This is a genomic window from Gilliamella sp. CG22 (assembly GCF_046635725.1).
GTDB lineage: Bacteria > Pseudomonadota > Gammaproteobacteria > Enterobacterales > Orbaceae > Gilliamella > Gilliamella apicola_I.
Genome location: NZ_JBIDFK010000001.1, coordinates 57,672 through 115,342, shown reverse-complemented (window position 1 = coordinate 115,342; position 57,671 = coordinate 57,672). Strand labels below are relative to the sequence as shown.

General features: G+C 35.3%; 54 protein-coding genes and 1 riboswitch (1 of these 55 only partly in view). Of the genes, 30 read left to right on the top strand and 24 right to left on the bottom strand.

The window, feature by feature from the left end:
• On the top strand, positions 1 to 361 hold the final stretch of the coding sequence (locus ACGH46_RS00525) for an NADH:flavin oxidoreductase/NADH oxidase (RefSeq protein WP_411603444.1). 680 nt of this gene lie to the left of the window's left edge; only the last 361 of its 1,041 coding nucleotides appear in the window; its start codon lies off the left edge, out of view; it ends in the stop codon at positions 359 to 361.
• Between the two features lie 59 nt (positions 362 to 420).
• On the opposite strand, the gene ACGH46_RS00520 is transcribed toward ACGH46_RS00525, so the two are convergent.
• Both ACGH46_RS00520 and tatA read right to left on the bottom strand, forming a co-directional pair.
• Positions 421 to 1,605 (bottom strand): FAD-dependent monooxygenase, encoded by a 1,185-nt coding sequence (locus ACGH46_RS00520; protein ID WP_411603441.1) that lies wholly within the window; start codon positions 1,603 to 1,605, stop codon positions 421 to 423.
• Between the two features lie 7 nt (positions 1,606 to 1,612).
• A complete protein-coding gene (gene tatA / locus ACGH46_RS00515; protein ID WP_411590960.1) occupies positions 1,613 to 1,786 on the bottom strand; it encodes a twin-arginine translocase TatA/TatE family subunit in 174 nt (57 codons plus the stop codon).
• Between the two features lie 658 nt (positions 1,787 to 2,444).
• On the opposite strand from tatA, the gene ACGH46_RS00510 reads away from it, so the two are divergent.
• Both ACGH46_RS00510 and ACGH46_RS00505 read left to right on the top strand, forming a co-directional pair.
• A complete protein-coding gene (locus ACGH46_RS00510; protein ID WP_267349713.1) occupies positions 2,445 to 3,137 on the top strand; it encodes a helix-turn-helix transcriptional regulator in 693 nt (230 codons plus the stop codon).
• A 239-nt stretch (positions 3,138 to 3,376) separates the two neighbouring features.
• On the top strand, positions 3,377 to 5,212 hold the full coding sequence (locus tag ACGH46_RS00505) for an ABC transporter ATP-binding protein (protein ID WP_411603440.1): 1,836 nt from the start codon (positions 3,377 to 3,379) through the stop codon (positions 5,210 to 5,212).
• Positions 5,213 to 5,260: 48 nt separating this feature from the next.
• Here ACGH46_RS00505 and dacB read toward each other — a convergent pair whose 3' ends face one another.
• Positions 5,261 to 6,703 carry a serine-type D-Ala-D-Ala carboxypeptidase gene (gene dacB / locus ACGH46_RS00500; protein ID WP_411603437.1) on the bottom strand — a complete coding sequence of 481 codons (1,443 nt, stop codon included), beginning with the start codon at positions 6,701 to 6,703 and terminating at the stop codon, positions 5,261 to 5,263.
• Positions 6,704 to 6,877: 174 nt separating this feature from the next.
• On the opposite strand from dacB, the gene ACGH46_RS00495 reads away from it, so the two are divergent.
• Positions 6,878 to 7,909 (top strand): TerC/Alx family metal homeostasis membrane protein, encoded by a 1,032-nt coding sequence (locus ACGH46_RS00495; protein WP_411603434.1) that lies wholly within the window; start codon positions 6,878 to 6,880, stop codon positions 7,907 to 7,909.
• Between the two features lie 46 nt (positions 7,910 to 7,955).
• Here ACGH46_RS00495 and cycA read toward each other — a convergent pair whose 3' ends face one another.
• Complete coding sequence (cycA, locus tag ACGH46_RS00490; protein ID WP_267349717.1) at positions 7,956 to 9,329, bottom strand: D-serine/D-alanine/glycine transporter; 1,374 nt, start codon at positions 9,327 to 9,329, stop codon at positions 7,956 to 7,958.
• A gap of 192 nt (positions 9,330 to 9,521) precedes the next feature.
• Here cycA and mltA point away from each other — a divergent pair, with 192 nt between their 5' ends.
• The 3 genes from mltA to asmA all read left to right on the top strand — a co-directional run bounded on the left by mltA (position 9,522) and on the right by asmA (position 13,179).
• Positions 9,522 to 10,601 (top strand): murein transglycosylase A, encoded by a 1,080-nt coding sequence (gene mltA / locus ACGH46_RS00485; protein WP_267380797.1) that lies wholly within the window; start codon positions 9,522 to 9,524, stop codon positions 10,599 to 10,601.
• Positions 10,602 to 10,671: 70 nt separating this feature from the next.
• A complete protein-coding gene (gene dcd, locus ACGH46_RS00480) occupies positions 10,672 to 11,253 on the top strand; it encodes a dCTP deaminase (protein WP_065558762.1) in 582 nt (193 codons plus the stop codon).
• A 33-nt stretch (positions 11,254 to 11,286) separates the two neighbouring features.
• A complete protein-coding gene (gene asmA, locus ACGH46_RS00475; protein WP_411603431.1) occupies positions 11,287 to 13,179 on the top strand; it encodes an outer membrane assembly protein AsmA in 1,893 nt (630 codons plus the stop codon).
• A 100-nt stretch (positions 13,180 to 13,279) separates the two neighbouring features.
• Here the strand turns inward: asmA and hslU are convergent, their stop codons facing one another.
• From hslU to sucC, 11 genes are all read right to left on the bottom strand, one after another.
• A complete protein-coding gene (gene hslU, locus ACGH46_RS00470; protein WP_267349720.1) occupies positions 13,280 to 14,608 on the bottom strand; it encodes an HslU--HslV peptidase ATPase subunit in 1,329 nt (442 codons plus the stop codon).
• Positions 14,609 to 14,634: 26 nt separating this feature from the next.
• Positions 14,635 to 15,162, bottom strand: a complete 528-nt coding sequence (gene hslV / locus ACGH46_RS00465; protein ID WP_025316169.1) for an ATP-dependent protease subunit HslV — start codon at positions 15,160 to 15,162, stop codon at positions 14,635 to 14,637.
• Between the two features lie 170 nt (positions 15,163 to 15,332).
• Positions 15,333 to 16,346, bottom strand: a complete 1,014-nt coding sequence (gene tolA, locus ACGH46_RS00460) for a cell envelope integrity protein TolA (protein WP_411603428.1) — start codon at positions 16,344 to 16,346, stop codon at positions 15,333 to 15,335.
• A 30-nt stretch (positions 16,347 to 16,376) separates the two neighbouring features.
• On the bottom strand, positions 16,377 to 16,796 hold the full coding sequence (gene tolR, locus ACGH46_RS00455; protein WP_411603426.1) for a colicin uptake protein TolR: 420 nt from the start codon (positions 16,794 to 16,796) through the stop codon (positions 16,377 to 16,379).
• 3 nt (positions 16,797 to 16,799) lie between these two features.
• The gene (gene tolQ / locus ACGH46_RS00450) at positions 16,800 to 17,471 is read right to left on the bottom strand and encodes a protein TolQ (RefSeq protein ID WP_218837365.1); all 672 of its coding nucleotides are present in this window, start codon (positions 17,469 to 17,471) and stop codon (positions 16,800 to 16,802) included.
• A gap of 9 nt (positions 17,472 to 17,480) precedes the next feature.
• Positions 17,481 to 17,876, bottom strand: a complete 396-nt coding sequence (gene ybgC, locus ACGH46_RS00445) for a tol-pal system-associated acyl-CoA thioesterase (protein ID WP_267359440.1) — start codon at positions 17,874 to 17,876, stop codon at positions 17,481 to 17,483.
• 180 nt (positions 17,877 to 18,056) lie between these two features.
• The gene (cydX, locus tag ACGH46_RS00440) at positions 18,057 to 18,170 is read right to left on the bottom strand and encodes a cytochrome bd-I oxidase subunit CydX (protein ID WP_065558768.1); all 114 of its coding nucleotides are present in this window, start codon (positions 18,168 to 18,170) and stop codon (positions 18,057 to 18,059) included.
• Positions 18,171 to 18,179: 9 nt separating this feature from the next.
• Positions 18,180 to 19,316, bottom strand: coding sequence for a cytochrome d ubiquinol oxidase subunit II (cydB, locus tag ACGH46_RS00435; RefSeq protein ID WP_411603423.1), 1,137 nt, complete (start codon positions 19,314 to 19,316; stop codon positions 18,180 to 18,182).
• A 19-nt stretch (positions 19,317 to 19,335) separates the two neighbouring features.
• Complete coding sequence (locus tag ACGH46_RS00430) at positions 19,336 to 20,907, bottom strand: cytochrome ubiquinol oxidase subunit I (RefSeq protein ID WP_267380800.1); 1,572 nt, start codon at positions 20,905 to 20,907, stop codon at positions 19,336 to 19,338.
• A gap of 110 nt (positions 20,908 to 21,017) precedes the next feature.
• Positions 21,018 to 21,884: a succinate--CoA ligase subunit alpha gene (sucD, locus tag ACGH46_RS00425; RefSeq protein ID WP_267349726.1), complete on the bottom strand. Its 867-nt coding sequence runs from the start codon at positions 21,882 to 21,884 to the stop codon at positions 21,018 to 21,020.
• A gap of 27 nt (positions 21,885 to 21,911) precedes the next feature.
• The gene (sucC, locus tag ACGH46_RS00420) at positions 21,912 to 23,081 is read right to left on the bottom strand and encodes an ADP-forming succinate--CoA ligase subunit beta (RefSeq protein WP_411603421.1); all 1,170 of its coding nucleotides are present in this window, start codon (positions 23,079 to 23,081) and stop codon (positions 21,912 to 21,914) included.
• A gap of 179 nt (positions 23,082 to 23,260) precedes the next feature.
• Here sucC and fldA point away from each other — a divergent pair, with 179 nt between their 5' ends.
• From fldA to cls, 5 genes are all read left to right on the top strand, one after another.
• The gene (gene fldA, locus ACGH46_RS00415; RefSeq protein ID WP_411603419.1) at positions 23,261 to 23,773 is read left to right on the top strand and encodes a flavodoxin FldA; all 513 of its coding nucleotides are present in this window, start codon (positions 23,261 to 23,263) and stop codon (positions 23,771 to 23,773) included.
• A gap of 80 nt (positions 23,774 to 23,853) precedes the next feature.
• Positions 23,854 to 24,312, top strand: a complete 459-nt coding sequence (gene fur / locus ACGH46_RS00410; RefSeq protein ID WP_065558774.1) for a ferric iron uptake transcriptional regulator — start codon at positions 23,854 to 23,856, stop codon at positions 24,310 to 24,312.
• A 66-nt stretch (positions 24,313 to 24,378) separates the two neighbouring features.
• Positions 24,379 to 24,921, top strand: coding sequence for a septation protein A (locus tag ACGH46_RS00405; RefSeq protein WP_267380804.1), 543 nt, complete (start codon positions 24,379 to 24,381; stop codon positions 24,919 to 24,921).
• Between the two features lie 27 nt (positions 24,922 to 24,948).
• Positions 24,949 to 25,407: an acyl-CoA thioester hydrolase YciA gene (yciA, locus tag ACGH46_RS00400; protein WP_267359429.1), complete on the top strand. Its 459-nt coding sequence runs from the start codon at positions 24,949 to 24,951 to the stop codon at positions 25,405 to 25,407.
• A gap of 5 nt (positions 25,408 to 25,412) precedes the next feature.
• Positions 25,413 to 26,876, top strand: a complete 1,464-nt coding sequence (gene cls, locus ACGH46_RS00395) for a cardiolipin synthase (RefSeq protein WP_065558777.1) — start codon at positions 25,413 to 25,415, stop codon at positions 26,874 to 26,876.
• A 41-nt stretch (positions 26,877 to 26,917) separates the two neighbouring features.
• On the opposite strand, the gene cpdA is transcribed toward cls, so the two are convergent.
• Positions 26,918 to 27,745, bottom strand: a complete 828-nt coding sequence (cpdA, locus tag ACGH46_RS00390; RefSeq protein WP_267359427.1) for a 3',5'-cyclic-AMP phosphodiesterase — start codon at positions 27,743 to 27,745, stop codon at positions 26,918 to 26,920.
• A 176-nt stretch (positions 27,746 to 27,921) separates the two neighbouring features.
• Complete coding sequence (gene nudF, locus ACGH46_RS00385; protein WP_411603417.1) at positions 27,922 to 28,551, bottom strand: ADP-ribose diphosphatase; 630 nt, start codon at positions 28,549 to 28,551, stop codon at positions 27,922 to 27,924.
• Positions 28,552 to 28,689: 138 nt separating this feature from the next.
• Between nudF and tolC the strand changes: the two genes are divergently transcribed.
• The gene (gene tolC / locus ACGH46_RS00380) at positions 28,690 to 30,039 is read left to right on the top strand and encodes an outer membrane channel protein TolC (protein ID WP_267349733.1); all 1,350 of its coding nucleotides are present in this window, start codon (positions 28,690 to 28,692) and stop codon (positions 30,037 to 30,039) included.
• A 105-nt stretch (positions 30,040 to 30,144) separates the two neighbouring features.
• On the opposite strand, the gene ACGH46_RS00375 is transcribed toward tolC, so the two are convergent.
• Complete coding sequence (locus ACGH46_RS00375; protein WP_267349735.1) at positions 30,145 to 31,017, bottom strand: LysR family transcriptional regulator; 873 nt, start codon at positions 31,015 to 31,017, stop codon at positions 30,145 to 30,147.
• Between the two features lie 470 nt (positions 31,018 to 31,487).
• Between ACGH46_RS00375 and ACGH46_RS00370 the strand changes: the two genes are divergently transcribed.
• Positions 31,488 to 32,276: an SDR family NAD(P)-dependent oxidoreductase gene (locus tag ACGH46_RS00370; RefSeq protein WP_267359421.1), complete on the top strand. Its 789-nt coding sequence runs from the start codon at positions 31,488 to 31,490 to the stop codon at positions 32,274 to 32,276.
• An 86-nt stretch (positions 32,277 to 32,362) separates the two neighbouring features.
• Here the strand turns inward: ACGH46_RS00370 and metG are convergent, their stop codons facing one another.
• On the bottom strand, positions 32,363 to 34,390 hold the full coding sequence (metG, locus tag ACGH46_RS00365; RefSeq protein ID WP_411603414.1) for a methionine--tRNA ligase: 2,028 nt from the start codon (positions 34,388 to 34,390) through the stop codon (positions 32,363 to 32,365).
• Positions 34,391 to 34,643: 253 nt separating this feature from the next.
• Between metG and apbC the strand changes: the two genes are divergently transcribed.
• The gene (gene apbC, locus ACGH46_RS00360) at positions 34,644 to 35,711 is read left to right on the top strand and encodes an iron-sulfur cluster carrier protein ApbC (RefSeq protein ID WP_411603411.1); all 1,068 of its coding nucleotides are present in this window, start codon (positions 34,644 to 34,646) and stop codon (positions 35,709 to 35,711) included.
• 101 nt (positions 35,712 to 35,812) lie between these two features.
• Here the strand turns inward: apbC and ACGH46_RS00355 are convergent, their stop codons facing one another.
• Together ACGH46_RS00355 and ACGH46_RS00350 are read right to left on the bottom strand one after the other, a co-directional pair.
• The gene (locus tag ACGH46_RS00355) at positions 35,813 to 36,574 is read right to left on the bottom strand and encodes an acid phosphatase (protein ID WP_411603409.1); all 762 of its coding nucleotides are present in this window, start codon (positions 36,572 to 36,574) and stop codon (positions 35,813 to 35,815) included.
• Positions 36,575 to 36,872: 298 nt separating this feature from the next.
• Positions 36,873 to 37,229 carry a DMT family protein gene (locus ACGH46_RS00350; protein ID WP_267359414.1) on the bottom strand — a complete coding sequence of 119 codons (357 nt, stop codon included), beginning with the start codon at positions 37,227 to 37,229 and terminating at the stop codon, positions 36,873 to 36,875.
• 190 nt (positions 37,230 to 37,419) lie between these two features.
• Between ACGH46_RS00350 and ACGH46_RS00345 the strand changes: the two genes are divergently transcribed.
• Positions 37,420 to 38,586 (top strand): sugar transporter, encoded by a 1,167-nt coding sequence (locus ACGH46_RS00345; protein WP_267349746.1) that lies wholly within the window; start codon positions 37,420 to 37,422, stop codon positions 38,584 to 38,586.
• 38 nt (positions 38,587 to 38,624) lie between these two features.
• Here ACGH46_RS00345 and ACGH46_RS00340 read toward each other — a convergent pair whose 3' ends face one another.
• Positions 38,625 to 40,544, bottom strand: a complete 1,920-nt coding sequence (locus ACGH46_RS00340) for an ABC transporter ATP-binding protein (protein ID WP_411603407.1) — start codon at positions 40,542 to 40,544, stop codon at positions 38,625 to 38,627.
• A gap of 195 nt (positions 40,545 to 40,739) precedes the next feature.
• Here ACGH46_RS00340 and ACGH46_RS00335 point away from each other — a divergent pair, with 195 nt between their 5' ends.
• Positions 40,740 to 42,908 (top strand): hypothetical protein, encoded by a 2,169-nt coding sequence (locus tag ACGH46_RS00335; protein ID WP_411603404.1) that lies wholly within the window; start codon positions 40,740 to 40,742, stop codon positions 42,906 to 42,908.
• Positions 42,909 to 42,957: 49 nt separating this feature from the next.
• On the opposite strand, the gene glyA is transcribed toward ACGH46_RS00335, so the two are convergent.
• A complete protein-coding gene (gene glyA, locus ACGH46_RS00330) occupies positions 42,958 to 44,214 on the bottom strand; it encodes a serine hydroxymethyltransferase (RefSeq protein WP_411603402.1) in 1,257 nt (418 codons plus the stop codon).
• 382 nt (positions 44,215 to 44,596) lie between these two features.
• Here glyA and ACGH46_RS00325 point away from each other — a divergent pair, with 382 nt between their 5' ends.
• The 13 genes from ACGH46_RS00325 (at position 44,597) to thiD (ending at position 56,666) form a co-directional block, all read left to right on the top strand.
• Positions 44,597 to 46,039, top strand: a complete 1,443-nt coding sequence (locus tag ACGH46_RS00325) for an LTA synthase family protein (RefSeq protein WP_411603400.1) — start codon at positions 44,597 to 44,599, stop codon at positions 46,037 to 46,039.
• 7 nt (positions 46,040 to 46,046) lie between these two features.
• On the top strand, positions 46,047 to 46,670 hold the full coding sequence (locus tag ACGH46_RS00320; RefSeq protein ID WP_267349754.1) for a LysE family translocator: 624 nt from the start codon (positions 46,047 to 46,049) through the stop codon (positions 46,668 to 46,670).
• A 211-nt stretch (positions 46,671 to 46,881) separates the two neighbouring features.
• A complete protein-coding gene (gene gutQ, locus ACGH46_RS00315) occupies positions 46,882 to 47,844 on the top strand; it encodes an arabinose-5-phosphate isomerase GutQ (RefSeq protein WP_267349756.1) in 963 nt (320 codons plus the stop codon).
• A 184-nt stretch (positions 47,845 to 48,028) separates the two neighbouring features.
• Positions 48,029 to 48,550 (top strand): shikimate kinase AroK, encoded by a 522-nt coding sequence (gene aroK, locus ACGH46_RS00310; RefSeq protein WP_065558794.1) that lies wholly within the window; start codon positions 48,029 to 48,031, stop codon positions 48,548 to 48,550.
• A gap of 70 nt (positions 48,551 to 48,620) precedes the next feature.
• Positions 48,621 to 49,430, top strand: coding sequence for an SPOR domain-containing protein (locus ACGH46_RS00305; protein ID WP_267380814.1), 810 nt, complete (start codon positions 48,621 to 48,623; stop codon positions 49,428 to 49,430).
• A gap of 46 nt (positions 49,431 to 49,476) precedes the next feature.
• Positions 49,477 to 50,292 carry a Dam family site-specific DNA-(adenine-N6)-methyltransferase gene (locus ACGH46_RS00300; RefSeq protein WP_267349761.1) on the top strand — a complete coding sequence of 272 codons (816 nt, stop codon included), beginning with the start codon at positions 49,477 to 49,479 and terminating at the stop codon, positions 50,290 to 50,292.
• 45 nt (positions 50,293 to 50,337) lie between these two features.
• Positions 50,338 to 51,015 carry a ribulose-phosphate 3-epimerase gene (gene rpe, locus ACGH46_RS00295; protein ID WP_411603396.1) on the top strand — a complete coding sequence of 226 codons (678 nt, stop codon included), beginning with the start codon at positions 50,338 to 50,340 and terminating at the stop codon, positions 51,013 to 51,015.
• Positions 51,008 to 51,703 carry a phosphoglycolate phosphatase gene (locus ACGH46_RS00290; RefSeq protein WP_267349763.1) on the top strand — a complete coding sequence of 232 codons (696 nt, stop codon included), beginning with the start codon at positions 51,008 to 51,010 and terminating at the stop codon, positions 51,701 to 51,703. The genes rpe and ACGH46_RS00290 overlap by 8 nt, the downstream gene beginning before the upstream one ends.
• A gap of 24 nt (positions 51,704 to 51,727) precedes the next feature.
• Positions 51,728 to 52,723: a tryptophan--tRNA ligase gene (gene trpS, locus ACGH46_RS00285; protein WP_411603394.1), complete on the top strand. Its 996-nt coding sequence runs from the start codon at positions 51,728 to 51,730 to the stop codon at positions 52,721 to 52,723.
• Between the two features lie 121 nt (positions 52,724 to 52,844).
• Entirely contained in the window at positions 52,845 to 54,206 is a 1,362-nt protein-coding gene (gene trkA, locus ACGH46_RS00280) for a Trk system potassium transporter TrkA (protein WP_220215588.1), read from the top strand.
• A 68-nt stretch (positions 54,207 to 54,274) separates the two neighbouring features.
• Positions 54,275 to 54,375, top strand: a riboswitch (TPP riboswitch).
• Between the two features lie 45 nt (positions 54,376 to 54,420).
• Positions 54,421 to 55,206, top strand: coding sequence for a hydroxyethylthiazole kinase (thiM, locus tag ACGH46_RS00275; protein ID WP_411596524.1), 786 nt, complete (start codon positions 54,421 to 54,423; stop codon positions 55,204 to 55,206).
• 12 nt (positions 55,207 to 55,218) lie between these two features.
• Positions 55,219 to 55,860, top strand: coding sequence for a thiamine phosphate synthase (gene thiE, locus ACGH46_RS00270; RefSeq protein ID WP_411603391.1), 642 nt, complete (start codon positions 55,219 to 55,221; stop codon positions 55,858 to 55,860).
• An 8-nt stretch (positions 55,861 to 55,868) separates the two neighbouring features.
• The gene (thiD, locus tag ACGH46_RS00265) at positions 55,869 to 56,666 is read left to right on the top strand and encodes a bifunctional hydroxymethylpyrimidine kinase/phosphomethylpyrimidine kinase (RefSeq protein ID WP_411590336.1); all 798 of its coding nucleotides are present in this window, start codon (positions 55,869 to 55,871) and stop codon (positions 56,664 to 56,666) included.
• 167 nt (positions 56,667 to 56,833) lie between these two features.
• Here thiD and ACGH46_RS00260 read toward each other — a convergent pair whose 3' ends face one another.
• On the bottom strand, positions 56,834 to 57,037 hold the full coding sequence (locus tag ACGH46_RS00260; RefSeq protein ID WP_267349770.1) for a heavy-metal-associated domain-containing protein: 204 nt from the start codon (positions 57,035 to 57,037) through the stop codon (positions 56,834 to 56,836).
• Positions 57,038 to 57,671 lie beyond the last annotated feature (634 nt).

Below are 57,671 nucleotides of genomic sequence, written 5' to 3'. Positions count from 1 at the left end.
ATATGGTAAAGATGGATATAGTGTTGATTATGGATGCAAAATAGCTAAACGTTTTGCCGATGCGGGCGCTGACGTTTTAGATGTGAGTGGTGGCGGTGACGGACAGCTTGATCCAGCTCACACCCCTGATTTTCATGCCGGTTATCAAGTTTACTTGGCTAGCGCTATCAGACAATCGATAGATTTACCAATAATAGCTGTTGGTATGCTTGAAGATCATTACTTAGCCGATTACGTTTTAAGCCGAGGTGATGCAGATTTGATAGCGATTGGTCGAGGCTTACTCCGTGATCCTTATTGGCCTTTGCGTATTCCTTCATCGCCATTTGTTCCGGCATCTTATCAAATAGCTTTTAAATAACTTATGCTAAAATTTTATCTCCTGTAGCACACGCTACAGGATAATAAACATCAGCAAATTTATATCTTCATGGCATATTTAATCAACTGTTTTTTTAATGGTGAACAATAATCAATAGTATTCATGCCTACCGTTCTTAGTGCCTTCTTAAATAAGTTATCCCCATTAAACATATCTTGAATAGTTTGCATTGCCGCTAACATTACCATCGTATCTTTACGACGCGTAAACTGAAATGATTTTAGATTACTGACCAAGCCAATATCCTGATTCTCATCGATTAATTTTTTTATTGTCGACACTAACAAGGCCGAATCTTGAAAACCTAAGTTGACGCCTTGCCCAGCTAAAGGATGAATTGTGTGCGCTGCATCGCCAACTAAAACTAAACGATGTTTAACAAACTGCTTGGCAAAGCGTGCTTTTAATGGAAAAATCATTCTTGGGTTAATTAACTGACAGTGGCCTACTTTATCACCTGTTAATTGAAATAATTGATGAGAAAAGTCGGTTTCAGATAACAAAGCTAAATTAGCTGCATTATCAGGTTTAGTTGACCATACTAAACAACTTTTATTAGGATGATAAAGGGGAAGAAAGGCAACAATACCATTGGGATAAAAAATTTGTTTTGCACAAGCATGATGAGGATATTCGGTTTCAACGGTTGTAATGAGTGCGTGATGAATATAATTACGTTCTAAAACCGAAATATTTTCATGCTGACGAATCCATGAATTTGCACCATCTGCACCAATAATAAGTTTCGCTGGTAAAGTAACCTGATCTGCCAAGGTCAAAAAAGCACTATTATCATCGAATACACTATCTATCACTTCTTGACTATAAATCGTTATGTTGTTACTAGCTAAAGCATAGTGATATAAATAATGAGACATAACGTGATTTTCAATGATATAACCTAAATTTTGATAACTATAATCCTTAGCCTGTGCTGATAAATGAGCCTGACCATTCTTTTCCCACACATCAATTTCGGTAAACTCTTGCACACGACCACTTAAGCAAAGTGCATCCCATACACCAATTTGAGCAAAATAGCGCTGGCTAGCACCATTTAGCGCTGAAGCTCTGACCCCAATCTTATGCTTTGGCAAACTTTCATGTAGGTGAATATTTTTATCAATAATGGCAATTTTCAAATCATAATGACTTAAAGCACAAGCCGTTGCCAAACCTACTAAGCCACCCCCAACAATGGCGACATCAAATTGAATACTCATAGTTCAATTATTTATTATCTAATTTAGGATCATTCTTAGATTCAATATCTTCACTCATCTCCTTTTTAAACCCTTTCAGCGCCGAACCTAAATCAGATCCTAAGTTTCGTAGTTTTTTAGTACCAAATAACAAGACGACAACAGCAAGAAAGACTAAAAGATGTGGGATACTAAATGACATAATAAAATCCTCTTTATTAAATTTTATTAATTCGTCTAACAATAGAATTGTAAACAAATGGTATATATGTTTATACATTATACCTTTTAAGGGATGATTTCATAAGAAGTTTAAGCAAAAAAAAAGACCTGCATATAAATATACAGGCCAACATGAAATATAAGGAATATAAGGAAAGAAAACAATGAAAAATCCTTACACTGCTTATTATCCATTTTTTTTCGTTTCAGTCAACGTTTTTATTTGTTTTTTTATTTATTTTAAATTTTAAAAGAAAAAGGTCAAAAACAAGAATTAAATCTTTTAAAATCAATAAATAAATAAATTTAACGTAAGTAACTCATGAAAATAAATTAATTTGACATATATCAAATATAAAATAAAAAACATTTAAAAAGCAGACAAAAATCTTTTTTTCTCGTGGAAATAAACAAAATTCCAACAGAAAAACAAAAATAAAATATTTTTTTAAAAACACTATATTTTGATTTTTTAATACGCAAATTGATATAATTAACTTGCTATAAAACGAACAATTCAGACAAAATTACAAAAAATTACTTTTTTATATTAGCTTTTCATTTAATGTTGTATGTAAAACTTATAAAATATCTACTATAATTTGAAAAACGGATGTAATAGGAGAAACAAATCAGAAATGAATATGATTAAAAATAAAAATGTAAAAACATTTAAAGAAAGATTACATAGCTCAATGCAAGGTTTATCTGTCTCCGCCTTCGCTAAAAAATGTGATATGTCTGAAACAGTGATTAGAGATTATTTATCAGGAAAAACTTATCCATCTTTGACACGTCTGGAAGTGATTGCTGAAAAATGCAATGTTTCATATAACTGGCTGGCAACAGGCTATAAATTAGAAGTTTTAGATCCTAAAGAAGATGAAGCAGATGTCTACAACGAGAATATATACCGTATTCCCGTCTATAAAAAACAGTTACCAACCAAAGAAGAAGCGCAATCACAACGATATATTCGAGAAACACCTCCTGTCATGAACTATCCCGTTGTTGAAGGTTGGGCTTCTCATCGAGGATTAGATATCAAAAAATTAATCATTTATTGGGCTAAAGGGGATCTCATGTCGCCTGAAATCAACAATAATAATGGTTTAATTATTAATACGGAAATCGTTGAAATTATTGATGGAGCAATCTATTTAGTTGAATATGAAGATATTACCTTTTTACGTAAAGTTCGATTAACGCAAAATGGGTGGGTTTTAATTTGTAACAATAACCAATTCCCTACTATTGAAGTCTCTAAAGAAAATTTTGATAAGTACCATTTTGTGGGTCGAGTTGTACAAATTATTAAAGATATTTTTTAGTCAAAAAATAGGCAAATATCGTTATTCAAGATATAATTGAAAAGCAAGAAAGAATATAAAATGAACTCTTTCTTGCTTTAGTTTTTAATATTTTTAGAATCTGCAATAATAGGTAGTAAAATGTTGTTAAATTTCATAACTATCCATCAGTTTTAGGATATCTAACTCTATTCATTCTACTCGCAATGTTAATATCAACGATTCAATTTAATGAAAAATAGCAAATAATTAGGTCAATTATGTATCGATTTTTTGAAAAATTGGTGTCACCTTATCCTAAAAGTGAACCGCAACCAGCAGCTAAAAATTTTCTAGGTTTTATATGGCAATCAACCCAAGGCACTCGAATATTCATGCTGCTTTTAATTATATTTAGTGCACTCAGTGGCGCATTTGAAGCTTTTCTATTCGCTGCCCTTGGCAAAGTGGTGGATTGGCTTGCGATTGTCGAACCTAATGAGCTTTGGCAAAAAGAAAAAACATCGCTATTAATCTTAACCTTAATCATTTTATCCAGCACTTTGATTATTGGATTACAAACAATCATCAAGCATCAATGTTTAGCGGGAAATTTTCCAATGCGAATGCGTTGGAATTTACATCGACTAGTGCTTAATCAAAGTATGCGTTTTTTTCAAGATGAGTTTGCCGGAAGAATATCGGCAAAAGTTATGCAAACTGCATTAGCCGTTAGAGATACCTGCTTTCTTGTTGCTGATATCTTAATATTTGTGTTGATTTCGTTTATAACTATGGCTGCGGTAATCGGTCAATTAGCCCCTTGGCTATTGCTGCCATTCTTTGGGTGGTGTGCTCTTTATGGCTTAGCCATGTACTATTTTATTCCTCGCTTAAGTAAAGTTGCAAGTATGCAAGCAGATGCTCGTTCTACCATGACTGGACGTGTAACGGATGCTTATACAAACATTATGACGGTTAAACTGTTTTCTCATGCCGGTAATGAAGCAAAGTATGCCCAAGAGTCTATGGATGAGTTTTTGATTACTGTCAATAAACAAATGCGACTAGTCAGCAGTTTTGAAATCGTGAATCATTTACTATCTATTCTACTTATTTTATCAACGACTGGTGTTGCCTTGCTGTTATGGACAAATCAATTAGTTGGAATCGGAGCTATTGCAACAACCACAGCATTAGCGCTTCGTTTAAACGGTTTATCACATTGGATTATGTGGGAGCTTGCAGCTTTATTTGAAAATATTGGGGTTGTGAAAGATGGTATGAATACATTTTCAACTGCAACAACCATTGTTGATAAACCCAATGCCAAAAATCTAAATGTGACTGATGGAAAAATCGAGTTTAAAAATATTTATTTCACTTACGATGAAAAGATTCGAAATTCGGTAATTAACGATCTCAATTTAACTATTAAGCCCGGTCAAAAAATAGGGTTAGTTGGACGCTCTGGCGCCGGAAAATCAACATTAATTAATCTGTTATTACGTTTTTATGACTTACAACAAGGTAAAATTCTTATTGACGGACAAGACATTACCGAGATTAATCAAGAAAGCTTACGGGCGCAAATTGGTATGGTTACACAAGATACGTCCTTGTTACATCGAACTGTTCGGGAAAATTTACTTTATGGTAATAATCAAGCTACTGAACAAGAGATGATAGATGCGGCTAAAAAAGCCCATGCAGATAAATTCATTCAAACATTAATCGATGCTAATGGCAGAACCGGTTATGATGCTCATGTTGGTGAACGAGGTATAAAACTATCGGGTGGTCAAAGGCAACGCATTGCCATTGCTAGGGTGATCTTAAAAAATGCACCAATATTATTACTTGATGAAGCAACCAGTGCATTAGATTCAGAAATTGAACAAGCTATTCAAGAAAGTTTATACGCACTAATGGAAGGCAAAACCGTTATCGCTATAGCTCATCGTTTATCAACTATTGCCGCAATGGATAAACTGGTTGTTTTGGATGAAGGAAAAATTATCGAACAAGGTACACATCAAGAATTACTGGATAAAAATGGCTTATACGCTCAACTTTGGAAACATCAAAGCGGTGGTTTTTTACCAGATAGTCTATAAGTGCGTTTAACGGTTTGGCACCTTTGTTCTAGGTGCCAATATCATTTTTTATTCACCAATCACAAATTTTTTATAAAATTCAGATTCGAAACGCATTATTGCACTATTTTTAGGCTCATCCCTTCTTTCAGGATGATATCCCGAAAGTAACTGAACAAAAGCGATAATTTTTCCATCTGACTTCTCAATAAATCCAGCTAAATTATAGCTGCCTTGTATATATCCCGTTTTTGCTCGTATGGTTTCTATAAAAGGCGGTTGATTAAAGCTTTTGCGATATTGTAATGTTCCATCCTTCCCTGCAACAGGAAGTTTTTCAATAATTTTGAGATCGCGATCATGAGCTGAAATATATTGCAGAATTTCCATCATTTTGTCTGCACTGACCAGATTCAATCTAGACAAACCTGAACCGTCAACAATCACCAAATTTTCGAGATCAATACCAGCTTTTTTAAGTAAAATTTGTTTAACCGCATCCCCACTATTTCGCCATGTACCTGGAATTTTAAAGTAATGAGCCCCAATTGTTCTAAAGATAGCATCAGCGTACAGATTGTTCGATTTTTTCAACATTACGGTTAACAATTCTGATAGCGGTGCCGACTGGCTTGAAACTAATAATGAAAGTTTGCTATTTATTGGCTCATTACGTGCTGAAATCGCACCATTAAACGAAATTTTCTGTTGTTTTAACTCATTTTTCAAAACACTTGAAAAATAATCCACCCCATTAAGTACAGCAAATTTTAATGCTATTTTATCTGATCCTGACGCAATACATCCGGATAATTGATAGCGATTTTTGTCAGTATAACTGGCATCAAGCTCACAGTATTTATCATTCAGATCTTTACTGTTTTTAGCTATGGTTTTAACATTACCTGTCACCGTGACAGGAATATTTGCGGAAACAGAAATAGAGGCTTTAGCACCGACCTTACCCGGTTTGATTGTCACATAAAAACAATTATCATCGATAATTGCAGCTGACGGCGGTGCATTGTAACAAGCGGTTAAATTATTCCAAGACCAACCTTCTGCTTTATCGTGACTGGTAAATATAGAAGTATCTAAAATGACTTTTCCTGTTATTTTTTCAACCCCTTTCCCACGTAAACTTGCCAGCATATTTTTTAACTGTCCACGCGTAAAAGTTGGATCACCACTCAGTTGAATAATCAAATCACCATTTAATTGTTTATTGGCAATTGAACCATTAGTTAACATTTTAGTTTCAAATCTAAAATCCGCTCCTAATTCAAGTTCTGCTGCAAGTGCAGTGATCACTTTTTGGGTACTGGCTGGCTGTTTAAATTGATCGCTTTTATATTTAGCTAATGTTCTTGGTTTGTCATCAACAGATTGAACTAAAATTGATATATCACTACCTTTGGGTAACGAAGATACATAAGACTCAACTGACTGAGCTTGCAATATAGCGGAAAAAAAAGAAATAATAAAAAAACTTACTACTTTGAAATTTTTCATCAAAATCAGCTCAAAATTATTTTAATTAATGGGAAGGGATATTGAAAATAAATATATCTTTTTTTGTTATTGCTATCAATATATACTCAACTACTTTTATATATATGTTCTGTAAAAATAGTTAAATTTTGTTATTAAAAGATCATGACATAACTACATATTAGGCGATAAATTATGATTCACAACTCATTAGGCTTTCCAATTGAAACGGTCATCGTTTTTATTGTATTAGCATTAACAGCTATTGTTATTGATTTATATGCACATCATAACGATAAACCCATAAATTTAAAAAATGCTGTATTATGGTCACTATTTTGGATTGCTGTAGCTTTAGGATTTACTCTTTATCTATATCTTCATCATGATAGTGCAATAGCGAGCTTATTTATCACTGGTTATGTACTTGAAAAGGCTCTCTCTGTTGATAATTTATTTGTGATTATGGCTATCTTTTCATGGTTTTCTGTACCTGAAAATTATCGTCATCGCTTGCTTTATTGGGGAGTAATAGGCGCCATCATATTCCGTGCTATTTTTGTTATCATTGGGACGGATTTATTAGCTTTAGGGCCTTGGATGGAACTCGTTTTTTCCGTTATTGTTGCTTTTACCGGTTTGATGATGTTAAAAAATCAAGGTGAAAATGAAGAAATAAAAGATTATTCAAACCATTTCGCTTATCGAATAGCAAAACGTATTTTTCCCGCTTATCCTAAAATTGTCGGGCATCATTTTTTATTAACCTCTAAACAGTTAGATCAAGAACTTGCAAAACCGGAAAACAGTAACTTAATTGGCAAATTACCTAAAAGAGCTTTTTACGCAACCCCGCTTTTTTTATGTATTACTGTAATTGAACTTAGCGATGTGATGTTTGCCTTTGATTCTGTTCCTGCTGTCATCGCGGTTAGCCAAGAACCACTCATCGTTTATAGTGCCATGATTTTTGCAATTTTAGGTCTCAGAACCATGTATTTTGTTTTAGAAGCCATGAAACAATACTTAGTTCACTTAGGAAAAGCGGTTATTTGTTTACTGTTTTTTATAGCAATCAAATTAGCATTAAATGCAAGTAACCATTTATTTGGGCATGGTATTGATATTAGTCCTATAACAAGCCTTTATATCGTATTAGGCATTTTAGCTATCGGTATTATTGCCAGTATCATTTGGCCTGAAAAAGATCACCACAAAGCCGATTAATCTTCAGACAATGAGTAGGAATTCATCCTACTCATTATAGTAATAATTATTGACGTTTTAGCGAACGTATAAAATAGCTTATCCCTAAAATTACAAACCAAATTGGTGTTGCAATCAATGCTTGACGAGTATCTTTTTCAAAAGTAAGTAAGACAATAACAAATATAAAAAACATCAAGCTAACCAAGCACATCAAATTACCACCTGGCATCTTAAATTGAGATTGTTCGTGCAAATTCACTTTTTTACGTCGATAAGCCATATACGATATCAATATCATTGACCAAATAAACATAAATAATATGGCGGAAATCGTCGTTACTATGGTGAAAGCTTCCATCACATTAGGAACTAAATAAATCAGAACTACACCACCGAATAAACAAGTACATGAAAAGAGTAAACCATTGGCAGGAACTGAACGACGTGATAATTTTCCAAAAGGCTCTGGTGCATCTTGTTTTTTAGCCAAACCAAATAACATTCGGCTGGTAGAATAGATACCGCTATTAGCCGACGAAGCAGCCGATGTTAATACCACAAAATTAATAATGCTTGCTGCCGCTGGTAAACCAATTAGGGTGAATAACTCAACAAATGGACTCTTATTTGGTGAAATAAATGACCATGGTGTCACACTCATAATGATAATTAATGCAAACACGTAAAAGAAGATAATACGTGCAGGCACAGAATTAATGGCTCGAGGTAAATTTTTATTCGGATCGACTGTTTCAGCGGCGGTAGTACCAACCAGTTCAATTCCCACAAAAGCAAAAATAGCTATCTGAAAACCGGCAAAGAATCCCATAAAACCATGAGGAAAAAATCCGCCATAATCCCAAAGATTCGAAAATGCAGCTGTGGTATTCGTTTGATCTGAGTGGTATGCTGTGAAAATTAATCCTAATCCAATACCAATCAAAGCTAAAATCGCAATAATTTTAATCATTGAAAACCAAAATTCGGTTTCGCCAAACATTTTTACTGTTAATAAATTAAGTGTTAACAGTAAAACGACGGTTAATAACATCGGGATCCAAGATTGCAAATCAGGAAACCAATGCTGTGCATAACCGGCAATAGCAACCACATCAGCAATACCTGTTACCACCCAACAAAACCAATAAGTCCAACCAGTAAAAAACCCTGCCCAAGGGCCGAGTAGATCATTGGCAAAATCACTAAACGATTTATATTTCAAGTTGGAAAGCAAGATTTCACCCATTGCTCGCATAACAAAAAATAAGATAAAACCAATAATCATGTAAACAAAGATGATCGACGGTCCAGCAAGGCTAATTGTTTTTCCTGATCCCATAAATAAGCCTGTACCAATTGCACCACTGATTGCAATTAACTGAATATGCCGATTAGAAAGGTTTCGTTTTAGGTCATTGTTTGAGGATGTATTGCTCATCACTATTATTACCTTTTATTCCGTAATTTTCGATTTTTTTAAGGAATATAGGACTATAAATTCAATATTGCTAAATCGCAAGCTGATTTTTTATGAAAACTTTTTATTGTCCGTTAATAATTATGAGTAGTTTCTTATAATATAATTGTGTAGCATATTCAATACTGTTTATTATTGATAATAACTAATTAGATGAAAAAAAAACTTAATCATTATCTTTTCATTGTTTTTATTGCCTTTTTTACACTTTCGCTGTTAACCAGCTGTCAAGATAAACCCATTAAACAGGGTCAACAATACTCGGACGGGCGATTACCCTTATCACTTAATATCAGCTATCCAAATTTAGATACGCCTGTAAACATAACAGACTACATCATGCAGGTGGAACAAATAAAAACCGCATCGCCCGCATTATACAAACAAAATGAACATATTTATAAAGCTGTTGATGATTGGATTAATGGCTTGCTTGCTTCTAATGAATTTCACAAAGTAGGATTAAATAGTTACGAAATGGCAGGTCAAGATGGATTTGGAAACGTGCACTTAACTGGTTATTATACCCCAATTATTAAAGCCAGACATAAACCTACTAAAGAATTTAAATATCCTATTTATAAAATGCCGGTTAACTACAAAGGTCAATTACCAAGTCGACAACAGATTTATAAAGGTGCTTTAGCTGGTAAAGGACTTGAAATTGCTTATAGTAATTCATTAATTGAAAACTTCATTATGGAAGTTCAAGGTAGTGCCTATATCGATTTTGAAGACGGTGAACCTTTGGTCTTTTTCAGCTATGGCGGTAAAAATGGACATGGCTATTCCAGCATTGGAAGAATTTTAATTGAACAAGGTGAAATTGAAAAAGAAAAGATATCGTTACAAGCAATTAGAGATTGGGCTACAACTAAAACTGAAAAACAGCTCAAAGCCTTGCTAACCGAAAACCGTTCCTTTGTCTTTTTTAAGCCCCAATACAATGCTGATGTCAAAGGAGCAGCAACTGTACCTTTGGTTGCTAATGCATCGGTAGCATCAGATAAGTTACTTGTCCCTCTTGGTTCGGTGGTGTTAATGGATTTACCATTACTCGATGAGGATGGTCAATATAGTGGTAGACGAGAAACTCGTCTAATGGTTGCGCTCGATGTTGGAGGCGCCATAAAAGGCCATCATTTTGACCTTTATCTTGGCGTTGGAAATGACGCAGGTAAACTTGCTGGATACTACAATCATTATGGTCGGGCATGGGTAATTAAACCTTAATTTACGAACATCGACGGCATAACAAGAAACTGTTAAAATAGCAGGATAGAGGCTCAATTAAGGATAACTCATGAGATTATGCGATCGAGATATTGAAGCATATTTACAAAACGGTAAATTAAAAATAACCCCTCAACCAGCACCAAGTTCAATAAATGGCGCAACAGTTGATGTCAGGTTAGGTAATCAATTTCGGACTTTCCGAGAACATACAACTCCCTATATCGATTTAAGTGGACCCAAAGAAGAAGTTTCCGCAGTATTAGAACGTGTAATGAGTGATGAAATAGTACTATCTGAAGGTCATGTTTTTTACCTTCATCCAGGAGAACTTGCACTAGCCGTTACACTTGAATCTGTGACGATTCCTGATGATTTAGTTGGCTGGCTTGATGGACGTTCTTCATTAGCCAGACTTGGTCTTATGGTGCATGTAACTGCACACCGTATTGATCCAGGTTGGCAAGGACAAATTGTCTTAGAGTTTTTTAATTCTGGAAAAATCCCATTAGCACTTAGACCTGGGATGACTATCGGAGCCCTAAGTTTTGAGACTTTAACAGGGCGAGCGGCGAGACCTTACAATCGTCGACAAGATGCAAAATATAAAGACCAACATGGCGCTGTAGCCAGTCGTATTGATAAAGACTAAATCAGCATATAACCTTACTATAGGAACACTAATATGATAAAAAAAATATTGGTTACTCTGTTTATTTTAATTCTGATTATAGCTATTGGGATCATTTCACTGATTGTTTTTGTCGATCCTAATAATTTCCGAGGATTTATTTCTGATAAAGTAAGAGATAAAACAGGTTATGAATTAACTATTGAGGGTGATTTACGTTGGCATATTTGGCCACAAGTCAGTATATTAACCGATTCGGTAAAACTGAATGATACCGGTGCGCAAAAACCTATTTTGACCGCAGACAATATGCGGCTAGATGTTGAACTGCTACCACTTTTTTCGAAAAAGTTGGTAGTAAAAAATGTTTTTGTTAAGTCGGCTGTCATCAATATTACCGATGATAGCAAAGGTGAAATGGCACATAAAAAAAACGCCAACAATATACCTCATAAACCTGATGAAGATAAGCAAAAAAATGAAGAGCAAAGCAAATCAAGTTGGCAATTCACATTGAACAAATTTGAAGTTGCAGATAGCACTTTAGTACTACAACAAAAAGATACGCTAATCAATTTTAGGAACATTAACTTAACGGTTGAACAAAAAGCGGATAAAAATCTCAATGTTGATTTCAAAGGAAATGTTGATAAAAATCAACAGGATTTATTTTATGTTGCAAATGCCAATATTGATTTAAGTCAATACCCTGAACAGGCGATAATCGATCTGAAAAAATTTGATTATACGTTAACAGGTATCGGCATCCCTAGTGGCGAAATAAAAGGTAATTTGAAAACTATTTTACATTATCAAAAAAATCCGCAAAGCGTGAACACGCAAGATCTTCTATTATCAGTTAATGGTAATACATTTACAGGCAACGTTAGTCTCAATTTAGCTAACAAGCCTTATTTAGCGTTAGATCTCAATGCTGATAAATTAAATTTAGATCCGTTTATTACGGCCAAAGAGAAGCCTAGCGATAATGAAAGTAGCCCATCACAGCAAACGACACCTGTTGTATCGACAGTTCAAAAAACTAATAATGAACTTGATTTCCTAAATAGTTTCAATGCGAAAGCTAAGTTAAATATTAGGCAAATCGTTGCTAATCAAATAACACTTGATAATGTTCATGCTGATATCAGTAATAATGATGGTATTGCAACGTTTAATAACCTGAATTTTGATTTTGCCAAAGGGCATATTACGGCAAATGGTTATGCCAGCGGCAAACAAAAGAATGCATTAATTAAACTGAGCAGTAAAATCAGTAATATCGATTTAAATGAATTCTTTAATCAAATCAATACACCAAATGATTTAGTAGGCGTATTTAATGCAAACGGAGAATTAGAAGCAAGCACCATTTCCACGGCTAACTTGTTATCCAGTTTACGAGGAAACGTTGCTATCAACATAGCTAATGCTAGATTGGATAATATTAATATTCAAAATATCATTCAAAATGCGGCAGCGAAGTATAGTAAAGATGTGCTGACAACCGAAAATCAACAAAAATTCACCGAGTTTCATCAAATTTCTGCTAATGGTAATATAAATAATGGTAATTTGGATGTCACGACATTAACCGCCAATTCTGAAACATTAGATATTATAAATGGTTCGGGAAGAGTAGGACTAGTTCAAAAAGACCTCGATATCAATTTAAATGTCAAAATGCTAGGTGGTTGGAATGGAAAAAGTGAAACCATTGCCAAATTACAACAATTAACGATTCCACTACGAATTTATGGTGAATTTACAAAACTTCATTATCAAATTGATATTAGCCAAGTCTTTAAAGATGTTCTTAATGATAAACTACAACAAGGATTAGATAAACTTCGAGAAAAACTCGAAAATCGAAATTCAAAAGATGATTCTAAATCAAAATCGAAGCAAAAAGCGGCGGATATCTTAGGTCAGTTATTTAAAAAATAGTGCTTGATCTGCACGTTAAATTGATTGTTGTGACGATCAATGATGTTAATAAAAAAGGTGAGATTAACTCACCTTTTTTTATTCGATAAAGAACATTTATTTATAGAATAAATTTACTTAAATCTTCATCCGCAACCAGTTTATCTAAGTGATCGCCTACATATTTAGCATCAATAGTAATAGTTTGACCACCTAATTCACTTGCATCAAACGAAACTTCTTCCATTAATCGTTCTAACACGGTATGCAAACGACGAGCGCCTATATTTTCATTTTGTTCATTCACCTGCCAAGCAGATTCAGCTATTTTACGGATACCATCAGGCGTAAATTCGATATTGACACCTTCTGTTGCCATTAATGCTTTGTATTGTACTGTAAGCGAGGCATTTGGCTCAGTTAAAATTCGCTCAAAATCTTCAGTTGTTAACGCCTGTAATTCAACCCTTATAGGTAAACGCCCTTGAAGTTCAGGGATTAAATCAGATGGATTAGCTGTTTGGAAAGCTCCCGAAGCAATAAATAAAATATGGTCGGTTTTTACTGCACCATGTTTAGTAGAAACAGTACATCCCTCAACAAGTGGTAATAGATCACGCTGTACACCTTCACGTGAAACATCAGGACCTGACGAATTACCTCGTTTACAGACTTTATCAATTTCATCAATAAATACGATCCCATTTTGTTCCACCGCTTCGATAGCTTCATGTTTAAGATCGTCAGGGTTAACCAATTTAGCAGCTTCTTCTTCAATCAACTGTTTAAATGCATCTTTGATTTTCATCTTACGTGGTTTGGTTTTTTGTCCACCTAGATTTTGAAACATTGATTGTAATTGATTAGTCATCTCTTCCATACCCGGAGGAGCCATAATTTCGACACCAATATTGACACCAGCAACTTCAATCTCTATCTCTTTTTCGTCAAGCGTACCTTCACGTAATTTTTTTCGAAATGCTTGTCTTGCTGTAGAATCATTATTGTTTTCAACTTGTCCCCAGCCATCTTTAGCCGGTGGGACAAGTACATCTAAAATCCGTTCTTCAGCTAGTTCTTCAGCACGATTACGATTTCTTTCCATCGCTTCTTGTCGAATCATTTTTACCGCTGAATCCGTCAAATCACGAATAATGGAATCGACTTCCTTACCAACGTAACCTACTTCAGTAAATTTCGTCGCTTCAACTTTGATAAAAGGTGCATGAGCTAATTTCGCTAAGCGCCTTGCAATTTCTGTTTTACCAACACCAGTTGGACCAATCATTAATATATTTTTTGGGGTGACTTCGTGACGGAGTGCTTCATCTAGTTGCATACGACGCCAACGATTACGTAACGCTATTGCAACGGAACGTTTAGCTTTATCTTGTCCAATAATATGTTGGTTTAGTTCGCTTACAATTTCGCGAGGAGTCATTTCAGACATAATATAATTCTCTTAAATCAGTTAAATTAATAATTAAGTTCTTCAATCGTTTGGAAATTATTGGTATACACACAAATATCGCCGGCAATCGATAATGATTTTTGTACAATATCATGTGCAGATAAAGAAGTATTATCCAGCAAAGCTCTTGCCGCAGCTTGAGCATAAGGTCCACCAGAACCAATTGCAATTAAATCATCTTCTGGTTGAATTACATCCCCTGTACCAGTAATAATTAGTGAAGCACTTTCATCAGCAACAGCAAGTAAAGCTTCTAATTTGCGTAACATTCTGTCTGTTCGCCAATCTTTAGCTAGTTCAACAGCGGCCTTCGTCAAATGACCTTGATGCATTTCTAATTTACGCTCAAATAATTCAAAAAGTGTAAAAGCATCAGCAGTACCACCAGCAAAACCTGCAATCACTTTGTTATTATAAAGACGACGAACTTTACGTGCATTTCCTTTCATAATAATACGTTCGCCTAGTGTGACTTGACCGTCTCCACCGATTACAACTTGCCCTTCTCGACGGACACTGACAATTGTTGTCATATTCTGCTCCTTCTCTTACATAAATATCTTAATTTGGAATGAATAGGTTATATATTGGGATGATAAATTGGTTTTCAACATCTTTTATACAAAGATGTTGTCAATTTATTGAATGAATGGATAATCGAGATTCACATCACATTGTAAAATCAATTGAAAATCCATATTTACTATGGTTCAAAGTTGATTATCATCTTTTTAACTTCAGGATAAAGTATTTGAGAAGGTTCCGGAATTACGGCTAACAATGTAGCAGCAACGGCTTCACGGCATAATGCATCATCGCCGCTCAACACTTTATGATCCAACAATAGACCGTCCGGTGCGATTTGAATTTGTAATTGGCAACGCTGACCTACATAAAGACGATTTGGATTAATAAATTTATTACTTATAGCGGTTTTAACTAAAAATTTATATTTATCTAATTCGCCGTTAGAAACACCTTTTCTTGTTGCTGGTACACTTGATCCACCTGTCGTAAGTTCACCTAATAGATCATTAACAGCTTTATCATTTGCTGCCTTTTGTTGCGCTGCTCGTTTAGCAGCTTCCTTTTTTTCGCGTGCCGCTTTTTCTTCAGCAGCTTTTTTTTCTGCTTCTTGCTTTTCTCGTGCTGCTTTTTCTGCAGCAGCTCTTTTTTCTGCTTCTAACTTTTCTCGCGCTGCTTTTTCTTCAGCTACTCGCTTTTCAGCTTCTTTCTTTTCTCGTGCTGCTTTTTCTTCGGCGGCTCGCTTGTCAGCTTCTTGCTTTTCTCGTGCTGCTTTTTCCTCAGCGGCTCGCTTTTCAGCCTCTAGCTTTTCTTGTGCTGCTTTTTTCTCAGCTTCAAGCTGTTCTTGTTTAAGTTTTTCAGCAAGTTTTAAACGCTCTTTTTCTAAATCCTTTAAATACTGTTGCTGTTCCAGTTGCTTTTGCTGCAACAACTGATTCTGTTTTGTAATTTGATCATCAACCTGTTGCCTTAATTGCTGTTGATTTTTTTGACTTTGTGATTGCCTTTTATATTGTTCAGATATAATAGATGGATCAACAATAATTGCATCAATCGATTGACCATTGACCGTACCGTAATTATCACTATCATCTTGTATAGCTTTATAACATAAAAAAATTATCAATAGCACATGAAACAGGATTGATAAAATTATGGCTAAACTGAATTTTGAATTTGATTTTTTAGACATTGCTGACATTTTAATGTGTTTTATTCTAGTTTACATTGGTTGTGTCATTAAACCAACAGATTTAATACCTGCAGATTGTAATAAGTTTAAAGCTTTTATAATTTCTTCATAAGGTACATTTTTAGCTCCACCGACTAAAAAAACCGCCTTTTCATTCAATGCTAATAACTGCTTAACTTCAGCAATGATCTGTTCTTGCTGTAAGCTTTCTTGTGGCACACCATCGATTCTGAGTGTATAAACCCCGACATCTGCCACTTCTAATATTATGGTTTTATTTTCAGAAGCTGAAACCGTCTTAGATTCGGTTGATTCAGGCAGATCGACTTCAACGCTTTGGCTAATAATGGGGGCTGTTGCCATAAAAATAAGTACCAATACTAACAGTACATCAAGCAATGGTACAATGTTAATCTCTGATTTAGTTGAAAAACGTGAACTTCTACGCATAGTTTATTTCCTGACAGCCACAGCTTGACGCTGTAAAATAGCTGAAAATTCATCAATAAAGTTGAGATAACTTTGCTCAATACGGCTGACTTTCAGCGATAAACGATTAAATGCCATAACCGCTGGAATTGCAGCAAATAAACCAATTGCTGTTGCAATTAAAGCTTCAGCTATACCTGGCGCAACAAGTTTTAATGTCGCTTGTTTAGCTGCGCCAAGAGAAATGAAAGCATGCATGATTCCCCAAACGGTCCCAAATAACCCAATATAAGGACTAATAGAACCTACCGTACCTAAGAAAGGAATATGCTGTTCAAGATTATCAAGTTCTCGATTCATAGCAAGGCGCATAGAACGAGATGCACCGTCTAAAGCGGCCTCTGGCATATTTGGATTGATTTGATATAGACGGGTAAATTCTTTAAAACCTGAATAAAAAATATGTTCTGTACCTGTAATTTCATCTTTGTTGGATTTTGCTTTCTCAAATAAAACATTCAACTCGTCAGCTGCCCAAAAACGATTATCAAATTGTTCAATTTGCTTTTTGGCTTGCCTTAAAACCTTAGTTCTCTGAAAAATAATTGCCCATGACATAATTGAAAACATCAATAATAACAACATAACACATTGCACTAAAAGACCTGCTTGTAAGAACAGATTAACAATATTCAGATTTTCCACTTATATAAACTCCAAAACTAGTGACTTTGGAAGCCCACATGGCTTCATTTTAGTGATATCAACACAAGCAATAATAACATCAGCACTGCTAATCACTTGATTGTTCTCATTAATAATAGTTTGCTTAAAAATTATAGATGCCTTGCGAATTTGATCAACTTTACTATTAATAGTTAACAGGTCATCCAAACGAGCGGGGAAGTGATAGCTAATATCCATCTTTTTAACAACAAAAGCAATACTTTCTTGTAATAGCTTATGTTGACTGATTCCAAGTTGTCTTAGCAATTCTGTTCTCGCTCGCTCATAAAAAGCAAGATACCTGGCATGATATACGACACCACCAGCATCAGTATCTTCATAATAAACTCTGGCACTCCAATTAAATTCTTTCATATTTGTATTTACATATTTTAAAAGCAATATGTTTTATTATATCTAAATCTTAAATATGCTGCACTATGATATAGAATTACTCAAATGAAAACAATTATCATTTGTAACATATTAATGATTTAAATTAACGATGAATGAAAAAGGTGACGATTGTCACCTTTAAAAATATAGAGATGCTTATTAATTGTTATTTTTGGGTTCTTTTTCGCTGTTTGTTTGTTCAACCCAAAGTCCTGTAACAACGGCAAGCATACAAGCTGCAATAAGACCGATAAACCATAAAAAGTAATACATAATTATACCTTAATAAAGTGAATGTTTGTTATTTTCGATATGATTTTTATCAAGTCGTCCGAACATTTTAATATATGACCAAGTAGTATAGAAAAGGATAATGGGTAAAAATATCACTACTACAAAGAACATAATATTAAGTGTTAACTGGCTTGATGTTGAATCCCACATTGTTAAACTCGCATTAGGCATAATGCTTGATGGTATAATGAATGGGAACGTTGCTATGCCATAAGTTAATAACACACACGCAATAGTTAACGTTGATAAAATAAATGATAAAGCATTTTTATTTAACCCAGAACAAACAATGTTGAGTAACGGTAAAACAACACCGAGTACAGGAACAATCCATAAAATTGGATAATTCATATAATTTCTAAGCCATGTTGATTCGGTGGATACCACTTTATTTAATGGCTGTGACGTGACACTATGATCTATCGTGCTGACCACTTCATAACCATGCATACCAAACATGACCCAAATACCCGCTAAAATAAATGTAATGACTAAAACTAAGCAAGATATTTGAGTTGCTTTTCGGGCTCTTAAATATAATTCACCAGAGGTCTTCATTTGCAACCAAGTGCCGCCATGAGCAACAAACAACATCAAACTCACCACACCGGTTAATAAAGCAAACGGATTAAGCAAACCAAAGAAGTTTCCATCATAGAAGACACGATAAGAATTATCAAATCTAAATGGAACGCCTTCTAATAAATTACCAAAAGCCACCCCAAAAACAAGAGCAGGAACAAAGCTACCAATAAAGATTGCAATATCCCATAAACCACGCCATTTTGAATTTTCAAGTTTACTGCGATAATCAAAGCCTATTGGTCTAAAAAATAATGCACATAGAACCAAAATCATTGCGATGTAAAAGCCCGAAAACGACACAGCATAAGCAAATGGCCATGCAGCAAAAATCCCAGCTCCAGCCGTAATTAGCCAAACCTGATTACCATCCCAATGAGGCGCAATAGCATTTATCATAATTCGGCGTTCAGTATCTGTTTTACCTATGAAAGGGAGTAAAATACCAACCCCCATATCAAAACCATCAGTGATAACAAAACCAATCAAGATAACACTAATTAGCAACCACCAAATAGCTCGTAGAATTTCGTAATCAATCATTGTGTTTACTCCCTTTGTCCTATTCTGTAGTTGGTTGCGTTTTTTCGTAATGATATTTGCCTGTCCCCAAAGAACTTGGTCCAAGACGTGCAAATTTAAACATTAAGAACATTTCAGCAACTAAGAACAGAGTATAAAGTCCACAAATTAGTATCATAGTAAATAATACTTCACCTGGAGTTAACGACGAATTAGCCACACCTGTTGGTAAAATATCTTGAATTGCCCATGGTTGTCGACCGTATTCAGCAACAAACCAACCACATTCACATGCTATCCATGGAAAAGGTAAGAACACTAATAATAAACGGTGAAGCCAACGTTTTTCACCAATTTTATTTTTATAAGTAGTCCATAATGCAAGACCAGTTCCTAAGATCATTAATACACCAAGACCAACCATGATTCTAAATGACCAGAATAGTGGCCAAACAGTAGGAATAGAATCTTCTGTGGCAGCTTTAATGTGCGCTTCCGTCGCTTCCGGAATCGTTAAATTATCTCGATCAGTAAAACGTTTGACTAAATAACCATAACCTAAATCAGCTTTGTTATTTTCAAACAATTTAAGCACCTCGGGATCTTGATTTCCTTGTTGGATTTTTTCAAGATTTGTATAAGCTAAAATACCGTTACGAATTCGCATTTCGTTAGTGGCTAAAATGTCCTTTAACCCTGTTACTTGCTTATCCAATGAACGTGTTGTCATAATGCCCATTGCATAAGGTATTTCAATCGCAAATAAATTTTCTTTATCTTTTTGAGAAGGAAAAGCAATAACATTAAATGATGCAGGGGCGGGTTGAGTTTCCCATTCGGCTTCGATAGCAGCAAGTTTAGCTGGCTGAACGGTTGTCATTTCGTGACCGGCTTCATCCCCCATAATCGCGACAACAATAGATACAATGAAACCAAACATAGCTGCTACGGCAAAAGAGCGTTTAGCAAATTCGCTATCACGTTTTTTAAGTAAGTAATAAGAACTGATACTTAAGACAAAAATCGCACCTGTTAGATAACCCGCTGCGACAGTGTGCACAAATTTGTATTGTGCAACAGAGTTGGTGATCAGATCATAAAAACTTGCCATTTCCATGCGAGAGTTGATTGGATTGAAATCTGAACCGATTGGAAACTGCATCCAACCGTTAGCAACGAGAATCCATAGTGCAGAAAAATTCGACCCGAATGCAACGCACCATGTCACAAGAAGATGTTTACCGCGACTTAATCTATCCCAACCAAAAAAGAATAACCCTACCATTGTTGATTCTAGAAAAAAGGCCATTAACCCTTCTATTGCCAATGGTGCCCCAAAAATATCGCCGACGTAATGCGAATAATAAGACCAGTTAGTACCAAACTGAAATTCCATTGTTAAACCTGTTGCTACACCAACAGCGAAGTTAATAGCAAACAGTTTTCCCCAGAATTTAGTCATATCTTTCCAGACTTGCTTACCACTAACAACATATACCGTTTCCATAATTGCTAGCATAAACGCTAAACCTAGCGTTAATGGTACAAAAATAAAATGATACATTGCCGTGAGTGCAAACTGGAGACGCGATAGTTCTACTATATCTAACATAATTGCTCCCTGTTCCTTTAATATGCCCACAAAGTGTATAAAGATATATCGCAATATTGTACATCAATATTTAAAGAATAAAAATTGATTAATGTCAAAAAAAACACTGTTTAAACTGCTTTTTTTACCGCATTACCAATTTCAGCAAGACTACTAACTACAACTACACCAGCAGCAGTTAATGCTTTTACCTTTTCTTCAGCAGTGCCTTTATTACCCGAGATAATTGCTCCTGCATGCCCCATGCGTTTGCCGGCTGGTGCCGACATACCGGCAATATAGGCTATAACTGGTTTGCTAACATGTTTTTTAATGTATTCAGCAGCTTCTTCTTCCGCACTACCACCAATTTCGCCAATCATTACAATTGCTTTAGTCTTCGGATCTTGCTCAAGTAATGCTAAAATAGAAATAAAATCACTGCCTGGAATGGGATCACCACCAATACCAATGCAAACAGATTGACCTAGTCCAATATCAGTAGTTTGTTTGACTGCTTCATAAGTCAAAGTCCCTGATCGAGACACAATACCGATATCACCAGCTAGATGAATATGCGCAGGCATAATGCCAATTTTACATTCATCAGGCACAATAATACCCGGACAATTAGGACCAATCATAATTGTATCACTCTGTTTTAGCTTTTCTTTGACAATAAGCATATCCAAAGTAGGAATACCTTCAGTGATACAAACAATTAATTTAATACCTGCTTCTATTGCTTCGAGTATCGAATCTTTACCAAATGCCGCAGGAACATAAATCACACTTGCCGTTGCCCCCGTCGCTTCAACAGCTTCTTTGACAGTATTAAAAACCGGCAATCCGAGATGAGTTGTTCCACCTTTACCGGGTGTAACCCCACCAACCAATTGAGTTCCATATTCAATCGCTTGTTGTGAATGAAAGGTACCTTGGCTACCCGTAAATCCCTGACAAATGACTTTCGTTGCGTTATTGATTAAAATTGACATAATTATTGTTCCCCACTCTTCCTATTATTATGCGACCGCAACAATTTTTTGTGCAGCATCAGTCAAACTTTCGGCTGTAATAACATTTAATTGGCTTTCAATTAAAATTTCTCTGGCAAGCAGAGCATTATTACCTTCAAGACGAACAACAACAGGAACAGTTAGCCCAATTTCTTTAATGGCGCTGATAATACCATCGGCAATTAGATCACATCGAACAATACCACCAAAAATATTGACCAATATCGCTTTGACATTTTTATCTGATAAAATCAATTTGAACGCTTCAGCAACTCGCTCTTTGGTTGTACCGCCGCCTACATCGAGAAAATTGGCCGGTTTTCCACCATAAAGTTTGATCATATCCATGGTTGCCATTGCCAAACCTGCCCCATTAACCATACAACCGATATTGCCATCTAACGAAACATAACTAATCCCTTGTTTGGCGGCAATAGATTCACGTTTATCTTCTTGTGTGGTATCTCTTAAAATAGTTAAGTCAGGATGTCTAAACATTGCGTTATCATCTAAAACGACTTTAGCATCTAAGCAAACGAATTCACTGGCATCGGTAATTACCAAAGGATTGACTTCTGCTAATGACACATCATTTTTTAAGAAAAACTGCGCAAAATTAACAAATAGTTTAGCAAATTGGTTAATAAGTTTACCCGTTAACCCTAATTTAAAGGCAAGTTCTCTACCTTGAAAAGCACAAGGACCAGTTAAAGGATCAAGTGCAATTTTATGTATTAAATGTGGTGATTTTTCAGCGACACTTTCAATATCAACGCCGCCTTCAGTTGAAGCCATGATGACCACACGTTGAATACTACGATCTATTACTGCCCCTAAATAAAGTTCTTTCTGTATATTGGAAGCTTTTTCAATTAAGATTTGATTAACAAGTTGACCTTCTGATGTGGTTTGATAAGTGACAAGATGCTGACCTAGCCATTTTTCAGCAAAAAGTTTAATTTGATTAAGATCATTAGTACAAATTACACCACCAGCCTTTCCTCTGCCCCCTGCATGAACTTGACATTTAGCAACCCAAGCACCTGAATCAGACTTAGATGCTAATTCAGCTAAAGTATCTTGTACTTCATCCATTGAGTTACATACAAACCCTTCTGGTACGGGTAAGTTGTATTGCTTGAAAAGATATTTGGATTGATATTCATGCAAGTTCATAAACAAATTCCACAACTTAAGTTAATATTTAAAATAGCCTCAATTCTAATCCAAGATTAATCAATTGTGTAGTAAATAATATCTTATAGGTATTGTAATTGAGAATTATTGCTGATAATAAGTGACAATGATATACTCATTAGCTAAATTAATATCGTAATAATTGTAAAGGTAAAAAAATGAAACAAGTTGGTATTTTTTTTGGAAGTGATACAGGCAATACAGAAAATGTTGCCAAACAAATCCAACTCATTTTGGGTAACGATAAAGCCGATCTTTTAGATATTCGAGAAGCCACCAAAGAGCATATCGAACAATATGCTTACCTTATTTTCGGTATTCCAACTTGGTATTATGGTGATCCACAAGCAGATTGGGAAGACTTCTTTCCTAATTTAGAGCAAATCGATTTTGACGGAAAAACTGTTGCTATTTTTGGCTGCGGAGATCAAGAAGACTATTCAGAATTCTTCTGCAGTGCAATGGGAACAATACGCGATATTATCGAACCGAAAGGCGCCAAAATTGTTGGGCATTGGCCAACTGAAGGTTATAACTTTGAAGCATCTAAAGGTTTAGTTGATGATACACATTTTGTTGGTTTGGCAATTGACGAAGATCGTCAACCAGAATTAACAGAAGAACGCATTTCTACTTGGGTTGAACAAGTAAAAACAGAAATGAATATTTAATCTATTTTAATGATTTAATGTATTTTTCGTTCATCATATTTTATAATCATTAATTTATATCAACTATATTGGGATGTAATATGACAAATCATGATAGAGATAATAATGCAGCGCTGAAAAGTGCTGGTTTAAAAGTTACATTACCTCGTTTAAAAATTTTAGAGTTACTACGTGATCCTTCATGCCAACATATTACTGTAGAAGATCTCTATAAAAAACTTCTTGATATGGGAGAAGAAATTGGACTTGCAACAGTTTATCGAGTTTTAAACCAATTTGATGACGCAGGTATCGTAACCCGACACAATTTTGAGGGTGGTAAAGCCGTATTTGAACTTGCAACACAACAACATCATGATCATCTAATTTGTTTAGATTGTGGTGAAGTATTTGAATTTCGTGATGAAATTATTAATACCCGACAAAAAGAAATTGCAGAACAATATGGCGTAAAATTAACTTTCCATAGTTTGTATCTTTATGGTCATTGTGATTCCGGTAATTGCAAAAAACACCCAGAACTTCATACCAAAAAATAAGCCTATTTTATAGGCTTTTTTTACTTTTCAAATTATCGTAATTCTTCTGTTAGGTTAATAATTAAAATGAAACAGCTTTTAAACTTTGTCCCACTTGTTGTCTTTTTTGTCTTTTTGACAATGTATGATATTTTTGTTGGTGTTCAAGCATTAATGATTGCATCATGTGTATCACTTGTTATTGGAATGATTTTATACAAAAAAATTGATAAAGTAGAATTAATTTCCTTTTTGATGGTGATGATTTTTGGTGGTATTACGCTCGCCACAAAAGAAGCGATATTCATAAAATGGAAAGTAACAATTATTAATTTTTTATTTGCATCTGTTCTATTAATCAGTCAATCTATATTTAAGAAAAACTTAATTCAAAAAATGTTAGGCAAAGAGTTACAATTAGATGACATTATTTGGAATAAACTGAATTTAATATGGATAGTCTTTTTTATACTTTGTGGAACGTTCAGTTTGATTGCAACTTATTATATGTCTGATAACTTTTTTTGGAAATTTAAGGTTTTTATTTTACCCATTGCATCATTGTTATTATCCTTAATTTCTGGTATTTATATCTATAAAAATCTTAATAAAGATTTAGAAAGTAAATAAATAGCATAGGTAGGAGTAATTTTAGTGATGAAACAAACAACTGACAATCCCAAGGGACAACTAGTACTCAGAACGCTTGCTATGCCTTCAGACACCAACCCACATGGACACATATTTGGTGGTTGGATCATGTCTCAAATGGATCTTGCAGGTGGTATTTTATCAAAAGAGATTGCTAAAAACAGAGTCGTGACTGTTAATGCCAGTAGCATTACTTTTCATAAACCCGCTATGGTTGGTGATGTAGTTTGCTGCTATGCTCGTTGTATAAAAACAGGAAGAACCTCAATGACAATTGCTATTGAAGTTTGGATCAAAAAATTAATTGATACTGATGATACAACACAGCGTTTTTGTATTACTGATGCGGTATTTACCTATGTGTCTGTCGATAAGCATAATAATCCAAAACCTTTACCAGAAATATTTCAAAACTTCGATTGCGACAAAGACCCGATTAGCAAATTAAATCTTAACAATAGTTGAGCAATATGCAATTATACTCATTCCATACTCTAATTAGTTCGTTGATCTTTCTAACTTATTGGTTGCTTATTGTAGCAACCTCATTGCGTATTGTTTTCAAACGCAGACCGACAACCTACGTTATTGCATGGATGTTAATAATCTATATTTTACCAATTGTTGGAATCATACTCTACTTTGCCATAGGGGAAGCCCATTTAGGTCAACAACGTGTAAAACGTGCGCAACAAATGCGTCCTACAATTGCTAAATTTATTAATCGACTTGAAGATTTTCCTGATATTTTTACCCGTAATGTTAGTCAAGTCAGTAAACCGATTTTTCAACTTTGTAAGCACCAAACCGGCCTAGATGGTATTAATGGTAACCATATAGAGTTACTTAGCGAAACAGATGAGATATTCGATCGTTTAATCGATGATATCAATCATGCAACATCCAATATTGAAATGGTTTTTTATATCTGGAACGAAGGCGGTAGAGCGGATGATGTTGAGAATGCATTGATTGCCGCAACCAAACGAGGCGTAACCTGTCGTTTAATGGTTGATTCCGCAGGTAGTCGCCATTTTATCAGAACCAAAGCAAGTAAAAGAATGCGTGACGCAGGCATTACAATTATCGAAGCGTTAAAAGTAAATCTGTTACGTTTTATGTTCCGACGTCTTGACCTACGTCAACATCGCAAAGTTGCCATTATTGATAATTATATTTCTTATACTGGCAGTATGAATATCGTGGATCCTCGCTATTTTAAACAAAATAAACACATTGGCGAATGGGTAGATATCATGGTAAGAATGAATGGGCCAGTGACAACGTTAATGGGTGCAATTTATGCAAGTGATTGGGAGCTTGAAACGGGGAAATACTTAGCATTACCGCAAATTACTGAGTTTGCCGAACCGCCCGAAGAGAAAAAACACATAATGCAATTAATTGCTTCAGGGCCGGGTTATACTGAAAATATGATTCATCAAGTGCTGTTAACCGCAATATACTCAGCGCAAGAACAAATTATTTTTACTACCCCTTATTTAGTGCCTAGCGATGATATATTACACGCTGTTGTGACAGCTGCTCAGCGAGGTGTTGAAGTGATTATTATCGTTCCGAAAAAAAATGATTCACTTATGGTCAAATGGGCTAGTCGAGCATTTTTCTCTGAATTACTAGAAGGTGGTGTTAAACTTTATCAATTTAATGATAATTTATTACATACCAAAAGTGTGTTAATTGATAATCAACTTAGTTTAGTGGGTACCGTAAATTTAGACATGCGTAGTTTATGGCTCAATTTTGAAATCACTACAGTTATTGATGATGCTGAATTTGCTAAATCATTATCTCAGCTTTTACATAAATACTTATCTAACTCAGATATCGTAAATATCGATGAATGGAAAAAACGCCCAATTTGGCAACGTGTTATTGAACGACTTTTTTATTTTTTTGCACCGTTGCTATAAAAAATTAATTTTTTAAAACTAATGTTATAATCGGATCTAATTCAATAGCCATTTTGTGACATATCTGGTTGAAAACAATTGTCAGCAATACGATGAACCTTGGATTGAATTGTTCCATCTATTGAAAGCTTGATTTCTCGCCATCCTGGTGCTTCATAGGATAATTTAAAATCATAAGATTTTGGCATAAATTGTACGCAAGTGGAAGGTGTAGAAAACGCTTTGCAGCCGTGCCAAATATATTCCAGACTTTGATGAATATGTCCCCAAGCTACGCCTTTTATATTGGGTTGATGCTTAATAATTTCTTCTAGTTCATGTTTGTTTTTTAATATGTGTTGATCTAACCAGTGACAACCTGACTCAATAGCATGATGATGCAAAAACACAAAAGCATAACGATCATCATGACTTGTTAATGTGCATTGCAAAAATTCAAGTTCTGACTGGGGTAAAAAACCATAGGCTTGATCCACAACCTGACTATTAAGCAACACTAAAAGCCATTTATCCCCTAGAAGAACAATTTTATTTTCAGCGAGTTGATAGTCAGCAAAAATTTCATGCATATCATGATAATTGTCATGGTTGCCTGCTAACCAAACACAAGGTAAATTAAATTTTTGTATTTGCTCGGCAAAAAGACGATAAGCTTGTTTAGATCCATCTTGAACAAAATCACCTGTTGCCACTATTAAGTCAAACGGGCTTTTTCTATTTTCTATTTCTCTTATCACTGTTCGAAAACTAGCATTTGAATCAATACCTAATAATTTACTCTGGTCATTAGCAAAAAGATGTGTATCGGTAATATGTAAAATATTACTGTAATTTCTATTTATGATTGGAAGCGTTAAAAATGACCCCAAAATTGACCTCAACATTTTATCAAAATACACGATTAGAGATAATCAAATCCCCAAAAAAAGGATAGCAAAGCTGGCTAGACTAAATATTTTTTATTATAAATTCAAGTAGATTTATAAAGTGTAAAATGGATCACATTTTTATGAAAGAAAAACTTAAATGTGATCATTGCCATTGATTATATCCATTCATCTTTTAATGATTTATAGTTGAGCTGTAACCATTGAAGCGCAATAATTGATGCCGCATTATTAATCACGCCTTCTTGAACCCACTGATAAGCTTGCTTGCGGCTAATTACATGCACTTTGATATCTTCGTTTTCTTCTGCCAATCCATGAATTCCCATAGCAGTTGAGGAATCTACTTCACCAACTAATATATGAAGTTTTTCCGTTAATCCCCCCGGTGATGCCAAATAACTTACAATCGGTTTACAACGTCCAATTGTTATACCTGCCTCTTCCATCGCTTCTCGCCTTGCAACCTCTTCATAAGATTCATTGTCATGATCCATCATGCCAGCAATAAGTTCTAATAACCACGGACTATCCTGAGTTTCGATAGCAGCAATACGAATCTGTTCTATCATGACTACGTTATCAAGTTTAACATCGTAAGCTAATAACACGACAGCATGTCCCCGCTCCAGAATTTCTCGCGTTACGACATCGCTTTTGGTGCCGTCAAATTTACGGTATTGAAAACGGTATTCAATTAAAGAAAAAAAGCCTTTATACAAAACGCGTTTAGTCAAATTAAACACATCTTTCTTGTTAAACACAACAGGATCATTATTAATTTTCATAGAAACTCTCAATTTTAGTCTTAATTTTAATAAAAAGTGCGAATAGTTAACAAACTATGCTTACTATATCCTATTTATCTGTTAAAATTATGCAAATTAAAAATACTATTATATTTGAATGTTTTAAAGAGAAAATTGATGAAAAAAACTTTAACCTTTCTAATCGGCTTAGCGCTAAGCCACTCTGTATTTGCCGAAAATTTGGTTCAGGTTTATGAACAAGCTAAGGAAACGAATCCTGATTTAAGCAGTTCATTAGCTGAAAAAGAAAAGGCATATTCAGCAATTTCTGGATCACGAGCAAGCTTATTACCACAAATTGGTTTAAGTGCTTCTTATGGTGTAACTCATGGGCGTCGTGATACCAGTGGTGTAAAATCCAAAAGTGGGAACCTTTATCAAGTAAGCTTATCACAAAGTATTTTTAATTATTCTAATTGGAAAGCTTTAGATATCACTAAAAAGCAAGCTAGTATTGCTGATATAGCTTATCAATATCAAGGACAAACGCTTATATTAAATACCTCAGTTGCGTATTTTAATGTACTTAAAGCACTTGAGGCATTAAACTTTATCGATGCACAGAAAAAAGCAATTGGTCGTCAATTACAACAAACCAAACAACAACATCAAGTTGGTTTGGTAGCAATTACCGATGTGCAAAATGCGCAAGCAAATTATGATCTTACGCTTGCTCAACAAGTTAATGCATTAAACGATTTGAATAACGCTATCGAAAACTTACGTCAGGTCAGTGGTCGATTCTATTCAAATTTAGCAACCATTAATACCAAAATGTTTAAAACCGAAGCGCCAATTTCAATTAATTCGTTGTTAAAACAATCTGAAGTGTCTAATCTTAATTTATTAACAATGAAATTAAACCAAGAAATAGCTCGTGATCAAATCAAATTATCACAAGCAGGACACCTACCGACAGCAAGTTTAGATGCATCAACAAATCTAAATAAAACCGATAGATATGGGGATAATTTTGCAACTAATGGGGGGCATAGAGGAAAATCTTATTCGGGTAATAATTATGTTGGATTAAGTTTAAATTTACCTATCTTCTCAGGTGGCGCTACGCAATCTAAAGTTGAGCAAGCTCAACACAACTACGTTAGTTCGAGTGAAAAGCTTGAAAGTACTAATCGCAGTGTAATCAATCAAGTCCGTTCTTCTTATAACAATATTTCTTCGTCAATTAGTGCGATTAAAGCTTATCAACAAGCGGTTGTTTCAGCAGAAAGCTCATTAGAAGCGACAAATTCAGGTTATCAAGTAGGGACTCGAACTATTGTCGATGTATTGAATGCGACCACTCAACTTTATAGCTCTAAACGAAATTTATCAGATGCTAAATATAACTATCTAATAAATTTACTACAACTTAAATATGCTGTTGGTACATTAACCGCAGACGATTTAGTCTATCTAAATAATATGCTTGGTAATGAAGTCAGTACCTTAGCAACAATACAATAATCTTTAAGTATAACTGTTTGACTTTAGGCGATTTTATCGCCTTTTTTTATTGCCTTATAGCAGTTATCTTAAATCAAGTCTGATCATAACATCATTTGATGATTTTCATGACATCGTATCAACCACGAATTCAATAAACATTTTCATTATAGCTAGCGGTTGCCTGTCAGCAGTATAAAGCATATGGACTTCCCGAGCGGGAGGTAAATAATTTTGTAATATCGGTAATAATTTATCTTGTTTTATCGCCTCATTCAGCATCGGTTCGGGTAACATCGTTATCCCCAAACCTTCAATAGCGGCAATCGCTAATGCTGAAGTATCATTTGATTGTAATGAACCAGAAATAGAAAGATTGACGGCTTTGCCATTCATCGTAAATGGCCAAACATAATCATTTTTATTTCGATTCACATATTGATAAATTAGACACTGATGATTTTTTAAATCGTCAGGAACAGCTGGTACACCATTTTGCATCAAATAACTCGGCGAAGCAGCAAATATAAGTTGAAAAGGTTTAAGTTTGCGTCCGATCAGACCAGAATCATTTAATTGACCGATACGAAACACAATATCATAATCCTCTTTTACTATATCAACATAGCGATCACTTAATTGAATATCAATGTTTAATTTAGGATAGCGTTTCATAAAACGGCTAATGACCGGAATTAAATTATAGTGTCCATAACTGACAGGTGCACTAATCCTTAATCGACCTTTTGGCTCTTCAATAAATTGTTGAGCTAATATCTTCGTCTCTTTTATTTCTGCAAGAATTAACAAACACCGTTGATAATACTGTTTGCCAAACACGGTAAGATGTTGCGAGCGTGTTGTTCGATTAAGTAATTTTAATCCTAAGTGTTTTTCTAAAAAAGCAATGTATTTAGTCACCATCTGCGGTGAAGTATTCAATGATACTGACGTAGACACAAACGATCCAGTTTTCACCGTCAATACAAATGCTTCCATACACTTTAATAGATCCAAATTATCAACTCCCAGTTGTTAATAAATCAATTTTTATAATATTTATTATCCCTTATTTTATAAAGATAATAAAACAAAATCATCTTGGGTGTGAAAACATAAAATTTACTACGAGATAAACAGGTATTGTCAATTAAACTTCTATTGAAGATAACGTTATAGATTCAAAACTGAATAATACAACAAATTGAAGATCGCTTGTTATCCTAAATAATGACGTAAAAAGTAAACACCTTTATATTTTAATAATTTGCGCAAAGGGTATTTGGTTCTATCAAAACTAGCTTTATATCCTGAAGTTGGTGATTGGCGTGAACTTAACCAACATAAACTGTGTTTTATTCAAAACCAATTAGTTAAAGCATAGAAATCCAATAAACAGAAAATTACTCCATAGTCTATGGAAAAACCGACATAACAATTACTTTATTAAGAAATTAAAAGGAAAAAAAATGAACAATCATGTTAAAAAATACACTGCAATTACCGGCGCAAGTTCAGGCATTGGTTATGCCACTGCAATTGAATTTGCTAAACGAAATAAAAATCTTATATTGATAGCAAGAAGAGAATCACAACTAGAAACATTGAAACAAAAAATTGCCGAATTAAATCCAAATTTGGAAGTCATCATTAAAATTTGTGATTTGTCGCAAGCCGATAATGTTTTTTCACTCTTCAAACAATTAGATAGCTATTATATTGAAACATGGATAAATAATGCAGGTTTTGGGCATTACGGAAGTGTTAAAGATCAAGATTTAGATAAAATACAATCTATGCTACATTTAAATATTGAAGCCTTAACAATTCTATCAACGCTGTATGTGCATAAATATCACCATCAATCTGGCACACAAATAATTAATATCTCTTCACGAGGTGGATACACAATTGTACCCAATGCTGTCACTTATTGTGCGACTAAATTCTATGTTAATGCTTTTACTGAAGGTTTAGCGCAAGAATTAAGACAAGCAAAAGCGAAATTAACGGCTAAAGTCTTAGCCCCTGCGGCAACCCAAACTGAATTCGGTCAAAAAGCGAATAATGTCAATGAATATGACTATAATAAAAGTTTCAGCCAATATCACACAGCAGAGCAAATGGCTGGTTTTTTAATGGCGCTATATGATAGCGACAACATCATCGGAGAAATTAGCACAAAAGATTTTTCATTTACATTAAAAGATAGCATTTTACCTTATTCTGGCAATGCGGCTGAAAATCAAAAGTCTTAAAACTTTTACAACAAAACACGTTAAAAAAATTAAACATCTTAACAAGCGTTTTAACTTGTTAAGATGTAAAAAAAGAAAACAATTAATTACGAAATTCGCATACCCGGTTTTGCTCCACTATCAGGTGACAATAAGTAAACGCCTTCACTATCATCTTTACCACTTGCACAAAGTACCATGCCTTCAGAGATACCAAAACGCATTTTACGAGGCGCTAAGTTAGCGATCATAATCGTTAATCTGCCCACTAAAACTTGAGGATCAGGATAAAACTCTTTAATGCCTGAAAAGACATTACGAGTTTCGTCTCCTATATCAAGTGTAAGATGCAATAATTTGTCTGATCCTTCAACAACACATGCATTTTTAATTAATGCAACACGCATATCCACTTTTGCAAAATCATCAAAATTGATCGTGTCAGCAATCGGTTCAGCGACTTTTTCTTTAGCTGGCGTCGCTAATGCAGCTTGTTGTTTTGTTTCGTCAATCATAGCAGTAATTTTATCCATATCTATACGGTTAAATAGGGCTTTAAATTTGTTAATATTGTGTCCGGTCAAAGGTTGATTAATAGAATCCCACGTCAATTGGCTACTTAAAAATGCTTCAGTGCGTTCCGCTAATGCTGGCACAATAGGTTTTAAATAGGTCATTAAAATACGGAATAGATGAATACCCATTGAACAAATATCTTGTAATGCTTGATCTTGCCCTTCTTGTTTTGCTACAACCCACGGCGCTTTTTCATCTATATAACGATTTGCTTCGTCAGCCAGTGCCATAATTTCACGTATTGCTTTACCGGATTCACGTTGTTCAAAATAATCAGTAATTACTTTTGATTTTTCAATGAACAAAGCATAAAGTTCTGGCTCAGCAAGATTATCAGACAATTTACCGTCAAAACGTTTGCTAATAAAGCCTGCCGAACGGGAAGCAATATTAACAACTTTATTGACTAAATCACTATTAACACGTTGGACAAAATCTTCCAAATTTAAATCGATATCATCAATATGTGGCGACAATTTCGCTGCATAATAGTAACGCAAGCAGTCTGGATCTAAATGTTTTAAGTAAGTACTTGCCTGAATGAAAGTTCCACGTGATTTTGACATTTTTGCACCATCAACCGTGACATAGCCATGAACAAAAATATTGGAAGGTTTACGATGTTCACTACCGTCTAACATTGCTGGCCAAAATAGACTATGGAAGTAGACAATATCTTTACCGATAAAATGATAAAGTTCAGTCGTTGAGTTTTTATTCCAAAACTCATCAAATATCGCTTTATTATTTTTATTACAGTAATTAAGGAAAGATCCCATATAACCTATTGGCGCATCTAACCAAACATAAAAATATTTACCGGGTGCATCCGGAATTTCAAAACCAAAATAAGGAGCATCACGGCTAATATCCCAAGGTTGTAATCCTGCTTCAAACCACTCTTGCATTTTATTCGCAACTTGATCTTGCAATGTGCCCGATCGGATCCATGCCTGTAACATTTCTGAAAAAGCGGGCAAATCAAAAAAGAAATGCTCTGAGTCTTTCATTATTGGGGTTGCGCCAGAAATAACCGATTGAGGATTAATGAGATCAATTGGATTATAAGTTGCACCACAAACTTCACAGTTATCACCATATTGATCTGGGGCTTTACAACGTGGACACGTGCCTTTCACAAACCGATCAGGTAAAAACATCTGTTTTTCTGGGTCAAATAATTGTGATATTACTTTTGTTTTGATATAACCATTGGCTTTTAGCTTTTTATAAATCTGTTCAGATATCTCACGATTTTCTGGACTATGCGTTGAATGGTAATTGTCATAACTGATGTTAAATCCAGCAAAATCACGTTGATGCTCAGTTTTAACTTCTGCAATCATCTGTTCAGGCGTCATCCCTAGTTGTTGGGCTTTAAGCATGATTGGCGTACCATGCGCATCATCTGCACAAATAAAGTAAATCTCATTGCCACGCATTCGTTGATAGCGTACCCATACATCAGCCTGAATATGTTCTAGCATATGTCCTAAGTGAATTGAACCATTTGCATAAGGAAGTGCACAAGTCACTAATATTTTGCGTTTTGTTGTCATGTCAATTTAATACCTTTTATTACATAATGTCGGGAATAGTACATCAAACATGGGATTATCGCTAGATTTATGCCATAATTTAATAAAAATTCTTTCCAGATTCAGAAAAATCAGCAAACTAATGACTCACGACATTTTGGAAAGCATAAAATAATTTGGCTGTTCTCAATATTTTACTTAAATAAGCATGATAATTATACAAATCAGCATAAAAGCAGATAAAACCGTAGATAAAAAATGAAGGCTAATCACCATGGAACCCAAAAAGATTCTTGAAAATTTTGCTCATCCTACTTTGCGAAAAAATTTGATCGAATTAGGTGCAGTTAAAAAGTGTGAAATGGAAAATCAAACTTTGCATATTCATTTAACGATGCCCTTTGCATGGCAAATCACTTTTGAAGAGTTGAAAAAAACTGTTACACCTCAATTACTCGAACTTGACGGTCTAAAACAAGTCAATTGGCAAATTGATTTCAACATTGCCACCCTTAAACGAGCAAACCATCAACAAGCGATAAAAAACATTAAAAACATCATCGCTATTAGCTCTGGTAAAGGTGGAGTCGGTAAATCATCAACCGCGATTAACCTTGCGCTTGCACTGCAAAAACAAGGCGCCAAAGTTGGTATTTTAGACGCCGATATTTATGGCCCTTCTATACCTACCATGTTAGGAACCGAAAAACAACAGCCACTTACTCCCGACAATAAACATATGACACCAATTATGGCCTATGAATTAGCCAGTAACTCGATTGGCTATTTAGTCGATTCGGATGGAGCAATGGTATGGCGAGGACCAATGGCAAGCAAAGCATTATTGCAAATTTTGCAAGACACGCTTTGGCCTGAACTTGATTATTTAGTGATTGATATGCCACCAGGGACAGGAGATATTCAATTAACACTCGCGCAAAGTATTCCTGTTACTGCCACGGTGATTGTTACCACGCCTCAAGACATTGCCTTAATTGACGCTAAAAAAGGCATCACAATGTTTAATAAGGTTAATATCCCGACGCTAGGTATTATCGAAAACATGAGCTACCATATCTGTGAAAATTGTGGGCACCACGAGGCAATTTTTGGTGAAGGTGGTGCGGCACAACTTGCCGAAAAATATCAAACTCAATTACTTGGGCAAATACCGCTGCATAAAATGTTGCGACAAGACCTTGATACCGGAACGCCAACAGTTATTAGTCATCCAGACAGTGAATTTACTGAAAATTATTGTCGAATTGCCGGGCAACTTGCCAGTGAATTATATTGGCAAGGTGAAGCGATTTTACCGGATATCTCATTTAAAGCGTTATGATTGTTAAGCTGGATATTGGTTGTTTAACGAAACAGCCAATATCAGCCTTAAATTGATAAACATTGGATTTACAATCGAATCATATTTTTCGATAATTCTTATTATTTTTTATTTTGTTGGTTGGTTTTTAAGCGGTTAAACTCCATTTTGGCTTTTGCCAGTTGTTGATTAAACTGGGCATTAGCATGCAGTTGTGCCACCACACTCGCCGCCATCACTCTAGCCGCATCAATATCACTTTGCCAATGGTATCCACAAATAACGCGACTTTCACCCACTTCAAGACCTCGTTTTAAAATTTCATTTTGACGTTGTGGGTTGATTTCAGCTAACACCAGCGATATAGCAAAACCAATTGTTGTATGTCCTGAGGGATAAGATCCATTAGTAGACAGCGTTTTTTCATCTTCTGGTCGGCAAGTGGGCTCATTGAAAAACGAAAATGGTCGGATACGATTGTAATAATTTTTCGCCGAACGAGTAGCCAGATCACCAGCATCTTCTTTCATTGTCGTAATCAATTTATAAATTTCGGGTGTTTTGATAGCAGATATATCAAAACCAAACGACGTTGAAAATTGCTGAGTGACATTTTCCTTGCTAGAGTCAGCATCAATATAAGCTTGTCTTCCTCGTTCGGTATGACGCATCGATTTACCCCAATCATACATGGCTTTATCTCTTAAAAATTCAACACTGGTAAATGAAGGAGGTGGTGGTAACAATTGTAAACTATCAGGAGCTTGATTTTCAGTAAGATAATAGTCATTAGGATGTGTTGTTACATCTTTTATTTCTACGGCGAATGCTTGAGCACATAATAAAGAATACAACATAATACTTCTAACTAACATTTTTTGCATAGACGGCCCCCTTTTCTTTCTCGATATTGATATTCCTATATCGTTGGTATTTAAAACGATTAAATTGCCTTGTTACAATGTCCATACAATAAAGTTTTCTAAATCTTATTGTCTAATCACATTGATTTATTTGATATTAATCAATCTTAAATTGAATTATTGGATTAATAAATTACATCATTTACAGTATGTGACAACTATCACATTTTCATACTGTCACTTTTTATCAATAGTGATATAAAAGATCGAATCACTCTTCAAGCCGTAATGATATTTAAAATAGAGGTATCATAACTGTTTATGATGCAAAAATTTTATCTCGAAACATAAAAAATACTGCACCAAGCAAACAGCAACCAGCCCAAATATAATCAGTTTTAAAAGGTTCTTTTAAGATATAAATTGAGAAGGGTATAAAGACAGACAAACTAATGACTTCTTGAATAATTTTTAATTGACCAGCGGTGGCAACTTGAAAGCCTATACGATTAGCAGGAACTTGCAATAAATACTCAAACAGCGCAATCCCCCAACTAATAAAAACGGCAACAATCCAGACTTGATTATGCAAAAAACGTAAATGGCCATACCAAGCAAACGTCATAAACATATTACTAAAAATTAATAGACATATCGTAATAAAAAGTTGATTCATGATTATCATCACTGCTAGTGGAAAGGTATGAGTATTATATACCTGTTACGAATGAAGGTACAAAATCGATAAAGAATGCCGATTAGTTGTCATCGAAGATGACACCATTATCTTTACTGACTGTTTAATAACGAACATTATTCATGTTATAATGACACTCAATCTATTTATCCCTTCTTTAAAAAACAACATGATAAACAATGCTAATAAACGGTCTCGAATTTGGTCGTCAATTTTATGTTTGGCATTTGCAGCATTTATTTTTAATACCACCGAATTTGTTCCGGTAGGGTTGCTACCCAACATCGCTAAAAGTTTTTCAATGGATGAAGCGCATGCAGGATTATTATTAACTATCTATGCTTGGTCTGTTTCATTATTATCGTTACCCTTAACGGTATTAACTTCAAAAATGGATCGCCGAAAACTTCTTGTTTTCTTATTCTGTTTATTCATTGGTAGCCATATCTTAGCGGGTTTTGCTTGGGACTTTTATAGTTTAATGGTAGCCAGAATTGGAATCGCTTGTGCACACGCTGTATTTTGGGCTATTACTACGCCTTTAGCAGTTCGACTTGCACCCAATGGCAAAAAAGCTAAAGCAATGGGTTTTATTGTTGTCGGCGTTTCAATGGCAACAATTTTAGGTATTCCAATTGGCACGATAATTGGTCAAGTTGTTGGTTGGCGGATTACTTTTTTATGCATCGGTTTTATTGCTTTTTGTGTCATGGTTTCATTACTCTATTTATTACCGCCTGTGCCAAGCACAGACACCTTATCTATCCGTGATATTCCGAAAGTGCTTAAACGACCAGTATTACTTAATATCTATCTGTTAACAGCAATTATTATTACTGGTCATTTTTGTGCTTATACCTATATCACCCCTTTTATGATAAATGTCGGTGGTTTTAACGAAAAAGTGGTGGTTAGCATTCTATTAGCTATTGGTTTTTCAGGTATGATCGGCAGTGTTGTCTTTGCTAAATATTCTGATAGACATCCAACAGCAATTCTAATCATTCCGTTGTTATTATTAATGATTTGTTTACTTTCGCTTTATGTTTGCTCATTCAATTTAATCACTGCAATCATACAAGGCATGTTATGGGGACTTGCGATCACCATTATCGGCATGGTTATGCAAAGTAAAGTCATCGATGTTGCTCCAGATGCAGCCGATATTGCAACCTCCGTTTATTCAGGTATTTATAATATCGGCATTGGAGCAGGTGCATTTGTGGGTAGCCAAGTCTTAGTTCGACTATCAACCGAGTATATCGGATTTATTGGTGCAATATTTGTTATTCTTGCATTAGCACTCTTTTTAATATTAACAAAAAGAACATGGTAAATGCTAACAAGAGCTTGCCAAGCAAGCTCTTAATGCTATTATTGTTGATTTAACGACTCAAGCGCTTCCCAACGTGCAAAAACTGCTTCTAGTTCAGCTTCTTTATTGGCCAAATCAGTTAAAATCTGGCTTGTCACATCGTGGGGTTGATTAAAAAAGTCACTGTGCCCTATTTGCGCTTGTAAATCAGCTATTGCTAATTCCAATTGCTCTATTTGGCTTGGTAATTGTGCTAATTCACGTTGTTCATGATAACTTAACTTTACTTTCTTTTTCGCTTCAGGCATTTTGGTTTCTGCTGTTACCGCTTTTTCATCGGATTTAACCGGTGCAGTATTTTTATTCACCGACACGGGTTTTGCTTGCTGCTGTTGCTGTAAAGCATCAGTATAACCGCCCGCATAAATACCGATATGACCTTGTTCTTCAAAAAACCAACATTGGGTAACCACATTATCAACAAATTGTCGGTCATGGCTAACCAATAAAACAGTGCCTTGATAATCATTAACTAGTTCTTCTAACAACTCTAAAGTTTCAATATCCAGATCATTGGTGGGTTCATCGAGAACTAATAAATTACTTGGTTTTAAAAATAGTTTAGCTAACAATAAACGATTTCGCTCACCGCCAGATAATGCACGAACAGGAGTTCTGGCGCGTTTTGGTGGAAACAAAAAGTCCTGCAAATAGCCAAGCACGTGACGAGATCGACCATTAACCATCACCTCTTGCTTACCTTCAGCCAAATTATCCATCACAGTCTTTTCAGGATCCAACTCAAGTCGATACTGATCAAAATAAGCGACTTCCAATTTGGTACCACAATGGACGCTACCCGATGTCGGCTGTAAGTTACCTAACATCAGCTTTAAAAGTGTTGTTTTACCTATACCATTAGGACCAATCAGCGCAATTTTATCGCCACGTAATACTTGTACCGTAAAATCATTAACCAGTAATTTATCTGCGACTTGATAGCTCACATTATCCAATTCAAAAACAATTTTGCCCGAACGCAACGCTTCTTCAATTTGCATTTTTGCACTACCCATGACTTGGCGACGCTGTGAATGTTCTTGTCTCATCGCCTTTAAAGCGCGTACTCTACCTTCGTTACGGGTTCGGCGAGCTTTGATACCTTGACGTATCCACACTTCTTCTTGAGCTAATTTTTTATCAAATTCTGCATTTTGCAACTCTTCGACACGTAGTGCTTCCTCTTTTCCAACAAGATAACTATCATAATCACCACCCCATGAAGCCACTTTACCTCTATCGAGATCAATAATACGCGTTGCCATTTGCCGAATAAAAGAACGATCATGTGAAATAAACACAATGCTACCATTAAAACTTTTTAAAAATTCCTCTAACCATTTTATCGTTTCGATATCTAAATGGTTAGTTGGCTCATCCAGTAACAATACTGTTGGCTGACACACTAATGCTTTAGCCAATGCGGCTTTACGCAACCAACCTCCTGATAAGGATGACAGTAGCGCATCACCATCCAAGGAAAGTGAAGAGATAACATTACGAATACGATTATCAAGTTGCCAACCATTTTGCTGATCTAATTGCTCTTGTAATTTAGCTAATTTAGACAGATTACTTTCACTGGGATCTTGTTCAATACGATGAGATAAATCATAATAATCCCTCAATAATTGAGCTTGTTCTTTTAAACCTTCTGCAACGAAATCGAACACATTTCCTTGAATATCTCTTGGGGGATCTTGTTGTAAACGTGACACAACAACATTATTCTCATAAATAATTTGACCTTCATCTAACGGTACTTCTTTATTTAATACTTTAAGTAACGTTGATTTACCTGCACCATTACGCCCAACAAGACAGACACGCTCATTAGCTTCAATCGACATATCAATATGGTCGAGTAGTGGCGCATCACTAAAGGAAAGATAAGCATTTGTAAGATTGATTAATGACATAGTTATTTTTTATTTGGATATTAAGTAATATGGCGTTATTCTATCATAAAGTTGTGGTCAGCAACTAAACTCAATTCTTCAAAATTTTTTAAAATTTCACAAGCTTAAAATCACTGTTCTCTTTCATTAAACGACTAATACTGTTATATTTATTTACATAAAGGAAATAAAATAAATTTCAGTATGGAGGTTATCATGAGTCATATGTGGACATTTCAGCGTGTAGGTGGATTAGATCAAGTTGTTTTTAAAAACGCCGACGATATTATTAATCTACCCAATCTTGACCCTAAATTATGGGTCGCACTCAGTTGCCCGACAACAGGGCTAGATTTTGACAAACGAACATTGGCACTTTTGGATGAAGATCAAGACGGTCGCATTCGCATTCCCGATATATTAGATGCTATCGCTTGGACAAGAGGTAAAATTCACTCTTTTGAAACGATCTTACATTCATCAGATATTTTACCTTTGTCACAAATTAATACAGAAACAGAACAAGGTAAAAAATTATTCATCACCGCTCGCAGCATTCTTGTAAATTTAAACAAAAGTGATTGTGATTATTTAACTCAAGATGATGTACAACAATCTATTAAAATTAATGCAGGCAAACTTTACAATGGTGATTTAATTTTTCCTGCATCCGCCGAGCTATCACCAGAAATGCAAACTTTTATCAAATCAGCAATAAAAATTGTTGGGGCTGAAAAAGATATAAGTGGAGAAAATGGAATTAACATAGATATTGCCAAAACATTTGTTCAAAACTTACAAATATGGCAACAATGGCAAAAGGATATAAGTAATACACAAACACCATTTGGCGAAAATAGTGCTGAAATATGGAACCTTGTTCAAACGCTAAAACCCAAAATAGATGACTATTTTTTACGTGTGGAACTTGCACAATATGCACCACAAGCACAAACAGCATTGAACGTTGATGAGAAGTATATTGTCCCAACAGAAAATGGGTTATTATCAGACGAAGCGCTAGCCGAATTACCGTTATCAAAAATCGATACCCATAACTCTCTCGATTTGGTCAATGGGCTCAATCCATTATGGAAAGCAAAAATTAAACAATTTAAAACACTCGTTTCGCCGTTATTAGCTAATTCTAATGTACTGACAGAAGAAGAATGGCAAAATATTCAAACCAGTCTGGATCCTTACGCCTCGCTGATTAATTCAAAACCTAGTATGGTTCAAACCAAAGTTTCAGTTCAACCAACCGATAGCATTGAAGATTTATCAAACAAAACGATTAAAAACATGGCAAATAGTGATTTATTGGCTCAATTTCAAGAAATGGTTGATCAAGACAATAAGACACCAATTTCAGCCTCAGATGTATTAGTTTTAGAAAAACTTGTTCTATTTCACAAACATTTGTATCGACTACTCGTCAATTTTACTTCTTTTTCTGATTTCTTTTCACTTGAAAAAAGAGCCGCATTTCAACTTGGAAAACTCTATATTGATGGTCGCTGTGCAACGTTATGTGTTTCGGTAGATAATATTGCCAAACACATTACAATGTCTAACTACTCGGAACTGTGTTTACTTTACTGTGAATGTACCAGACAAGGTGAAAAAAAGGTGATTGCAGCGGCTATTACTGCAGGGCAAGGCGATTTACTTATCGAAGGTCGTAATGGTGTATTTATTGACAATGAAGGCAATGATTGGGATGCTAATGTAGTTAAGATTATTACAAAACCAATCAGTATCCAACAAGCCGTTTGGGCACCTTATCAACGAATTGGTCGCCTTATTACTGAACAAATTAATAAATGGGCAACCAGCAAAGATGCCGACATCGAAAAAACCGGTACGCAAGTCTTACAAAATCCAGATACCAAATTTGACATTGGTAAAAGCGTGGGGATATTTGCCGCAATTGGCTTAGCACTTGGTGCAATTGGTACTGCTTTAGCGACCATTTTCCAAGCACTATTTTCATTAAGCTGGTGGCAACTTCCTTTGGTTATTATTGGATTATTTGTCATTATATCGGGTCCTTCTGTGATTTTAGCTTGGTTAAAATTAAGACATCGCACACTTGGTCCACTTCTTGAAGCATCCGGTTGGGCAATTAATGGGCAAGTGAAAATAAACTTATTATTAGGCGGATTACTAACCAGTAAAGCGGAATTACCGAAGAATGCTAAACGTAATTTACGTGATCCGATGAGAAAACGTCGTAATAAATTCGCCATTGTATTTTGGATAGCTTTAGTATTAGGTATTGGTATAACAGGCGGGTGGTTATGGCATAAAGGTCATATAACACACTTTATAGAGCAACAAAAGCAAGAACTTATACAAAAAACCACAGACACAGAAAAACAATAAAAACAACTCTATCATTATCGCCGATAGTATCGGCGATAATGATTGTATCTTAATGTTGATAAACAGGGAATTGCCGACATATTGCTAATACTTTTTCTTTAACAGCCTGAATAGCTTGTTCATCATCAATATTATCTAACACATCGCAAATCCAATTAGCCAATTCACGCGACTCGGGCTCTTTAAATCCTCGCCTTGTAATCGCTGGTGAACCAATACGAATACCTGATGTGACAAAAGGACTTTGCGGATCTTTTGGTACACTATTTTTATTCACGGTAATATTTGCACTACCTAATGCGGCATCAGCTTCTTTACCTGTAATTTTTTTATCGACTAAATCAATCAAAAATAGATGATTGTGTGTTTCACCAGAAACCACTTTATAGCCTCGTTTTAAAATCACATCAACCATTGCTTGCGCATTTTTAACAACTTGTTGTTGGTATTGTTGATAAGCCGGTTCCATTGCTTCTTTTAATGCTACCGCTTTTGCTGCAATGACATGCATTAAAGGCCCGCCTTGGGCACCCGGAAATACGGATGAATTTAATTTTTTATAAAGATCTTCACTACCACCTTTTGCCAAAATTAATCCGCCTCTTGGTCCACCAAGGGTTTTATGGGTTGTTGTGGTAACCACATGCGCATAAGGAACAGGATTTGGATAAACACCTGCTGCCACTAAACCTGCAACATGCGCCATATCCACAAATAAATAAGCTCCCACACTATCAGCAATTTCACGCATACGCTTCCAGTCAACAATACCAGAATAAGCAGAAAAACCACCAATAATCATTTTAGGTTTTGACTCATTAGCAATGGTCGCTAACTGTTCATAATCAATATGGCCTGCCGCATCAACACCATAGGCAACCACATGATAAAGCTTACCTGAAAAACTAACCGGTGCACCATGGGTTAAATGACCACCTTCAGATAAATTCATACCCAGTACAGTATCGCCAGGATTTAATAACGCGGTATAAACAGCAAAGTTAGCTTGCGAACCTGAATGGGGTTGTACATTGGCATAATCAGCACCAAATAACGTTTTTGCTCGTTCAATAGCCAATTTTTCAACAATATCGACATATTCACAACCACCGTAGTAACGTTTACCTGGATACCCTTCTGCATATTTATTGGTTAACTGGGAACCTTGTGCTTGCATTACTCTTGGGCTGGCATAATTTTCGGATGCAATTAATTCAAGATGATCTTCTTGACGTTGTTCTTCACCCTTAATGGCATCCCACAACTCCTTGTCATAATCGGCAATAGTCATTTCTTTACTAAACATTTTGACTCCTTATTTTCAATTACATTGGCTTTTAGGCTGTTGGTTAACTTTACGCTTAAAAATCACGATGAATTATCCTTACCTATCCAACATTTTATTTCAATCTTTTTTATGAGTTATAAATAATATTTATAGAAATAAGATTATAAAAATCTTGATAGGCTAAATATCCGATTAATTCACCAAACGGTTATAATTTAACCTTAACAAAAAAATGTGATTTTTTAATTTATTTATTGATAAATAACAGATTAATTACACTCAAAATTGTCAGTTAACAGCATTCTATCTAGCTATTGAGATAAAAATACTCGCTGCTTTTTATTTTTCATAATATTAAGTATATACTTATGCAAAAGTTAATCATTGAGTATTTTTTTCTATGCCACTTTCGACATTAATTGTTTTACCTCTTTTAATTATTACCGTCGTGGTTGCCTCTTTTTTTAAACGCAAAAAGTGGCAACTGCTGGTGATCAGCCTGTTGACAGTTTTTGTAGTCATGGAGTTAACCTCAATCTATTTTAGTGGCGGCTTTATAGACTACCAGTTTTACGTCAATTTAAATATCAATGACATTATACAAGGGTTATTCATTTTTAAATTACAAGCACTCTTGGTGATTGTTGTCTTTTTGGGTTTTGTATTTTTACTGTTTAAGTTAGCGAGTTTATTTAAGCGAAAATATCATCCATTACTTCGTGTGGTATTGGCTATGATTGCCATTATTAGCATCAGTTATCACAATGGACCGTTAAGCCGTTTATACGAAATTTATCAAGTGACAAACGCACCTCGTGAATCATTCGAACAAGCACTACAAACGCTCAATATGACTGATTACACTAATAAAAATCAGTTAATTAGTCATAAAGGAAAAAATATTATCGTCATTTCGTTAGAATCGTTTGAACAAGGTTTTTTAGATTTTGCGGATATCACACCGCATTTAAGACAATTACGTCAAACATATACTTTCTTCCCGAATATGCCAATGAGTGTTGGCAGTAGCTGGACAACTGCATCAATGTATACTTATATGACAGGCGTGCCTTTTTTAATTGGTGGGTACTCAACTTCGCCATTGATGAAAAGCAATCAAACCCAATTAATCAGTTTAGGGGATGTCTTGAAACAGGCAGGCTATCAAACACGCTATGTTATGGCTGGCCCTAATTTTGCAGGTATTGGACATACCGCTGAATTACTTGGTTTGAAAGTGATTTCTGAAAAAAACTATATAGGTCAGTATCCCAATGCACCTTTTGGATTATATGACAAAGATATTTTTGATATCGCCAAAAAACAAATTAATGATATGAATGAGGCAAATCAACCTTTTGCTTTATTTATTTCAACTGTTTCAACCCATGCCCCTAATGGATTTTACGATGAACGAATGGCATCGGTTATTACACCTAAAGATGACAATATGTCATTTGTTGCTGCCTCACTGGATTATAGCGTTGGACAATTTATCCAATATTTAGAGCATAATGGATTGCTCGAAGATACGGTCTTTTATATTTTTCCGGATCACTTAATGATGGGTTCGGGTACCCCTACTATTCATCGCCTATCTGAAAAAGAGCGTCAACTTTATTTATTAACCAATGCTAAACCTGAAAATTTACATAAATCACCCGATCAAACAATCTATCAAATTGATTTACCAAGATTGATTTTAAATGGTGCTCAAATTAAAAGTAATGCTAAATTTTTAACTGATTATTTAACCCAAACCGACATGGATAAAAAACAATTTATTGAACAAAATAAATCTAAAATCGCAACGTTAAATCACTCAGCTGAATACGTTAAATAGGTCAAACATGACACTTGATACCATGATCATAGTCACTACCGTCAGTTTTTTGGGAATGATTTCGCCCGGACCTGATTTTTTTCTAGTGCTAAAAAACAGTTTAAGTTATAACCGAAAAATAGCACTACTCACGTGTTTGGGTGTCATTATCGCCATATTAATTCATATGAGTTATTGTGTTGCGGGAATCGCAGTGCTGATTACCGCAACACCCTTACTTTATAATGCATTACGTTATGTTGGTGCTGTATACCTAATCTGGATAGGCATAAAAGCACTACTTGCCAAAAATAGCGGTACTCGTTATCTAAATTGTGAATCACATGGTAGGATGATCTCATCTGGCACAGCGTTTATTCAAGGCTTTTTATGTAATTTACTTAATCCTAAAGCTACTTTGTTTTTTCTCGCTATATTTACTCAGGTACTTAGTGCTGATTCAACGCTCATTGACAAATTATTAGTGGCACTGATAATTTGGGTAGAAGCGATTTTTTGGTGGCCATTTGTTGTCTTTATTTTTCAAACCCGATCGGTACAACGATGTTACAGTAAAATTCAGTTCATCATTGATAAAATTCTGGGTATCATTATAATCGCACTGGGAATAAAAGTAGCTTTAGGTGGTTAATGCCTCGTTATTTTCCAAATTCTAATACTTAATCGATCATAAATTTATAAGAAACATGATTGACGTAAAAATTAACTCGCTTTCTTTTTGAATATTTCTCTGTTACTTGCTACACTGTTAGCTATCTAATATATATTATTATTTTCAATTTTACTTATTGAAGATCATAAATGGCACAAATACCTTCTAAAAACTCCATAGGTTAATTGAAATGGATAAATTATTAAAATATGGTCGTGAACTTCTTGAATTGGAAATTCATGAAGCTCAAAAGTTACCTAATCGCCTAGGTGAAGACTTTATTACAGCTTGCCAGCTTATTTTAACTGCAAAAGGAAAAATTGTCGTATCGGGTATTGGAAAATCGGGACATATCGGAAAAAAGATTTCTGCTTCTTTAGCCAGTACTGGTAGCCCTTCTTTTTTTATGCATCCCTCCGAAGCGCTACATGGCGATTTAGGAATGGTAAGCGAAAATGATGTAGCAATACTAATTTCTTATTCGGGACGAGCAAAAGAGTTTAATTTTATACTCCCTATACTTGCTTCGATGAAAGTACCGGTGATTGCCATAACTGGCGGTTTAGACTCACCCTTAGCTAAAGCGGCTCAAGCCGTAATTGATATATCGATCGAAAAAGAAGCGTGTCCTATGGGGCTAGCACCTACTTCGAGTTCGACAAATACATTATTAATGGGTGATGCGCTGGTCATAGCCGTCATGCGAGCCCGAGGTTTTAATGAAGAAGATTTTGCTCGTTCACATCCGGCAGGCAGTTTGGGTGCGAAATTACTTAATCAAGTAAAAGATGTCATGAGAACGGGAGATTTAATTCCAAAAGTTCCCCATACTGCAACAGTACTTGAAGCTATGCTTGAACTCAGCCGTACAGGTGTGGGATTAGTTGCAATATGTCAGGATAATAATAAAATTATTGGCGTATTTACTGACGGGGATTTGCGTCGATTATTATTAAAAAATGGCACATTACAAGACAGTATTGAAGCTGTGATGACAAGTCCTGGTTATAGAATACCCGCAAGTTGGAAAGCAACAGAAGCTTTAAAATCATTTAATTATCACAATATTACTGCTGCACCAGTTGTGAATAACGAAGGTGAATTAGTCGGTGCATTAAATATTCACGATTTGCATCAAGCAGGAATTAGCTAAAACTATTAATAAATACCTATTGCAAAAAGGGGCTTTCTATTGAGATAATTACCAACCTAAATTTTTGTCGTTAGACGGAGATACAAGAAAAGTTACACAATTAACTGCTTGTGAAACGAAAGATCACGGTCAGTTAATATTGTGTTGTAAATTTTAACCAAAATTAATAGATGATGAAACTACAATGGCAGAAAAGCGAAATATTTTTCTAATTGGCCCAATGGGGGCAGGAAAAAGCACAATAGGTCGACAAATTGCACAACAGTTAGGCATGGAGTTTTTTGACTCTGATCAAGAGATCGAAAAACGAACGGGTGCCGATATTGCTTGGATTTTTGACTTAGAGGGTGAAGACGGATTCCGCGCCAGAGAAGAAAAAGTCATTAATGAATTGACTGAAAAACAAGGTGTAGTACTCGCGACAGGCGGTGGATCGGTTCTATCAAAAGAGACACGTAATCGTTTATCTGCTCGTGGGATAGTGGTCTATCTTGAAACAACCATTGAAAAACAGATGGCAAGAACTCAAAAAGACAAACGGCGTCCATTATTACAAGGAGGAAATACCCCTCGAGAACTCTATGAAGAGCTTGCTGATGAACGTGAACCACTTTATCAAGAAATTGCTGATATCACTATTAAGACAGATGAACAAAGTGCTAAAGGTGTAGCTGGTTATATCATCGATAAAATAGAGCAAATTTAAGCTACTTATTATCAAGATAATGACTGATACTGAAATAGTAATAGTGTAGATGTCAAGTTAAGGAGTAAATATGCGTGTAGATAAAGATGACCGTTATATATCAGAAAAAGCGAATAAAGACTCTACAACTTCATTCAAATTACCAAGTTTTCTTAATTATTTTTCCAAGAAAAAATTAATTATTCTTGGTTCTGCTATGGTAATCTTTTTCTTAACGCTAAGTTTTGTGATATTAAGTTCTTCAACAGAAAATGAACCTACATCATTGACGTCGCCTGACGTCAATGGTTATTCATCAACACATATTGAAAACAGCAACAACGCTCAATCTTTAACTGATGAGTTAAACGCATCAAGTAACACACAAACTACCGATTCAAGTTTATTGCCCAACTCTACAACTGCTTCAAGATCGAATCAATCATTAGACAGTCAAGAGCCACTAACCAGTAATAGTAATATTGTGGATGAATCAAGGAAAGCTCGTAATCAATCAAATGATTCGACTATAAAAAAACCAACAACATCGTCCCTTTCTGAGAAAAATGGAGCGAATAGTCATAATACTATTTCAAGTCATAACGGAAACAGGAATAAAAACAATACTATTTATATTAAAGATGATGAATACACTATTCAACTTAGTGCTTCATCATCTATTGAAAACTTAAAAAAATTTGTTGAAAAAAATAATATTACTCATTACCAAATTTACGAAACTAAACGTAATAACAGTAAATGGTTTATTTTGATTAAAGGTATATATAAATCATCAGATGAAGCCAAAAAGGCTATAAAATCTTTACCTAGTGCTTTACAAAAGGATAATCCATGGGTCAAATCTGGTGCATCTGTGAATAAAGAAAAAGCTGAAAAATAAAGGATATGGTTCATTTATCCTACCAAAGACAAAATAGGAGTATCCTTTGAAAAAACAACGAGCCTTTTTAAAATGGGCTGGAGGAAAATATGAGCTTGTGGACACCATTAGGCAGTATCTACCAGAAGGAGATCAACTGATTGAACCTTTTGTTGGTGCAGGTTCGGTCTTCTTAAATACCAATTATAAAAGCTACCTTTTAGCTGATATTAACCATGATTTAATTGAATTATTCAATTTATTGAAATCAAAACCAAATGAGTTTATTAATGATCTAAAAATATTTTTCCAACCTCAGAACAATAAGCCTGAGGCATTTTATCAACTACGAGACGTATTTAATTATAGTAAAGATCAGTATTTACGATCGTTATTATTTATTTACTTAAATCGTCATTGCTATAACGGTCTATGTCGTTATAACAACAGTGGACTTTTTAATGTGCCATTTGGTCGCTATAAAACAATCTATTTTCCTGAGAAAGAGCTAAACTTTTTTGCAAAAAAAGCACAAAATGCGGAATTTATCTGTGCCCCATACCAAGAGGTCATGAAAAAAGCAAAGAAAAATTCTGTAATATACTGTGATCCGCCCTATTTATCGCCAAATGATTCGGCTGGATTTACGGCATATTATTCAAATAATTTTGGCTATGAAGAACATAAAAAACTCTCTAAATTAGCCGAAAAAATGGCTTATAAAAACAATATTCCAGTGCTTGTATCCAATCATGATACTGATTATACAAGAACGTTATATAGTAAAGCTCGCCACCTTTATCGAGCTGAAATGCGACGCTCAATAAGCTGTGATGGTGAAGGTCGAAAAAAAATTGATGAAATATTAGCGCTATACAAATAATCCTAAAAACATTTGAGTATTGGCTTGTATGATTAGAGGTATGTTATGAAAGAGTTTATTATTGCACCGTCAATACTTTCAGCAAATTTTGCTTGTTTAGGTGAAGAAACCCAAAAAGTGATTGAAGCAGGGGCTGATGTAATTCATTTCGATGTCATGGACAATCACTTTGTGCCTAATTTGACAATGGGGTCAATGTTTTGCCAAGCACTACGTGACTACGGAATAAAAGCCCCAATCGATGTCCATTTAATGGCATCCCCTGTCGAAGAACTTATTGTCTCTTTTGCAAAAGCTGGAGCTAGCAATATCTCTATTCATCCCGAAGCAACGATTCATCTTGACCGAACGTTGCAACTTATCAAAGATCATGGTTGTACCGCTGGTTTAGTTTTTAATCCGGCTACTCCGTTAGATCATTTAGATTATCTAATGGATAAAATTGATATTGTGTTATTAATGGGAGTTAATCCTGGTTTTGGTGGGCAATCTTTTATCCCGTCAACATTAAAAAAATTACGACAAGTTAAACAACGTATTATTGAATCAGGTCAAAATATACGACTTGAAATAGATGGGGGCGTCAAAGTCGACAATATTGCAGAAATAGCCCAAGCAGGCGCTGATATGTTTGTTGCAGGGTCTGCCATATTTGGTCAGCCTGATTATAAATCAGTTATTGATGCCATGCGAAAAGCATTAGCAGGAGTAAACTATGCCTAAACTGGATGACATTCAAGCAATAGCATTTGATCTGGATGGCACACTCGTTGATAGTGTACCCGGACTTGCATTAGCAATTCAGCAAATGCTTGCCGACTTACAATTACCTACTGTTAGCAAAGATCAAGTTAAAAATTGGGTTGGTAATGGCATCGATGTTATGTTAGAACGTACCTTTAAAGCAATCGATATTACCCCAACAGCAGAATTGTTTAGTCAAGCTAAAAATTGCTTTAATCAGCATTATGATAAAGTTATCGATGCAGAAACAAAACTCTTTCCACATGTTAAAGAGACCTTAAAAGTGCTTTATGATAATCATTATCCATTAGCACTTGTTACCAATAAACCTGCACAATTTTTACCTGCTTTATTAGAATCATTAGGCATTAAAGAATATTTCAAACTGGTGCTAGGTGGTGGTGATGTTATCAAGCTAAAACCTCATCCTGCCCCGCTTTATCAAGTTATGGCAACGTTTGGGCTCTTTTGCGATCAATTACTATTTGTTGGTGACTCGAAAAATGATATCACCGCAGCAAAGAATGCTAACTGCCCTACTGTTGCGTTAAGTTACGGTTACAACTATGGTGTATCCATAGCGACCAGTGACCCCGATTTTTTGTTTGACGATTTCAAAGATATATTAACCTTGTTACCACTGCCTAAAGCTGAGGCAAAAAAATAAGAATGAATAGATTAGGAATAAAATATGAGTAAACCGATTGTATTTAGTGGCGCTCAGCCATCAGGGGAATTAACACTTGGCAACTATTTGGGAGCCTTAAAAAATTGGGTCGCTTTACAACAAGAATACGATTGCGTTTATTGTATTGTAAATCAACATGCCATCACAGTACGCCAAGATCCACAGAAGCTACGCAAAGCAACGCTCGATACCATGGCGCTTTATTTAGCATGTGGCATTGATCCTCAAAAAAGCACTATATTTGTACAATCTCATGTACCTGCTCATGCTGAATTAGGGTGGGCATTAAACTGTTACACTTATTTTGGTGAACTCAGTCGCATGACCCAATTCAAGGATAAATCATCACGACACGCTGAAAATATTAACGCAGGGCTTTTTGATTATCCTGTTTTAATGGCAGCTGACATTTTATTATATCAAGCTAATTTAGTACCGGTGGGTGACGATCAAAAACAACATCTCGAACTATCACGTGATATTGCAATGCGCTTTAATGCCCTGTATGGTGACATTTTTACTGTTCCTGAACCTTTTATCCCTAAAGTTGGTGCAAGAGTGATGTCTTTACAAGACCCAACGAAAAAAATGTCTAAATCCGATGAAAATCGAAACAATGTGATTGGCTTACTTGAAAATCCTAAAGACATCGAGAAAAAAATCAAACGAGCAATGACCGATTCTGATGAACCGCCTGTTGTACGTTATGATTTAAAAAATAAAGCTGGTGTATCAAATTTATTAGATATATTAACTGGTGTAACAGGAAAACCAGTCACCGAACTTGAAAAAGAGTTTGAAGGTAAAATGTATGGACATCTTAAAACGGAAGTGGCAACGCAAGTGATTGATATGATAAGTCAATTACAAACACAATATCACCAATATCGTGATGATGAAGATTATCTCTTTTCAATCATGAAAGAAGGCGCTGAAAAAGCTCGAGCTAAAGCGGATATCACATTGAAAAAGGTCTATGACGCTATCGGTTTTGTATAGTCTAAAATCAAATAACATAATTATTATTAACACTAAACAGTATTATTTGGCTTAATATAGGCATTTATTATCATCATGACAATAAAAGATATAAAAGCCATTTAATTAAAATAGGTTAGTTATGAAGATTATCATTCTTGGAGCAGGACAAACAGGCAGTGCGCTTGCAGAATATCTTGTTACTGAAAAACAAAACGATGTCACTGTTGTCGATGAAGATCATGATAAATTGCAATCTTTGCAAGAACGCTTTGATTTACAAGTTATTTGTGGAAAATCATCTTATCCACAAGTATTAGAGAGTGCTGGCGCGGAATCGGCTGATATGCTTGTTGCCGTTACCAACTCTGATGAAATCAACATGATGGCATGTCAAATAGGGCATGTCATGTTTAATATTCCGCAAAAAGTGGCGCGTATCCGCGCACCGGAATACAATGATGAAAGATATCCTTTTTTTAATAAAGAGTGTATCAATATCGACCATATCATTGCACCAGAAAACCTTATTACTAACCATATCAGTCATCTTGTTCAATATCCAGGCGCATTACAATTTGCCTCATTCAACGATACCCGTGTATGTCTAGTCGCTGTTATGGCATATTATGGTGGCGCGCTAGTTGGCAGTGAGCTATCAGAACTTAAAGAACATCTTCCGCATGTTGAAGCTAGAGTCGTTGCTATCTACCGTAAAAATCGCTTTATTCGTCCACTGGGTTCTACCTTAATTGAAGCTGGTGATATGGTGTATTTTATTACTCCGCCAACCAATATCAAAGCCGTGACCAGTGAGCTACAACGTTTAGAAAAACCTTATAAACGAATTATCATTAGTGGCGGTGGCGGCATTGCGCTTGCACTGGCTAAGCGTTTAGAAAATGATTATCAAGTCAAACTAATTGAACGCAATGCCGAACGAGCAGAACTCATTGCTGAACAGTTACTTAATACCACGGTATTACATGGCGAATCATCAGACCAAGAATTGCTATCCCAAGAACAGATTGAACTGACAGATCTTTTTATTGCGGTAACCGGCGATGATGAATCCAATATTATGTCATCGATGTTAGCGAAAAGAATGGGCGCTAAAAAAGTCATCGTCTTAATTCAAAAACAAGCTTATCTTGAACTCATTAATGACAGTGTGATTGATATTGCTATTTCACCCCAACACGCCACTATTTCTGAACTTTTAAGTCATGTCAGACAAACAGGCATCGTCAAAGTTGTATCACTACGACAAGGCGAATCTGAAATTGTGGAAATCGTTGCGCATGGTGATAAAGAAAATTCAAAACTGGTCGGAAAAAACATCAATGGATTAAAGCTACCGTCTGGGGCAACAATCGGCGCAGTTGTACGTGATGAAGATGTTATTATTATCAACACGGATTTAACGATTGAAGAGAATGATCACCTAATTATTTTCTTGCCGGATAGAAGAGCGATTACCGATATCGAAAAATTGTTACAATAACATTTAAATCAAAATTTTCTATTATACAAACTTGTTAAAAGCCAATAGGCAGTTCATAATATAAGCATAATTTTGACTCGGGGTGTTTTTTATTCATTAAAAAACTGAGAGTTTACCCGTTGAACCTGATCTGGATAACACCAGCGTAGGGAAGTCTAGCCATTCAACTTTACAATAGGCAAATTCTTCCCGATAAATCAAATAAGGAATGAACATGTCAGTAACCACATCGCTTCAAATCACTCAAGTTACACCTTTTATTAATCTTGTCAAAACGCAACGCCCATTAGTTCATTGTATAACAAATGATGTTGTACAAAATTTTACTGCTAATGTCCTACTTGCTATTGGTGCTTCACCAGCAATGATTATTGCTGAACAAGAAGTGGCTGAATTTGTTAAAATTGCTAATAGTTTACTGATTAACATCGGTACAATTAATCACAATACCGCCAAAAGTATGCTACTTGCAGCAAGCCAAGCTCAACAAAGCCAAACTCCATGGGTACTTGATCCTGTTGCCGTTGGTTCGGCACTTGCTTATCGTACCGAAATTGCGCATCAATTATTATCATTTAAACCCACCGTTATTCGTGGCAATGCTTCGGAAATCTTAGCGCTAAGCGGTCAATTTGCATCATCAAAAGGCCCGGACAGTCAAGACTCGACAAAATCCGCTTTACAATATGCAAAACAATTGGCACAAGACTACCAGACTATCATCGCCATGACTGGTGACATTGATTATATTACTGATGGTCATACGACTTACGCTATAGCAGGCGGTGATATTGCTTTAACCAAAATTACCGGAACAGGCTGTTCCTTATCTGCTATGGTTGCAGCGTTTATTGTAAATTCAACCGATCCACTTTTAGCCACAGCAGCCGCTTGCTTTATGATGAAAAAAGCTGGAGAAAAGGCAAATAAACAGCTTGGATTAGGCAGTTTTGCCGTATCGTTATTAGATCAATTATCACTATTTTATTCATCATACTAATAGGGACGTAGCATGCAGAAAAAGTTGGATCTTACTCTCTATTTAGTGCTCGATCCGACACTATGTGGAGGAATCAGTGGCATGGTCGACACCACCAAAATTGCCGTTGCCAACGGTGTAACCGCCGTACAATTACGATCAGAACAAGAATTGACAGGCAAAGATTGGTATAAAGCTGCTTTAGCCTTGAAAGAAGCACTCAGTCAGACATCGGTACCGCTATTGATTAATGATCATGTGGATATTGCTTTAGCTGTCGATGCAGATGGTGTGCATGTTGGTCAAAATGATTTGCCCGTTGATGTAGCTCGCCGATTGATCGGTAAAAATAAATGGTTAGGGCTATCTGTTTCGAATCAGCAACAACTTGAAACCGTGCCTTGGCAAAAGGTCGATTATATTGGAATTGGTCCTATCTATCCGACCTCGACCAAGAAAGATGCATCCTCGGCACTTGGTATTGAGCAGTTAACTCAATTAGTCAAAACCAAACATTGCCCTGCTGTTGCCATTGGTGGTATCGACGTAACAAAAGTTACAGAAATAATACAAACAGGAATTGAAGGCGTTGCAGTCGTATCGGCTATTTGTGGTCAATCCAATATTGAACAAGCAACCACCTTACTAATCAACAAAATAAATCAAGCTAGATAGGAAGCAACATCATGACAATTACAGCCCTAACTATTGCTGGTTCAGATCCCAGTGGGGGAGCTGGCATCCAAGCCGATCTCAAAACGTTTTCGGCACTTGGTGCGTATGGCATGTCTGTCATTACCGCGTTAACCGCACAAAGTACCCAAGGTGTTGATGCGGTATTGGCAATTCCTACCGAATTTATCGAAGCAGAATTTAACACCTTATATCAAGATATCCACATTGATAGTGTCAAAATTGGTATGCTAATGAATAAAGAAATTGTCACAACTGTCTATCAGTTATTAAAAAATCATCCTATACCATCGATTGTACTTGATACAGTTATGATCGCTAAAGGGGGGCATGCACTTTTAAAACCCGATGCCATTACCGCCATTCGAGAACAATTATTGCCATTAGCAACAATTATTACACCTAACTTACCCGAAGCCGCAGCGCTTTTAGATTGTGATGAAGCGAAAAATGAAGATGAGATGCTAAAACAAGGGCAAGATTTACTTAAACTAGGTTGTAAAGCGGTTCTAATGAAGGGCGGGCACTTAGCCAGTCAAGAAAGTCCCGATTATTTAATTACCTCAGACCAAACAATCCGGATGACATCGCAAAGAATTCAAACGAAAAATACGCACGGTACAGGTTGTACCTTATCAGCCGCTATTGCGGCTTTATTACCTAAAAACAGCTTAGAACACGCGGTTAAACAGGCGAAAGAATATCTTCACGGAGCCATACGCCATGCTGATGATTTAAATATTGGTAAAGGGATTGGACCAACACATCACTTTTATCGTTGGTGGTGATTCAAAAACACAATTGACGCATATTTGCGAACACTCTCTTCAAATTTTTCAAAATATGAGTGATTAAAAGAGGATGTAAAGTAGGTTTTGGACGTTTTAAACGTGTTAATGAAAACAGATAAATAAAAAAACTAACGTCCAAATTTGTTTGCTTTAATATAGGTTAATTAATATGAAATACCTACAAATTCATACCCAGCTTCATTGATAGCCGCTATAGCGGCTTCTTGTGAAATGGTCCCGCCTTCGATATCAACTTCATGTTTAGCCAAATCAATCGTTACTTTCGCTTTTGGATCAATATCGTTAATCGCTTTAGTAATCGTATTAACACAATGCTGACAACTCATATTATCGACAATTAATTTCATAGTTGACCTCTCTTTTCAATTAAATCTTATCAGAATTCGGATCGCCCAAATTAGCGTAGGCTTTATAATTGTGTTCGATCCATTGACCCGCATTATTACTCGTTTGATAATAATCAAGCCCAGTAATTTTCATCATACTTTGTGGGAAACAAAAAAGATTGCGTACAGTAAAAAAATGAAGCTAAATTTTTTGAAACGTCCACAATATTGTTTGCAAAAAGCATGCTTCAGTTACAAAGCCATAATGATATTATTTCTTTTATCATACACAATTTTTTATTCTGATAAAACTGGCTCTGACATATTATCATTTTGCGTATAAGGTATTGGCTTTGACATATCGAATTATTGCGTGAATGTTGCAAATATTTTTTTGTTCAACGTTGTCATCGCAATACTTTTTAAAACTAGAATTTGTCAGGCATCTCTTTTATCGTTTCGATTTACTCATCAACGTGATTCACTTTAGCTTCAAATAAACTGGAATTTATAGGACACAAATAAAAACATCTCAATCATCTTTTCATGTTCAACACTTGAAATCATTATCAGATAACAAACTGAACAATCTAGAATTAATAGCGTCATTTTTACAAATAGTGAATGGTTAACAATCTAAGTTTATCCATGGTTA

Coding starts and splice junctions, on each gene's coding strand:
- tolA (WP_411603428.1), bottom strand. CDS start 16,346: ATGTCTAAAAAATCAAATTCAAAATTCAGTTTAGCCATAATTTTATCA.
- ACGH46_RS00350 (WP_267359414.1), bottom strand. CDS start 37,229: ATGAATCAACTTTTTATTACGATATGTCTATTAATTTTTAGTAATATG.
- tolC (WP_267349733.1), top strand. CDS start 28,690: ATGAAAAAAACTTTAACCTTTCTAATCGGCTTAGCGCTAAGCCACTCT.
- cycA (WP_267349717.1), bottom strand. CDS start 9,329: ATGAGCAATACATCCTCAAACAATGACCTAAAACGAAACCTTTCTAAT.
- ACGH46_RS00495 (WP_411603434.1), top strand. CDS start 6,878: ATGATTCACAACTCATTAGGCTTTCCAATTGAAACGGTCATCGTTTTT.
- yciA (WP_267359429.1), top strand. CDS start 24,949: ATGAAACAAACAACTGACAATCCCAAGGGACAACTAGTACTCAGAACG.
- cydB (WP_411603423.1), bottom strand. CDS start 19,316: ATGATTGATTACGAAATTCTACGAGCTATTTGGTGGTTGCTAATTAGT.
- ACGH46_RS00345 (WP_267349746.1), top strand. CDS start 37,420: ATGATAAACAATGCTAATAAACGGTCTCGAATTTGGTCGTCAATTTTA.
- tatA (WP_411590960.1), bottom strand. CDS start 1,786: ATGTCATTTAGTATCCCACATCTTTTAGTCTTTCTTGCTGTTGTCGTC.
- ACGH46_RS00505 (WP_411603440.1), top strand. CDS start 3,377: ATGTATCGATTTTTTGAAAAATTGGTGTCACCTTATCCTAAAAGTGAA.
- trkA (WP_220215588.1), top strand. CDS start 52,845: ATGAAGATTATCATTCTTGGAGCAGGACAAACAGGCAGTGCGCTTGCA.
- mltA (WP_267380797.1), top strand. CDS start 9,522: ATGAAAAAAAAACTTAATCATTATCTTTTCATTGTTTTTATTGCCTTT.
- fur (WP_065558774.1), top strand. CDS start 23,854: ATGACAAATCATGATAGAGATAATAATGCAGCGCTGAAAAGTGCTGGT.
- ACGH46_RS00430 (WP_267380800.1), bottom strand. CDS start 20,907: ATGTTAGATATAGTAGAACTATCGCGTCTCCAGTTTGCACTCACGGCA.
- nudF (WP_411603417.1), bottom strand. CDS start 28,551: ATGAAAATTAATAATGATCCTGTTGTGTTTAACAAGAAAGATGTGTTT.
- trpS (WP_411603394.1), top strand. CDS start 51,728: ATGAGTAAACCGATTGTATTTAGTGGCGCTCAGCCATCAGGGGAATTA.
- ACGH46_RS00340 (WP_411603407.1), bottom strand. CDS start 40,544: ATGTCATTAATCAATCTTACAAATGCTTATCTTTCCTTTAGTGATGCG.
- sucD (WP_267349726.1), bottom strand. CDS start 21,884: ATGTCAATTTTAATCAATAACGCAACGAAAGTCATTTGTCAGGGATTT.
- ACGH46_RS00335 (WP_411603404.1), top strand. CDS start 40,740: ATGAGTCATATGTGGACATTTCAGCGTGTAGGTGGATTAGATCAAGTT.
- gutQ (WP_267349756.1), top strand. CDS start 46,882: ATGGATAAATTATTAAAATATGGTCGTGAACTTCTTGAATTGGAAATT.
- cydX (WP_065558768.1), bottom strand. CDS start 18,170: ATGTATTACTTTTTATGGTTTATCGGTCTTATTGCAGCTTGTATGCTT.
- ACGH46_RS00375 (WP_267349735.1), bottom strand. CDS start 31,017: ATGGAAGCATTTGTATTGACGGTGAAAACTGGATCGTTTGTGTCTACG.
- rpe (WP_411603396.1), top strand. CDS start 50,338: ATGAAAGAGTTTATTATTGCACCGTCAATACTTTCAGCAAATTTTGCT.
- sucC (WP_411603421.1), bottom strand. CDS start 23,081: ATGAACTTGCATGAATATCAATCCAAATATCTTTTCAAGCAATACAAC.
- metG (WP_411603414.1), bottom strand. CDS start 34,390: ATGACAACAAAACGCAAAATATTAGTGACTTGTGCACTTCCTTATGCA.
- ACGH46_RS00510 (WP_267349713.1), top strand. CDS start 2,445: ATGAATATGATTAAAAATAAAAATGTAAAAACATTTAAAGAAAGATTA.
- ACGH46_RS00370 (WP_267359421.1), top strand. CDS start 31,488: ATGAACAATCATGTTAAAAAATACACTGCAATTACCGGCGCAAGTTCA.
- ACGH46_RS00290 (WP_267349763.1), top strand. CDS start 51,008: ATGCCTAAACTGGATGACATTCAAGCAATAGCATTTGATCTGGATGGC.
- ACGH46_RS00260 (WP_267349770.1), bottom strand. CDS start 57,037: ATGAAATTAATTGTCGATAATATGAGTTGTCAGCATTGTGTTAATACG.
- dcd (WP_065558762.1), top strand. CDS start 10,672: ATGAGATTATGCGATCGAGATATTGAAGCATATTTACAAAACGGTAAA.
- ACGH46_RS00405 (WP_267380804.1), top strand. CDS start 24,379: ATGAAACAGCTTTTAAACTTTGTCCCACTTGTTGTCTTTTTTGTCTTT.
- glyA (WP_411603402.1), bottom strand. CDS start 44,214: ATGTTTAGTAAAGAAATGACTATTGCCGATTATGACAAGGAGTTGTGG.
- ACGH46_RS00325 (WP_411603400.1), top strand. CDS start 44,597: ATGCCACTTTCGACATTAATTGTTTTACCTCTTTTAATTATTACCGTC.
- thiE (WP_411603391.1), top strand. CDS start 55,219: ATGCAGAAAAAGTTGGATCTTACTCTCTATTTAGTGCTCGATCCGACA.
- dacB (WP_411603437.1), bottom strand. CDS start 6,703: ATGAAAAATTTCAAAGTAGTAAGTTTTTTTATTATTTCTTTTTTTTCC.
- hslU (WP_267349720.1), bottom strand. CDS start 14,608: ATGTCTGAAATGACTCCTCGCGAAATTGTAAGCGAACTAAACCAACAT.
- apbC (WP_411603411.1), top strand. CDS start 34,644: ATGGAACCCAAAAAGATTCTTGAAAATTTTGCTCATCCTACTTTGCGA.
- ACGH46_RS00320 (WP_267349754.1), top strand. CDS start 46,047: ATGACACTTGATACCATGATCATAGTCACTACCGTCAGTTTTTTGGGA.
- ybgC (WP_267359440.1), bottom strand. CDS start 17,876: ATGAAAGAATTTAATTGGAGTGCCAGAGTTTATTATGAAGATACTGAT.
- ACGH46_RS00305 (WP_267380814.1), top strand. CDS start 48,621: ATGCGTGTAGATAAAGATGACCGTTATATATCAGAAAAAGCGAATAAA.
- hslV (WP_025316169.1), bottom strand. CDS start 15,162: ATGACAACAATTGTCAGTGTCCGTCGAGAAGGGCAAGTTGTAATCGGT.
- ACGH46_RS00355 (WP_411603409.1), bottom strand. CDS start 36,574: ATGCAAAAAATGTTAGTTAGAAGTATTATGTTGTATTCTTTATTATGT.
- ACGH46_RS00520 (WP_411603441.1), bottom strand. CDS start 1,605: ATGAGTATTCAATTTGATGTCGCCATTGTTGGGGGTGGCTTAGTAGGT.
- aroK (WP_065558794.1), top strand. CDS start 48,029: ATGGCAGAAAAGCGAAATATTTTTCTAATTGGCCCAATGGGGGCAGGA.
- tolR (WP_411603426.1), bottom strand. CDS start 16,796: ATGCGTAGAAGTTCACGTTTTTCAACTAAATCAGAGATTAACATTGTA.
- cls (WP_065558777.1), top strand. CDS start 25,413: ATGCAATTATACTCATTCCATACTCTAATTAGTTCGTTGATCTTTCTA.
- thiM (WP_411596524.1), top strand. CDS start 54,421: ATGTCAGTAACCACATCGCTTCAAATCACTCAAGTTACACCTTTTATT.
- fldA (WP_411603419.1), top strand. CDS start 23,261: ATGAAACAAGTTGGTATTTTTTTTGGAAGTGATACAGGCAATACAGAA.
- asmA (WP_411603431.1), top strand. CDS start 11,287: ATGATAAAAAAAATATTGGTTACTCTGTTTATTTTAATTCTGATTATA.